48 protein-coding genes (1 of these 48 cut by a window edge) are annotated in these 57,671 nt (G+C 48.2%); 20 read left to right on the top strand and 28 right to left on the bottom strand.

Annotated features, from left to right (window positions below; genetic code table 11):
- From eno to AADH33_RS03140, 8 genes are all read right to left on the bottom strand, one after another.
- Nucleotides 1–804, bottom strand: the 5' portion of a protein-coding gene (gene eno, locus AADH33_RS03175) for a phosphopyruvate hydratase (protein ID WP_348549547.1). The gene continues 513 nt to the left of window position 1, outside the view; 804 of the gene's 1,317 nt are visible here — the first part of the coding sequence; it begins with the start codon at nucleotides 802–804; its stop codon lies off the left edge, out of view.
- A gap of 319 nt (nucleotides 805–1,123) precedes the next feature.
- The gene (locus AADH33_RS03170; protein ID WP_348549546.1) at nucleotides 1,124–3,472 is read right to left on the bottom strand and encodes a heavy metal translocating P-type ATPase; all 2,349 of its coding nucleotides are present in this window, start codon (nucleotides 3,470–3,472) and stop codon (nucleotides 1,124–1,126) included.
- Between the two features lie 601 nt (nucleotides 3,473–4,073).
- Entirely contained in the window at nucleotides 4,074–4,298 is a 225-nt protein-coding gene (locus tag AADH33_RS03165; RefSeq protein WP_100749802.1) for a heavy-metal-associated domain-containing protein, read from the bottom strand.
- Between the two features lie 269 nt (nucleotides 4,299–4,567).
- Nucleotides 4,568–4,822, bottom strand: coding sequence for a heavy-metal-associated domain-containing protein (locus AADH33_RS03160; protein ID WP_348549545.1), 255 nt, complete (start codon nucleotides 4,820–4,822; stop codon nucleotides 4,568–4,570).
- A gap of 36 nt (nucleotides 4,823–4,858) precedes the next feature.
- Nucleotides 4,859–5,734: a 3-deoxy-8-phosphooctulonate synthase gene (gene kdsA, locus AADH33_RS03155; RefSeq protein WP_100749804.1), complete on the bottom strand. Its 876-nt coding sequence runs from the start codon at nucleotides 5,732–5,734 to the stop codon at nucleotides 4,859–4,861.
- 331 nt (nucleotides 5,735–6,065) lie between these two features.
- Complete coding sequence (locus AADH33_RS03150; RefSeq protein WP_348549544.1) at nucleotides 6,066–7,700, bottom strand: CTP synthase; 1,635 nt, start codon at nucleotides 7,698–7,700, stop codon at nucleotides 6,066–6,068.
- 187 nt (nucleotides 7,701–7,887) lie between these two features.
- Nucleotides 7,888–8,949, bottom strand: a complete 1,062-nt coding sequence (locus AADH33_RS03145; protein ID WP_348549543.1) for a porin — start codon at nucleotides 8,947–8,949, stop codon at nucleotides 7,888–7,890.
- Nucleotides 8,950–9,558: 609 nt separating this feature from the next.
- Nucleotides 9,559–11,757, bottom strand: a complete 2,199-nt coding sequence (locus tag AADH33_RS03140) for a malate synthase G (RefSeq protein WP_348549542.1) — start codon at nucleotides 11,755–11,757, stop codon at nucleotides 9,559–9,561.
- Between the two features lie 526 nt (nucleotides 11,758–12,283).
- On the opposite strand from AADH33_RS03140, the gene AADH33_RS03135 reads away from it, so the two are divergent.
- Nucleotides 12,284–12,997, top strand: coding sequence for a tRNA-(ms[2]io[6]A)-hydroxylase (locus AADH33_RS03135; RefSeq protein ID WP_348549541.1), 714 nt, complete (start codon nucleotides 12,284–12,286; stop codon nucleotides 12,995–12,997).
- Here the strand turns inward: AADH33_RS03135 and AADH33_RS03130 are convergent, their stop codons facing one another.
- The 6 genes from AADH33_RS03130 to mtgA all read right to left on the bottom strand — a co-directional run bounded on the left by AADH33_RS03130 (nucleotide 12,998) and on the right by mtgA (nucleotide 17,560).
- A complete protein-coding gene (locus AADH33_RS03130; RefSeq protein WP_348549540.1) occupies nucleotides 12,998–13,228 on the bottom strand; it encodes a hypothetical protein in 231 nt (76 codons plus the stop codon).
- A 71-nt stretch (nucleotides 13,229–13,299) separates the two neighbouring features.
- A complete protein-coding gene (locus AADH33_RS03125) occupies nucleotides 13,300–13,692 on the bottom strand; it encodes a hypothetical protein (RefSeq protein ID WP_348549539.1) in 393 nt (130 codons plus the stop codon).
- A gap of 164 nt (nucleotides 13,693–13,856) precedes the next feature.
- Nucleotides 13,857–14,108 (bottom strand): hypothetical protein, encoded by a 252-nt coding sequence (locus tag AADH33_RS03120; RefSeq protein ID WP_348549538.1) that lies wholly within the window; start codon nucleotides 14,106–14,108, stop codon nucleotides 13,857–13,859.
- Between the two features lie 67 nt (nucleotides 14,109–14,175).
- Nucleotides 14,176–14,364 carry a hypothetical protein gene (locus tag AADH33_RS03115; protein WP_348549537.1) on the bottom strand — a complete coding sequence of 63 codons (189 nt, stop codon included), beginning with the start codon at nucleotides 14,362–14,364 and terminating at the stop codon, nucleotides 14,176–14,178.
- A 260-nt stretch (nucleotides 14,365–14,624) separates the two neighbouring features.
- A complete protein-coding gene (gene ppk1 / locus AADH33_RS03110) occupies nucleotides 14,625–16,784 on the bottom strand; it encodes a polyphosphate kinase 1 (protein WP_243456075.1) in 2,160 nt (719 codons plus the stop codon).
- Nucleotides 16,785–16,870: 86 nt separating this feature from the next.
- The gene (gene mtgA, locus AADH33_RS03105; protein ID WP_348549536.1) at nucleotides 16,871–17,560 is read right to left on the bottom strand and encodes a monofunctional biosynthetic peptidoglycan transglycosylase; all 690 of its coding nucleotides are present in this window, start codon (nucleotides 17,558–17,560) and stop codon (nucleotides 16,871–16,873) included.
- A 276-nt stretch (nucleotides 17,561–17,836) separates the two neighbouring features.
- Between mtgA and AADH33_RS03100 the strand changes: the two genes are divergently transcribed.
- From AADH33_RS03100 to AADH33_RS03085, 4 genes are all read left to right on the top strand, one after another.
- Nucleotides 17,837–18,175: a glutaredoxin family protein gene (locus tag AADH33_RS03100; protein WP_348549535.1), complete on the top strand. Its 339-nt coding sequence runs from the start codon at nucleotides 17,837–17,839 to the stop codon at nucleotides 18,173–18,175.
- Between the two features lie 73 nt (nucleotides 18,176–18,248).
- The gene (locus AADH33_RS03095) at nucleotides 18,249–19,439 is read left to right on the top strand and encodes an alpha-hydroxy acid oxidase (protein ID WP_348549534.1); all 1,191 of its coding nucleotides are present in this window, start codon (nucleotides 18,249–18,251) and stop codon (nucleotides 19,437–19,439) included.
- Between the two features lie 140 nt (nucleotides 19,440–19,579).
- Nucleotides 19,580–20,461: a rhomboid family intramembrane serine protease gene (locus AADH33_RS03090; RefSeq protein WP_348549533.1), complete on the top strand. Its 882-nt coding sequence runs from the start codon at nucleotides 19,580–19,582 to the stop codon at nucleotides 20,459–20,461.
- Nucleotides 20,462–20,646: 185 nt separating this feature from the next.
- Nucleotides 20,647–21,459, top strand: coding sequence for a MipA/OmpV family protein (locus AADH33_RS03085; protein ID WP_100749870.1), 813 nt, complete (start codon nucleotides 20,647–20,649; stop codon nucleotides 21,457–21,459).
- 83 nt (nucleotides 21,460–21,542) lie between these two features.
- Here AADH33_RS03085 and AADH33_RS03080 read toward each other — a convergent pair whose 3' ends face one another.
- Complete coding sequence (locus tag AADH33_RS03080) at nucleotides 21,543–21,974, bottom strand: ACP-like domain-containing protein (protein ID WP_207969176.1); 432 nt, start codon at nucleotides 21,972–21,974, stop codon at nucleotides 21,543–21,545.
- Nucleotides 21,975–22,375: 401 nt separating this feature from the next.
- Nucleotides 22,376–23,779, bottom strand: coding sequence for a class II fumarate hydratase (gene fumC, locus AADH33_RS03075; RefSeq protein WP_207969175.1), 1,404 nt, complete (start codon nucleotides 23,777–23,779; stop codon nucleotides 22,376–22,378).
- Between the two features lie 230 nt (nucleotides 23,780–24,009).
- Here fumC and AADH33_RS03070 point away from each other — a divergent pair, with 230 nt between their 5' ends.
- On the top strand, nucleotides 24,010–24,900 hold the full coding sequence (locus AADH33_RS03070; RefSeq protein WP_348549532.1) for a 5-formyltetrahydrofolate cyclo-ligase: 891 nt from the start codon (nucleotides 24,010–24,012) through the stop codon (nucleotides 24,898–24,900).
- Between the two features lie 181 nt (nucleotides 24,901–25,081).
- Here the strand turns inward: AADH33_RS03070 and AADH33_RS03065 are convergent, their stop codons facing one another.
- Nucleotides 25,082–26,443: a Na+/H+ antiporter family protein gene (locus AADH33_RS03065; RefSeq protein WP_075100560.1), complete on the bottom strand. Its 1,362-nt coding sequence runs from the start codon at nucleotides 26,441–26,443 to the stop codon at nucleotides 25,082–25,084.
- Nucleotides 26,444–26,739: 296 nt separating this feature from the next.
- On the opposite strand from AADH33_RS03065, the gene lon reads away from it, so the two are divergent.
- Together lon and AADH33_RS03055 are read left to right on the top strand one after the other, a co-directional pair.
- Nucleotides 26,740–29,301 (top strand): endopeptidase La, encoded by a 2,562-nt coding sequence (gene lon / locus AADH33_RS03060; RefSeq protein ID WP_348549531.1) that lies wholly within the window; start codon nucleotides 26,740–26,742, stop codon nucleotides 29,299–29,301.
- Nucleotides 29,302–29,590: 289 nt separating this feature from the next.
- Nucleotides 29,591–30,148 carry a superoxide dismutase family protein gene (locus AADH33_RS03055; RefSeq protein WP_075100559.1) on the top strand — a complete coding sequence of 186 codons (558 nt, stop codon included), beginning with the start codon at nucleotides 29,591–29,593 and terminating at the stop codon, nucleotides 30,146–30,148.
- Nucleotides 30,149–30,333: 185 nt separating this feature from the next.
- On the opposite strand, the gene topA is transcribed toward AADH33_RS03055, so the two are convergent.
- Both topA and AADH33_RS03045 read right to left on the bottom strand, forming a co-directional pair.
- The gene (gene topA, locus AADH33_RS03050) at nucleotides 30,334–33,003 is read right to left on the bottom strand and encodes a type I DNA topoisomerase (RefSeq protein WP_075100558.1); all 2,670 of its coding nucleotides are present in this window, start codon (nucleotides 33,001–33,003) and stop codon (nucleotides 30,334–30,336) included.
- 274 nt (nucleotides 33,004–33,277) lie between these two features.
- Nucleotides 33,278–33,868, bottom strand: a complete 591-nt coding sequence (locus tag AADH33_RS03045; protein ID WP_348549530.1) for a hypothetical protein — start codon at nucleotides 33,866–33,868, stop codon at nucleotides 33,278–33,280.
- A 297-nt stretch (nucleotides 33,869–34,165) separates the two neighbouring features.
- Between AADH33_RS03045 and AADH33_RS03040 the strand changes: the two genes are divergently transcribed.
- Nucleotides 34,166–34,738: a DUF2799 domain-containing protein gene (locus tag AADH33_RS03040; protein WP_348549529.1), complete on the top strand. Its 573-nt coding sequence runs from the start codon at nucleotides 34,166–34,168 to the stop codon at nucleotides 34,736–34,738.
- Nucleotides 34,739–34,946: 208 nt separating this feature from the next.
- On the opposite strand, the gene AADH33_RS03035 is transcribed toward AADH33_RS03040, so the two are convergent.
- The 3 genes from AADH33_RS03035 to AADH33_RS03025 all read right to left on the bottom strand — a co-directional run bounded on the left by AADH33_RS03035 (nucleotide 34,947) and on the right by AADH33_RS03025 (nucleotide 37,181).
- A complete protein-coding gene (locus AADH33_RS03035) occupies nucleotides 34,947–35,348 on the bottom strand; it encodes an ExbD/TolR family protein (RefSeq protein ID WP_075100555.1) in 402 nt (133 codons plus the stop codon).
- 82 nt (nucleotides 35,349–35,430) lie between these two features.
- Nucleotides 35,431–36,108 (bottom strand): MotA/TolQ/ExbB proton channel family protein, encoded by a 678-nt coding sequence (locus tag AADH33_RS03030; protein WP_348549528.1) that lies wholly within the window; start codon nucleotides 36,106–36,108, stop codon nucleotides 35,431–35,433.
- Nucleotides 36,109–36,236: 128 nt separating this feature from the next.
- Nucleotides 36,237–37,181 (bottom strand): energy transducer TonB, encoded by a 945-nt coding sequence (locus AADH33_RS03025; RefSeq protein ID WP_348549527.1) that lies wholly within the window; start codon nucleotides 37,179–37,181, stop codon nucleotides 36,237–36,239.
- A 479-nt stretch (nucleotides 37,182–37,660) separates the two neighbouring features.
- Between AADH33_RS03025 and AADH33_RS03020 the strand changes: the two genes are divergently transcribed.
- The 4 genes from AADH33_RS03020 to AADH33_RS03005 all read left to right on the top strand — a co-directional run bounded on the left by AADH33_RS03020 (nucleotide 37,661) and on the right by AADH33_RS03005 (nucleotide 41,990).
- Nucleotides 37,661–38,713 carry a siderophore ABC transporter substrate-binding protein gene (locus AADH33_RS03020; RefSeq protein ID WP_348549526.1) on the top strand — a complete coding sequence of 351 codons (1,053 nt, stop codon included), beginning with the start codon at nucleotides 37,661–37,663 and terminating at the stop codon, nucleotides 38,711–38,713.
- Between the two features lie 57 nt (nucleotides 38,714–38,770).
- Nucleotides 38,771–39,874: an ABC transporter permease gene (locus AADH33_RS03015; RefSeq protein ID WP_348549525.1), complete on the top strand. Its 1,104-nt coding sequence runs from the start codon at nucleotides 38,771–38,773 to the stop codon at nucleotides 39,872–39,874.
- Nucleotides 39,875–40,057: 183 nt separating this feature from the next.
- Nucleotides 40,058–41,152: an iron chelate uptake ABC transporter family permease subunit gene (locus tag AADH33_RS03010; RefSeq protein WP_348549524.1), complete on the top strand. Its 1,095-nt coding sequence runs from the start codon at nucleotides 40,058–40,060 to the stop codon at nucleotides 41,150–41,152.
- A 76-nt stretch (nucleotides 41,153–41,228) separates the two neighbouring features.
- Nucleotides 41,229–41,990, top strand: coding sequence for an iron ABC transporter ATP-binding protein (locus tag AADH33_RS03005; protein WP_348549523.1), 762 nt, complete (start codon nucleotides 41,229–41,231; stop codon nucleotides 41,988–41,990).
- A gap of 18 nt (nucleotides 41,991–42,008) precedes the next feature.
- On the opposite strand, the gene AADH33_RS03000 is transcribed toward AADH33_RS03005, so the two are convergent.
- Entirely contained in the window at nucleotides 42,009–42,452 is a 444-nt protein-coding gene (locus AADH33_RS03000; protein ID WP_348549522.1) for a siderophore-interacting protein, read from the bottom strand.
- 144 nt (nucleotides 42,453–42,596) lie between these two features.
- Complete coding sequence (locus AADH33_RS02995; protein WP_348549521.1) at nucleotides 42,597–44,687, bottom strand: TonB-dependent receptor domain-containing protein; 2,091 nt, start codon at nucleotides 44,685–44,687, stop codon at nucleotides 42,597–42,599.
- A gap of 429 nt (nucleotides 44,688–45,116) precedes the next feature.
- Between AADH33_RS02995 and AADH33_RS02990 the strand changes: the two genes are divergently transcribed.
- The 4 genes from AADH33_RS02990 to AADH33_RS02975 all read left to right on the top strand — a co-directional run bounded on the left by AADH33_RS02990 (nucleotide 45,117) and on the right by AADH33_RS02975 (nucleotide 48,769).
- Nucleotides 45,117–45,392: a Trp family transcriptional regulator gene (locus AADH33_RS02990; RefSeq protein ID WP_075100549.1), complete on the top strand. Its 276-nt coding sequence runs from the start codon at nucleotides 45,117–45,119 to the stop codon at nucleotides 45,390–45,392.
- A gap of 101 nt (nucleotides 45,393–45,493) precedes the next feature.
- On the top strand, nucleotides 45,494–46,909 hold the full coding sequence (locus tag AADH33_RS02985; protein ID WP_348549520.1) for an anthranilate synthase component I family protein: 1,416 nt from the start codon (nucleotides 45,494–45,496) through the stop codon (nucleotides 46,907–46,909).
- A 33-nt stretch (nucleotides 46,910–46,942) separates the two neighbouring features.
- Entirely contained in the window at nucleotides 46,943–47,602 is a 660-nt protein-coding gene (locus AADH33_RS02980) for an anthranilate synthase component II (RefSeq protein ID WP_348549519.1), read from the top strand.
- Between the two features lie 138 nt (nucleotides 47,603–47,740).
- The gene (locus tag AADH33_RS02975; protein ID WP_348549518.1) at nucleotides 47,741–48,769 is read left to right on the top strand and encodes a DMT family transporter; all 1,029 of its coding nucleotides are present in this window, start codon (nucleotides 47,741–47,743) and stop codon (nucleotides 48,767–48,769) included.
- 134 nt (nucleotides 48,770–48,903) lie between these two features.
- Here the strand turns inward: AADH33_RS02975 and AADH33_RS02970 are convergent, their stop codons facing one another.
- The 4 genes from AADH33_RS02970 to AADH33_RS02955 all read right to left on the bottom strand — a co-directional run bounded on the left by AADH33_RS02970 (nucleotide 48,904) and on the right by AADH33_RS02955 (nucleotide 52,470).
- Nucleotides 48,904–49,647, bottom strand: a complete 744-nt coding sequence (locus tag AADH33_RS02970) for an amino acid ABC transporter ATP-binding protein (protein WP_207969161.1) — start codon at nucleotides 49,645–49,647, stop codon at nucleotides 48,904–48,906.
- Nucleotides 49,648–49,761: 114 nt separating this feature from the next.
- Nucleotides 49,762–50,499, bottom strand: a complete 738-nt coding sequence (locus AADH33_RS02965) for an amino acid ABC transporter permease (protein ID WP_348549517.1) — start codon at nucleotides 50,497–50,499, stop codon at nucleotides 49,762–49,764.
- The gene (locus AADH33_RS02960) at nucleotides 50,499–51,335 is read right to left on the bottom strand and encodes an amino acid ABC transporter substrate-binding protein (RefSeq protein WP_348549516.1); all 837 of its coding nucleotides are present in this window, start codon (nucleotides 51,333–51,335) and stop codon (nucleotides 50,499–50,501) included. The genes AADH33_RS02965 and AADH33_RS02960 overlap by 1 nt, the downstream gene beginning before the upstream one ends.
- A gap of 385 nt (nucleotides 51,336–51,720) precedes the next feature.
- The gene (locus AADH33_RS02955; protein WP_348549515.1) at nucleotides 51,721–52,470 is read right to left on the bottom strand and encodes a UTRA domain-containing protein; all 750 of its coding nucleotides are present in this window, start codon (nucleotides 52,468–52,470) and stop codon (nucleotides 51,721–51,723) included.
- Nucleotides 52,471–52,787: 317 nt separating this feature from the next.
- Here AADH33_RS02955 and hutU point away from each other — a divergent pair, with 317 nt between their 5' ends.
- The 3 genes from hutU (at nucleotide 52,788) to hutH (ending at nucleotide 57,587) form a co-directional block, all read left to right on the top strand.
- Nucleotides 52,788–54,521: a urocanate hydratase gene (gene hutU / locus AADH33_RS02950; RefSeq protein ID WP_348549514.1), complete on the top strand. Its 1,734-nt coding sequence runs from the start codon at nucleotides 52,788–52,790 to the stop codon at nucleotides 54,519–54,521.
- Between the two features lie 32 nt (nucleotides 54,522–54,553).
- The gene (locus tag AADH33_RS02945) at nucleotides 54,554–55,924 is read left to right on the top strand and encodes a YjiH family protein (protein WP_348549513.1); all 1,371 of its coding nucleotides are present in this window, start codon (nucleotides 54,554–54,556) and stop codon (nucleotides 55,922–55,924) included.
- Between the two features lie 100 nt (nucleotides 55,925–56,024).
- The gene (gene hutH / locus AADH33_RS02940; RefSeq protein WP_348549512.1) at nucleotides 56,025–57,587 is read left to right on the top strand and encodes a histidine ammonia-lyase; all 1,563 of its coding nucleotides are present in this window, start codon (nucleotides 56,025–56,027) and stop codon (nucleotides 57,585–57,587) included.
- Nucleotides 57,588–57,671: the final 84 nt, after the last annotated feature.

Raw genomic sequence — 57,671 nt, 5'->3', positions numbered from 1 at the left:
TGCCAAGACATATTGTCCGTTTTTATAGAATTCACTAGCCGCACAATCTAACGCCAAATGAATCTCTTCACCAGCCTTATAGCCGACCTGCTCGATCGCTTGCATGATGACAGTGATGGCCTCTTCGTTGCTACGCAAGTTGGGCGCAAAGCCCCCTTCATCACCAACCGCAGTATTGAGGCCTTGTGATTTTAGGACAGACTTTAGGCTATGGAAAATCTCTGTACCCGCGCGCAGGGCTTCTGAGAAGCTGGTAAAACCAACTGGCTCAATCATAAACTCTTGGATATCAACGGTGTTGTCGGCATGCTCGCCGCCGTTTAGGATATTCATCATTGGTACCGGCATGGTCAATGATGTCTGATTGCGCAGGTTGGCAATGTATTGATGCAATGGCAAGCTTTGTGACTTAGCAGCGGCTTTTGCCGTGGCAAGAGAGACTGCTAGCATGGCATTTGCGCCAAGGTTGTCTTTGTTTTCTGTGCCATCTAATGCAATCATCGCATCATCAATGGCTTGCTGCTCGGTGACGTCTTTGTCCATAAGCGCACTACGGATCTGGCTATTGACGTTGGCCACGGCTTTTTTGACACCTTTGCCCATGTAGCGATTTTTGTCGCCATCACGTAGCTCGAGGGCTTCACGTGAGCCAGTAGACGCGCCACTTGGTGCAGCAGCACGGCCGATAGTACCATCAGCCAAAATGACGTCAGCTTCGATGGTTGGGTTACCGCGCGAGTCTAAAATCTCACGGGCACGAATGTCTTTAATTGCGGTGACGTTGGTGGTTTCTTCAGCGTACATAATGTCTGTTAATTCCTTTGGTCATGCCAAGTTTGTGGGATAAATAACGGCAACTAGAATACAAAAAAGATAAAATAAAATATCGTATAGCGCAGGCCCAAACCTGTCTTGCCTACTTAGTATAATCGGCTGGGTTTGGACAAAATCAAGCGTTTATTTACGGCTTTCATGAGTGGCTATCGTACGTGGCATCATAGCATAAATTTCGCCAAACTTCCCTTCTCTTACACCGACTGACGCTCATAAAGTCATACAAACGCTCGGTTATCCGCCTATCTGGCTCACGGCGATATCGGCTAAAGTGACTGCCCTAAAAGACTTATGCACTTGGCAAGCGTTTATCATTAGTGTGATGAGTAGAGACGGTATTATCTAGCTCAACCTCTGTGCGAAAACGGGTCAAACGCAGCGCGTTCATCAGGACAGAGATGGAACTCAGCGCCATTGCCGCCGCGGCAATCATCGGATTTAAAAACCCAAACGCTGCCAGCGGTATGCCCAGCGTATTATAAAGAAACGCAAAGAATAAGTTTTGCTTGATATTGCGCAGTGTGGCGTTGGCGATTTTTTGTGCCGCATCGATATGCATCAGCGACTCGCCCATCAAGCGAGCGGAGGCGCTATGCTGCGCGACATCAGTACCCTCAAACATGGCAAAGCTGGCATCGGCAGTGGCCATCGCTGGCGCATCATTGACGCCATCACCTGCCATAGCCACTTTATGGCCGGCAGTTTGCAACAGCGCGATTTGACTGGCTTTATCCCGCGGGCTCATTTGGCCATATGCTTTGTCGATGCCCAGCTGCCCTGCCACGTGATCAACCACAGACTGCTTATCACCACTCATCAAGATGACTTGGATGCCGCTTTCTTGTAACGCCGCTATCGCCTGCGGGGTGTCTGCCTTTAGATCATCTGCCAAAGCAAACGCCCCGAGCGGTTCATCATTGATACTAAGCGCCACGGTACTGGCAATTTGCCATACTTTTGGCATAAATTTTGGCAAAGTTAGATTGGCAAATTCTGCCGTGCCGACTTTTACCAGACCCAAGCCTTCGATATTGGCTTGGATACCCGCGCCTTTGATGACACTGATGTCAGTGACAGTCATCAGTGGCAAATGGCGCTCGGCCGCAGCATTGATCAAGGCGGTCGCTAAGGGGTGACTGGCATGCGCCTCAACGCTTGCCGCAATTTGTAGCACATCATCGACAGCGATAGAGTTGTCCACCATGACATGCTCGACGATAGATGGCTTACCGACAGTCAATGTGCCGGTTTTATCGAGCACTACCGTGTCGATATTGCCTGCCGCCTCGAGGCTTTGCGCGTCTTTAAACCAAACGCCATGGCGCGCGGCCACGCCCATGCCCGCCATGATAGCCGCAGGCGTGGCCAGACCGAGCGCACAAGGACACGCGATGACCAATACCGACACCGCATGCATCAAGGCGGTATCCACCATGCCGGTCAGCCACCACGTTAGCCCAAAAGTAACCAAAGCGATGGTCACCACCACTGGTACAAAAACAGCCGTCACTCTATCGGCAAGCCTTGCCAAGTCAGCCTTTGAGCCTTGGGCGTCGCTAAGGGCTTTGACCATATCGCCAAGCTTGGTATCGCTGCCTTTGGCACTGACGCGATACAGCAAACTGCCGTTTTCGACCAATGCCCCTGCCAGCAGCTCGTCGCCTATTTGTTTTTTGAGGGGCACAGACTCACCCGTCAGATGACTCTCCACGCACCAGCCGCCGCCATCTATGACCACCCCGTCGGTTGCCACACGGCTGCCTTGCTTGGCACGCAGGATGTCACCGACTTGCACCGCCTGCAATGCGACACTATGAAAGTCGCCGTTGGGCTGCTGCTGCTCTACTTCATCTGGCGTCAATGATAACAATAAATCGATACTGTTTAGGCTGTGCTTTTTGGTGCGCTCCTCCAAATACTTACCCGTTCGCACAAAGGCGATGACCATCACCCCGGCTTCAAAATACACAGCGGGGCCATGTCCGCCAGCATATCCACTTTGCAATAGGCTGCTTAACGTACCATCGCCATGAGTCAACCACAGATAAGTAGAATATGCCCAAATAGTCACCGTACCGATGACCACCAGCACGTCCATATTGGCAAGGCCGCCTTTGATAGACGCCCACGCACTTTTATAAAATGGCAATGCCAGTCCAAACTGGACAATGGTGGCTAGGACAAACTGAATCCAAACAGGCGGCATCCACGCCATACCAAACCCCGTTAGCATACCCGCCATACCAACCAAAAACGGCAACAGACAAATCCATAGCCCGATCAAGCGCCATGGATACTCGGTTGCCGTGTCTTTATCCGTCTGTGCAAACAAGCTGTCAGCGGCTTGCAGATTGGCGACAAAGCCGGTTTTGTTGACCCATTCTGTGACTTGCTCGGGGGTGGTCTGTGCCGGATCATAATCGATATTGGCAGTCTCACCAGCGAAGTTCACACTTGCCTCATATACCGCCGGCTTTTTACTAAGTACCTTCTCAATCCGCGAAGCACACGCCTGACACGTCATGCCATCGATCGCCAGCTGCAAGTGCGCACGCTCAGGCGCTATCGCAGTCTTGGACTCAATATCAGTCGCCACCTCATAAGACGGGTCAGTACTGGTGCGGGTAGAATCTTTCATAAATAAAACTCGTGGTTGCGTTATAGCGCATTACATAGTCGGTTTACTCTAAAAGCGGCCAAGGCATCTATAAAGGCAACTGCCATCTCTTAAATAACAAGCGCTTTGTTTTGGGTAGGCGGACTATAGCGTTTATAAATGTATAATAAAATCGGTGAAAAAATCTAAATATCAGACGTCAAAATCAGAAAAAAGCGTCTGCAGGCAAATAGACTATGCTGGGGCGTGTCCTCATTCTCAACATGAATGATAGGGTCAATCTTAAATAAAAGAAGTACATGGTTTTATCATGCGCGACTGGTATCAATTTTTCTTGCTTGCTGTGCCTGCGTAGACAGAGACTGCGCAAAATTACTCCCAGTCGCACTGTATTTATTTTATAGTGGCTCAACGATAAAAATAAGAACACGCCCTAATCTAATGAGAGATAAATCCTACTCAAGCGTGGCTATTGCCTCATACCTAGTAAATGGCTACGACTATTTTCTATTCAAGCCCTGCAGCCATGCTTTGCACAGTTGTCAAAGCAAGTAAACTGACAGCAAGGCTCTCATGAAAAAAACCAGCCATGACAGCTGGTTTTGCGTTAAAGCGGTAAGGCTTACGAGTTGGCGACGGTTGCATCAAAACCTGCCTCTTCGATCGCGGCGGCAATGGCTTCTGCGCTGGTTTTGCTATCATCAAATGTCACCGTTGCCAGCTTGTCAGCCAAATCGACAGTCATGGTATCTAAACCGTCGATATCACCTGTGGCTGTATGGACGCTTGCCACGCAGCCGCCACAAGTCATGCCATCGATATTGATAATACGAGTCTGGGTTGCCATGAGGGCCTCCTTATTGTTATATAATTAACCTAGTTTAAAGTAAATACAGTCATTTACTAAGGGCGTGTCCTAGCATAAGCCCTATCAGAGCCAACAACAAGGCGCTTTGGTATGACTTTATTATCCAAGGCCTTCATGCTTTATATAATCAAATCCAAATAAATCAGATCCACGGCTGTCACGTCGTTTTTATATCGAATTGACTTTATCCAGCAGGCGATGCTCGACGCTCACTTTGCGACGTCAGTATCTTTTAATTATGATAACTTTTAATCATGATAGCGTGGATTTTGCGGCGCATCGATAGGATATGGCTGCGTCACATAATCGACCATGCTAATCGCCGCCGTTAGGGCATGAATACTGGTATCGGTATCATCATAACGCACGGTTGCTATACTGCTTGCCGCATCAAGCTCTATCGCGGTCACCCCTGTGATGTTTTTCAGCGCGGTCATCACACTGTCCAAGCCTTTGGCATCATCGATGTTTTCGATGCTGACTTGTGCTGTCTGAATCGCCATTATCTTATCCTCCTATCATGGGTTCCATTGACGGTATTAGTGAGTATCTAACACCTCAAAACCTTTGACCAAGTCATCAATCTGTTTAAGCTGACGCAAAAACGGCTCCAACTGGCTGGTTCTAAGCGCACAGGGGCCATCGCATTTTGCCACCTCTGGGTTTGGATGCGCCTCCAAAAACAGCCCCGCCAGTCCCGTTGCCATTCCTGCACGGGCAAGGGTGGTGATTTGCTCACGGCGGCCGCCAGCACTGTCACTGCGCGCGCCTGGCTGCTGCAAACTGTGGGTCACATCAAAAAACACCGGTACGTTCATTTGTTTCATGGTATCAAACCCGAGCATATCCACGACCAAATTGTTATAACCAAAGGCACTGCCGCGCTCACAAAGTATGAGCTTATCATTGCCACCTTCCAAGCATTTATTGATGATATGACGCATCTCATGCGGCGCTAAAAACTGTGCTTTTTTGATATTGATGATGGCATCTGTCTTTGCCATCGCATGCACCAAGTCAGTCTGACGCGACAAGAACGCAGGCAGCTGAATGATATCAGCGACCTCTGCGACCGGTGCGGCTTGATACGGCTCGTGTACATCGGTGATAATCGGTACTTGAAACTTTTCTTTGATTTGCCCCAGCCAGTCGATACCTTTTTCTAAGCCTGGGCCTCGATAAGAATGCAAACTAGAGCGATTGGCTTTATCAAAGCTGGCTTTAAACACATAGCCGATGCCCAAACGCTGACATATCTCGACATACTGCTCTGCAATCTCAAACGCCATCTCTTTCGACTCTAAGACATTCATGCCGCCAAATAACACAAACGGCTGATCATTGCCAATCGTGATGGTGCTGTGACTGGGGGTGGTAAGTGTGATATGCGATTGCGCTGTGGTTAGATTGTCCATACCGCTGTTTTCCTCTTTATTATAGTGATGTCTCTGCCTGATATTGTAACCGATAACCCAATGAAAGAAAGTATCCTAGCGTAATTAGCCATGACCAAGCGTTGTTATTGTTATTGTTATTGTTATTGTTATTGCCCGACCAGCTAGGCATAACCCCTGCATGTATAAAAGCAAAAAAGACCAATCCGAAGATCAGTCTTTTTATAGTAATGCTGTTATCGCATAGCATTTATGATTGATGCGAGCACAATTCTTACCGGCTCACTCATAGCTTTTTTAATAGTAGCAACTCTCTCTGCTAAGCAGCGGTTACTTCCTACTAAGCTAACGACTACTTCGTTTCGCTATAGTTTTTTGCTGCTTTGACAAAGCTATTAAACAGCGGATGGCCACCACGAGGCGAGCTGGTAAACTCAGGATGGAACTGTACCGCGATAAACCATGGATGATCTGCAATCTCAACCGACTCAACCAAATGCTGTTTGGCAGAATAACCCGAGATACTCATACCCGCTTGCTCTAGTGGCTCGATATAACGATTGTTCATCTCATAACGATGGCGATGACGCTCAGTGATATTTTTGGTGCCATAAATCTGTGATAGCTTGCTACCAGCGACCAATTCTGCTTGCTGCGCGCCTAGACGCATCGTGCCGCCAAGGTCTGAGTCATCGCTACGAATCTGTAGCTCGCCGCGCTCATCTAGCCATTCAGTGATCAGCCCGATGATAGGCTCAGCGGCGGTACGATGAAACTCAGAAGAGTTGGCATCGATATGCAGCACATTACGGGCGTATTCAATCACCGCCAGCTGCATACCCAGACAGATACCCAGATACGGCACTTTGTTTTCGCGGGCATAAGTGATGGCTCTCATTTTACCAGTGGTACCGCGCTCACCAAAACCACCTGGGACCAAAATCGCATCGGCATCGTTTAGACGCGCATACAGCTCATCGTCTGTCTCTAGTAGCTCAGCATCGATATAGTCAATTTTGACATCTGACTGATGCACGATACCGGCATGTAGCAACGCTTCGTTGATCGACTTATAAGCGTCTGGTAACTCGACATATTTACCGACCATCGCCACCGTCACTACCGCTTCAGGGTTGAGCTGGGCTTCGACCACTTTGTCCCAATCGCTCAAATCCGCTTCTGGTACATCAAGACCAAAACGCTCACAGATTAGATCGTCAAGATCTTGCTCATGTAGGGTGCGCGGGATTTGATAGATGCTTTGGGCATCTTCACACATAATGACTGCGCGCTCTTCGACATTGGTAAACAGCGCAATCTTGCGGCGGTTGTCTTGCGAGATATGGTGCTCAGAGCGGCAGATGAGAATATCTGGCTGCAGACCGATAGAGCGTAGCTCTTTGACTGAATGCTGGGTCGGCTTGGTTTTGGTTTCGCCGGCACTAGCAATATAAGGCACCAGCGTTAAATGCATGAGCATAGCGCGATTGCGACCAAGCTCTACTTGCATCTGACGTACCGCTTCCATAAATGGCAGCGACTCGATGTCACCGACTGTACCGCCAATCTCGATAATGGCGATATCGTAGCCTTCGCCACTGGCAAGAATCTTACTTTTGATTTCATCAGTGATGTGCGGGATGACCTGTACGGTACCGCCCAGATACTCACCGCGGCGCTCTTTGTTTAGTACGTTTTGATAGATACGACCACTGGTAAAGTTGTTGCTCTTACTCATCTTAGAGTGGCGTAAGAAGCGCTCATAATAGCCCAAATCCAAATCCGTCTCTGCGCCATCTTCGGTGACAAACACTTCACCATGCTGAAATGGGCTCATCGTACCTGGATCGACGTTGATATACGGATCCATCTTGGTCATCGTGACAGTCACGCCACGCGCTTCTAAGACCGCAGCAAGAGAAGCGGCGGTGATACCTTTTCCTAGTGAGGACACTACCCCACCGGTCACAAATATAAACTTGGTCATAGTACTCTTTCGGTAATTGGTAAAGAAGGATTTTACTAAAAATACGCCATAAAATATAGGGCAAAAATGCAAACTGTCTGAAACTCTTATTTTCTACCTTAGCGGTAGACTTTTGTCACAAATAATACATACAACAAAAAAACCCACCCCGAAGGATGAGTTTTTTATTTAGATTCTAATGGTTAGATTAGAATTTGTATTCGATACCACCACCGATACCAAAACCATCAAACTCGCTCTCAACTTTTACAAGAGGTGCAGTTACTGTAGCCTCTGAGCTTAAATAAGCACCATATAGGTGACCAGTTGTTGCCGCGTTAAACGCATATTTGCCGCCTACTACCGCACGGAATTTTTCAGCATCGTCAGCACCACCAACGTTGTTTACGAAATCACCTTGTGCATAGGCAGTCCAAGGAGTCGCTGTCGCCATCTCACCACTGATAGTGAATGCATTTTCGTTGTCATCACTGTCAAAATCAGTGTTTTGATATAGAGCGCCTAGCGTCACTACTGGGCTGATAGCATAGTTACCACTGACACGAGCAACTTTAAAGTCGCCTGCTTGGATGTACGTAGCACCAACGTTCATTGGACCTGCTTCGTATTTACCACCAACACCAAACGCATCACGGCCTAGTGTATCAGTATCGTTGTTTTCATCCATGGCGTACATCGCCATGAACTGCATGCCATTGATGTTAGGCGAGAAGTAGTTGAAAGTGTTGTTAGTACGCGGTGCATCAAAGCTTGCAAGTACGACATCACCACCTAGTACGCCACCTTGAGTCACGTTAGCAAAGTTTACGTAATCATCGATAGCTGATAGACGACCACCAAGCAATGTACCGTACTGCGCGTTTTTCAAACCAAGATAAGTGTCACGTGAGTAAAACTGATCAGACTTCTCCATACGGCCACCGTCTGCATCTACAAAAGCATCACCAGCGTCAATATCGATACCGTACTCTAGTTGATAAACTAAGTCAGTGTTTGCAGTTAGTGCTTCAGAACCTTTTAAACCAATACGTGAAGCATTTGAGTTTAATTGGCTACGACCATCAGCGTCTACTGAAGTTTTAACAACACTATCAACGCTTCCATCAGTGTTATAAGTCGTTGTAGTTGTGTCATTGTCACCAGTGTTTACATCTAAAGTTAAGAAGCCTTTACCGTAGACAGTTGGAGCGGCATTGGCTGCAGAAACAGATAGAGCAGCAACGGCTGTAGCTAAAAGTAGTTTTTTCATGGGGTATCTCCACTTTACAATTGTAGTAATGAGCGAGCTATTATTAGCTGGTGCCCAATTGGTATCGTCACAAATCCTCAAAGATATAATGTGTAACTGGCTACCGAGATTAGTCAGAAACAAGTGTGGCGAAGTTTTATTACAGTAAGATGAAAAAACCATGACTTACATAACCAGCATCAAAAAAAGTAACTGCCATGTAAACGTTGGTCTTTATCCTTCTGCTGCGTAACATCCGTTACCAAACTCATACTTCGAGTACAAGCATAACAACTTTGACATAATTTGCAACATATTTTTTTGTACTTTTAACGCGATATCTGGCGCACTCCATATCTTTTATAGTGCTCAGGCGTTGAAAAAAATAGCTATACAATGCCCTTAAATACCAATGGTTTATCGTAAGTTTTATGACAAACCATTCGATTATGCCCACTGTATTGCGTACAAAAATAAAGCGCTACTTATTCACTAATAAGTAGCGCTTATAAGCGAAACAGCATTATCACTATCTACTATCGACGCTGGGCCAATATAGCCATGTAGCAATATATACATGCATCGACACAGCTTTTATGCCGATGCAATAGGATAGCGACGCACACTGGCTTAGACGTTGGCTTTTAGATCCAAGCGTGCTTGGTGCAATAATGGCTCAGTGTAGCCGCTTGGCTGCTCGCGTCCTTTAAAGACGAGGTCACAGGCGGCTTTAAAGGCATAAGACTGCTCAAAGTTGTTTGCCATAGGCTGATAGCTACTGTCGCCGGCATTTTGCTCATCGACGATCTTCGCCATACGCTGCATGGTATCCATGACTTGCTGCTCGCTGACCACACCGTGATGCAACCAGTTGGCGATATGCTGGCTTGAGATACGCAAAGTCGCACGGTCTTCCATCAGGCCCACATCGTTGATGTCAGGCACTTTTGAGCAACCGACGCCTTGGTTTACCCAGCGTACCACGTACCCTAAGATACCCTGCGCGTTGTTGTCCAGCTCTTGCTGCTTCTCTTCCTCTGTCCAGTTGGTGTCTTTGGCCAATGGAATGGTCAAGATATCGTCGAGGCTAGCACGCTCGCGCGATTTGAGGCTGTCTTGTACCTCGGCGACATTGACTTGATGATAATGCATGCTATGCAAGGTGGCGCCTGTCGGTGATGGTACCCAAGCGGTACTAGCACCAGATTTTGGATGCGCCGCCTTGGTCTCTAGCATCTCTTTCATCTCGTCAGGCTTGGCCCACATCCCTTTACCAATCTGCGCCACGCCCTGCAGGCCAGTTTCTAGACCGATATCGACGTTCCACTGCTCATAGGCGGGCTGCCATGCTTGCGACTTCATCTCGCCTTTTGGTACAAAGGCACCTGCGTTCATACTGGTATGCATCTCGTCGCCTGTACGATCCAAAAAGCCGGTATTAATAAAGATAACGCGCTCTTTGGCTTGGCGAATGGCTTCTTTTAGGTTTACCGTCATGCGGCGCTCTTCATCCATGATACCTATCTTGAGCGTATGGCGCTCTAGGCCAAGCAAGTCCTCTACCGCATTAAACAAATCATTGGCCACTTTGACTTCATCAGGGCCATGCATTTTTGGCTTGACGATATACATCGAGCCTTTGCGTGAGTTTGATAGCGCGTTTTTGCCTTTTAGATCGTTTAGCGTCAATAGCGGCGTGATCAATCCATCCATCAGGCCTTCAAAGATTTGCTCTTGACCATTGCCCAAATCGACCAAAATCGCTGGGTTTTGCATCAAGTGACCGACGTTACGAATCAAGAGCAATGAGCGACCTGGTAAGATCAGTGTGCCGCCCTCTGGTGTGGTGTACTCACGATCTGGGTTTTGCTTACGGGTGCGGGTTTTACCACCTTTTTCAAACGTCTCTTGCAAATCGCCATTCATCAAACCTAGCCAGTTGCGATACACTTCAACTTTTTCTTCGGCATCGACCGCAGCGATTGAGTCTTCGCAGTCTTGAATCGCGGTAATGGCGGACTCTAATAGTACGTCTTTGATGTTTGCTGGGTCATCTTTACCTACTGGATGGCTGGCATCGATTTGAATCTCTGCGTGTAAGCCATTGTTTTTGAGCAAAATACCAGAGGGGCTATCTGCCTCGCCGACATAACCGACGAATTTTTCGGCGTCTTTTAGCTCAGTGCTGCTATCGCCCAGCTTGACTTCCAGCTTTCCATCGACGATTTTAAAGCCTGTGACATCGGTATAAGAGCCTGAGGCTAGCGCAAAATGCTCGTCCAAAAAGGCTTTGGCATAAGCGACAACAGCCGCGCCGCGCGTGGGATTATAGCTGCTGCCCGCTTCTTGACCATTTTCATCGCTGATGACATCGGTGCCATACAAGGCATCGTACAAGCTGCCCCAACGGGCGTTGGTGGCATTTAGCGCATAGCGCGCGTTGCGTACGGGGACGACTAGCTGTGGACCTGCAATATGAGCAATCTCGTCATCGACGTTTTGGGTGCTGACCGTAAAGTCATCACCTTCTGGTAACAAATAGCCGATTTCTTGCAAAAAAGCCTTGTACGCTGGGAAATCAATCTCACCTTCTTTGGCAGGATTGTCTAGATGCCATTGATCGATTTGCGCTTGAATGCTGTCACGAGTCGCAAGCAGCGCTTTGTTGCGCGGCGTAAACGCTTTGATGACTTTTTCAAAACCTGACCAATAACTGTCTGAGTCCACACCGACTTTTGGCAGCACTTCGTTTTCGATAAAGTCATACAACTGCTGGTCGATGGCAAGAATACCTTTTTGAATCCGATTGGCGTTAGAAGATTGGCTCATGCTGTTATCCTTATCTATCTGTGATGGGTGTACCTACGAAGTTGCTACCACTATAGCGGTAGTAGATGACGTGCATTTCTCTAAAATGGCGCGTCCTTGATATGAGCGGGTGATCTGCGTGATGGCTGTGCCTTTTTGTCGATAGTGATATCCGCTTTATATCGCGCTGGCAGTTGTTATAATGTTTGCCATCTCGAGCGGGCGCTCATCGCTCCTTGATCGCTCCTTTATTGAGTCATCAAATAAAATGCCGCCTAAACAAAATATCATCCTACTATCAAATAAAGAAATAAACAAGAAAACCCCATTCACCAAGTAAATACTGGGGTTGTATAATAATGATACCCTACAGCCTATCAGCGCTAAGGCTCTTTATCCTCAAATCGTGGTGATCGTTTTTTCGGGCTTTTATATAGTCAGCTCAGTATAAAAATGATACTTAATACTTAATAAGCTCAGGCGGCAAACCCAAACCTTTAAAACAACCTTTTATCTTATCCAATACTTTTTGACCATGACACAGACTATGAGTAAACCGACCATGCCAACCAACTCCCATGCTATAAACGACGACACTACAGTAGAAAACAGTACAGAAGACAGTGTAGATATCTCGCAGCTGCGCACACCGAACAAAGTAGACTTATCTGCGGTTTATGGTTTTTTGGGTGCACGTACCACGCCAGACTGGGTAGCCGCCGCTATCGCTGACCTACCTTTGATCATTCAAGATCATGCCAACTGCGAAAAAAAAGCCGCTGGCACCGCGATGAACCTACTGTTTCGCTATGAGTTTTCTTATGATTTGCAGCGTAAATTGGCGCAGCTGATACGTGAGGAGATGCTACACTATGAGCAAGTGCTGGGTATCATGAATAAGCGCGGTCAAGAATGGCGATACTTAAGTGCGGGGCGCTATGCCAAAGGCATGCTCAAGCATAAGCGCACTTATGAGCCTGCGGCAATGATTGACGTGCTGATCATCGGCGCGTTTATCGAAGCGCGCTCTTGTGAGCGCTTTGCGGCATTGGCTGAGGTGATTGATGATGAGCGATTGGCAAAATACTATCGCTATTTGCTCAAGTCAGAGAGTCGTCATTTTGAGGATTATTTGGCATTGGCACAGTCACTATCGACAGAGGCTATCGATGAGCGAGTGGCATTTTTTAGAGAAGTAGAAGCAGCGCTTATCACCAGTCCTGATACCGAGCTACGGTTTCATAGTGGCTCGCCCGCTTAGCTATTTATCGTCTTCCATCAGCGGGCTATCATACTGTTTATGGTCTTTGGCGACATTGTGCGGGTCGTGATCATCTGTGACACGCTCTGCAGCCGCAGGATTGGCTTTTTGCAGCGCATCATCGGGCACGATACCGTCATTGTCGTCAGCATCTTTTAGCTCATGTTGCTGGTGTTTTGACGATTGTGCTGTCTCTGCTGATTCTAATGAGTAATCATTGGGGTTATTCATAGCATCTCCTTATGATGGAAAGATGAAAGTAAATCAATTGAATGAAGGACGTGTCCTAGCTCATAAAAAAACTATCTGTCTTTTTTATGATCTTTCTCATCAGGGTTTAACACCCGTGTCTGGGCATTATCGACAGTGGCATAGCGATTTTTATTGTCAATCTTATGGCTATCAGGGGCTTCGCTACTGACGGTCCTTTCATTGACGTTATCATCAAACGCAGTGCCTTCTTGATCGCGTCGATCTGGCTGGCGCGCAGGGTTATCATCGTCATTGACATGCTCTGTCTCTACGATGCCCTCTTCAAAAGTATCTGTGCCTTTATTCTCTGTCGTGTTTTCTTTAATTTCATGATCTTCGATATCATGTTTTTTGCCATTATTGCTCATATCGTGGCGACCAAGCGTATCTTTATGATTATCTATGGGCGTTTTGGTTAATGCTGGATCTTTGGTTTGCATCATCTCATCCTTGTCTTTTTTATCGTTATTGTTTTTTCATGAATACTTTTTCATTAATACTTGATGGTCGTAGCTACTTCTTTAGCATGGCCACGAAATGGTATGCTCAATACTCGACCTTATGTTTTATAATAGCTTATATGAGTCTAACCTATATTGATAACGAACTATCCATTGCCTTTTTGGCTCAAATCATGAGCACTGAGATCAGCCACGTTTTTGCCGCCATCAGGTAGGTTTTCTTCTTTGCGCGGGTCGACATAGACCTCGTCTGTCTCCTGTGAGGCTTGTTCTGGCCCATCTATATTTGGCTGGTACTTTCGGCCTTCATAGCTGCCTTTTGGGTTGTCTGGCTGCTTGATGGCAGGGTCGTGGATCGGTACTGCTTCTTCATTATTTGGGCGTGTATTGTCTGACATGCTATATCCCTCACGTATGTATTGGCTATTAAGTGGAGTAATATTTATCCTGTTATTTGTTATCCTCTTATTTATCGGTACGCAAATCCTCTTCGATGAAGGCGGTTTGCTCTTCTTCGCTTAGCTGTTCAGGCGCATCGACTCTCTTGTCTTCCTTGAGGTTTTGCTGAATTTTTTGACTGTCTGCCTGTTCGGCTGCTTTTTTGACGTCTGATTTTGTATCAGAGGTATCAGGCGTCGTATCGTGATTATTCATAGAGGCTTCCTTTTTTTCCTATGCTTTTATCATTGGCTTTTACGTTCTATGCTTTATGATGGAGTGTATTTTTATTATAGAAACAAGGCTCGACCAGACACCAGTGTGCTGCGGTATCAATGTGTGAATAAATGTGAGGTTACAAGACAGTTTGTAACTTCCTACCAGCAGCATGCAAATAACGGTACCTACTGACATCCATAAAAAAACCAAACGCCAGTCATCGCCAGCGTTTGGTTTGAGTCAGTATTAGAGGGCTGTTAAGACGACGCCTCTACCCCATTGATGAGCGTTAATAAATGCTCTTGGGCGGCATGTGGCGGTGTGCCAGCAGCGGGCTGTAATTGCTGCCAGACGCCGTCGCCATTGAGTGTCCACGCTTGGGTATTGTCTTGTAAGTAGTTGATCAAGCCATCTTGATATATCTGCTGAAACAGTTTTTTATCTTCAATCGGAAACGCCACTTCGACACGGTGAAACAAGTTACGGTCCATCCAGTCGGCACTACCACAATACAGACGCTCGTCACCGTTATTATAAAAATAGTAAATGCGTGTGTGCTCTAAAAACCGGCCAATCACCGAGCGTACTGTGATGTTTTCCGACAAACCTTTGACCTGCGGACGCAGACAGCACATTGAGCGCAAAATCAGCTCGATTTTTACCCCTGCTTGAGAGGCGTCATAGAGCTTGCCGATCAGGCGACGCTCCGTCAAAGCATTGACCTTGACCATGATATGAGCGCGTTTGCCTGCCTTTGCGTGAGCGATCTCATCATCGATAAAACTCATCAACTTATCATGCAAGGTAAAGGGCGCATGCAATAACTTTTTGAGATTGGCAGGCTTGCCCATACCCGTTAGCTCCTGAAATATCTTGTGCACGTCTTCTGAGATATCAGGGTCGGCGGTAAACAGGCCGTAGTCGGTATAGACCTTAGCATTGGCGGCATGGTAGTTGCCTGTCCCTAAGTGTACATAGCGGCGAATGCGATCATCCTCGCGGCGTATGATTAGCATCAGTTTGGCATGGGTTTTGTAGCCGACAATGCCATACACCACTACCGCCCCTGCTTCTTGCAGATAATTGGCGACTGCGATGTTTGAGGCTTCATCAAAACGGGCGCGCAGCTCGATGACGGCAGTGACTTCTTTGCCATTTCGAGCAGCAGCGGCCAGTGCTTTGACGATTTCTGAATTGGTGCCTGAGCGGTACAGCGTTTGCTTGATTGCCAAAACTTTTGGGTCGTTGGCGGCTTGCCATAATAAGTTGACGACAGGCGAGAAGGCATGAAAAGGGTGATGCACCAGTACATCGCTTTTGCGCATGGCAGCAAACATGCTACTGGTTTTGTCCAGCTTTTTTTCTTCGCGGCGAAACGCTTTGGGTATCGCTTGCGTAAAGGGCTGATAGCGCAGCGCTGGTATATTAAAGTCGAACAATAAACGCGTGAGGTTGACCGGCCCGTTGACACGGTACAGCTGATTGTCGTGCAGCTCAAACTCATTGAGCAGATAGTCGCTGATGGGCGTCGGGCAGTCGGTGGTGACCTCTAGGCGCACCTTATCACCGAAGCGGCGGTTTTCAAGCTCACCCTCTAACGCTTTGGCGATATCCTCGACATCGTCCGCTAGGTCTAAGTCCGCATTACGCGTCAGTCGAAACTGATGACAGCCGGTGACATTCATTCCCGGAAACAGCTCGCCAATATGCTCATGAATAATGGCCGATAGCATGACGTGATGCTCTTTGCCGCCAGTCAGCTCATCAGGTAAGCGTATAACGCGTGGGAGACTGCGCGGCGCGGGGACAATAGCGAGATTGATATCACGACCAAAGGCATCTTTGCCCTCTAAGGTGGCGATAAAGTTGAGGCTTTTATTGACCAAACGCGGAAACGGATGGGCAGGATCAATACTAATCGGCGTCAGTACAGGCGAGACTTGTTCGGTAAAATAGCGCTTCATCCATGCCGACTGCTCGCTATTTAGCTCATCGCGTTTGAGATAACGGATGTCTTCTTTGGCCAGCGCAGGCAAGATGTCTTCATTGAGAATGCGATACTGCTCAGCGATGGCTTCATGTGCTACAGCAGAGATATCATTGAGCACTTCACTGGGCCGCATACCGTGCGCGCTGGTCGACACATCACCGATATTGAGCTTTTGCATGATACCGGCCACGCGAATCTCAAAAAACTCATCGATATTTGATGAAAAAATAATCAAAAAAAACAAACGCTCAAGCAGCGGATGGCGCGGACTGGCAGCCTGCGCCAGTACCCGTAGATGAAACTGCAACAAAGACAGGTCGCGATTGATATAACTGCTGGGCGAATAACTGCCATCCTCAAATCGCTGCCATGCGATGTGGGCGAGATCATCCTCTTTTTTCCCATGCGCCCCATCGTTTATGCTCATCACGGCGGCGCTATTGTCAGTCTGATGCTGCTTATCATTGCTCTTGGTATCTGCCACGTCCCTACTCCTTTTGCCTTCTCGATACGTCATGATGCTGATTGTGGTAAGACTGCATTTTTCATGCGTTTTTTGATGATACGCTGTTTGTTACGTAGCCGTCTATCGCCTTGGTTGTTTTCATAGTATTTTGGATTGGTCAGCATACTGATGAGCAGCGCGGACTCGTCACGGTTGAGATTGGCCGCAGTTTTATTAAAATAGTGGTGCGCAGCCGCCTCGATACCGTAGATACCATCGCCAAACTCAGCCACGTTAAGATAAGCGGTCAAGATACGCTGTTTGTCCCACAACGCCTCTATCATCACGGTGATAATCGCCTCTTCGCCTTTACGAATATAGGAGCGATGCGCGGTCAAAAACAGGTTTTTGGCCAACTGCTGCGTGATGGTCGAGCCGCCAGCCGACATCTTGCCTGTTTCTTCGTTTTTTTTGCGTGCAGCCTCGATACCCTTTAAGTCAAAGCCATTATGCTGGCTAAAGGTTGCGTCTTCACTGACGATCGCTGCTTGCTTGGCAGATTTGGCAATGGCGTCGTACTCTGCCCAGTTTTGCGTCACGGTGCCGCCTGTCAGGCGATGCGTGAGCATAAACATGCTGTTGTTAATGGGCTGGGTTTTCCAAATCAATAATAGCCCTGCGACCAAAATATGAAAAACCACGACCAACAACATGAACGCCAAAAATACTCGTTTGATAAATGTGCCAAAACTTGCCATGCGCGATATCCAAGTGATTGAAAAGATAAAAGGTAGCCGCTTATCCAAAAACAGCCCAAGCAGTTAACTCAAATAGCAGGTCATCTTACCTAATCTCATAATCGCTGTCATTATTTACCCCACTTCTTTATCATGTCAGTAGCGCAATGCAATATAAGCTTTTTACAATAAGCTTTTTTACAACCCATCCAAGTAAACGAAGCGGTTGTCACTCACATAAAAAACAAGCGCCAGACATAGAACGCTAGACATAGACAATAGAGCACGAGTATAAACATGGATTATGATAACAATATAGCAGAGCAGGATATAGCAGAGCTGCGGGCACGCATAGTAGCCGCCAACCCTAGTCTTGGCACTAGTGAAAATATCGATAATTGGTGGCTGCTTGGCACCACAGGCTGCCATCTGTGTGATGTCGCTGAACAAGTCATCGCGCAGTTTCAAACCGTACAGCGGCTGACTTATCAGTATGTCGATATTGCCGACTTCGATGAGCCGCTGATGATGACATTTGCCACTACCATTCCTGTGATAATCACACCGACAGCACGCTTAAATTATCCGTTTTCGGTGCTGGATTTGCAGCAGTTATTTATGTCTGCGCCATCTTAAGACAGCTTGCCATAATAACAAGACATCTATGAGCGCCTCATACCCAACATTAAGAATTGCCTGAGTTAAAAAAATGACTGAATTAAAAAAAGTGACTGAGATTGAAGATTTGCGCCGCGTCGCTGAGCGCAAAGTGCCGCGCATGTTTTATGACTATGTCGACTCAGGCTCATGGACCCAGACCACCTATCGCCAGAATGAAACCGACTTTGACCGCATCAAGCTGCGTCAGCGTGTCTTGGTTGATATGGACAATCGCAGTCTGGCGACACAGATGATCGGCGAGCCGGTCAAAATGCCAGTCGCCATCGCGCCGACAGGCTTTACTGGCATGATGTGGGCCGATGGTGAGATTCATGCGGCGCGTGCCGCGGAAAAGTTTGGCGTGCCGTTTTCGCTGTCGACCATGAGTATTTGCTCTATCGAGGATGTAGCGACAAACACCGCCGCGCCGTTTTGGTTTCAGCTATACGTCATGCGCGATCAGGACTTTATGGCCAATCTGATTCGCCGTGCCAAAGCCGCCAACTGCTCTGCGCTTATCTTAACCGCCGACTTACAAGTGCTCGGTCAGCGCCACAAAGACATCAAAAACGGACTTTCTGCCCCGCCCAAACCGACACTGACTAATATCCTAAACCTGATGACCAAGCCGCAGTGGTGCATGAACATGCTCGGCACTCGCCGCCGGACATTTGGCAACATCGTCGGCCACGCCAAAAACGTCGAGGACATCTCCTCGCTCTCAGCGTGGACGGCAGAGCAGTTTGATCCAAGCCTGAGCTGGGATGATGTCGCGCGTATCAAAGACATGTGGGGTGGCAAGTTGATTATAAAGGGCATTATGGAACCTGAAGATGCGATACTCGCCGCCCGTAGCGGTGCCGATGCGCTGGTCGTCTCCAACCATGGCGGTCGTCAGTTGGACGGGGCGCTGTCCTCTATCTCTGCCCTCTCTGACATCGTACAGGCAGTCCATGCCGAAAACAGCGACATCGAAGTGTGGCTCGATAGCGGAATTCGCTCAGGTCAAGACGTCCTAAAAGCCATCGCCTTGGGCGCAAAAGGTACGATGATTGGCCGCGCTTTCCTGTATGGGCTAGGCGCTTATGGCGAAGATGGTGTGCGCCGCACGCTTGAGCTTATCTATAATGAGTGCGATATTAGTATGGCATTTTGTGGGCATACCGATATCAACGCAGTCACAAAAGACATCTTGGTAAAAGGCACGTACGAAAACCTCAAAGTGAGCCATAATGGCTGATTGGCTTTTGATACAAGCCCCGTTTGACACACGGGCACTCTGGCAAACGACTTGCTCTGCGCATCGTCTTTGTGCTTTATTTATCATTATCTCTACTGCTTATTTATTCTATTTATAACTTATCAATAAGACTGGCGCTTATGACCATACAACAACTGCTAAAGACAGCACCTGTGACCACCTTACTGTTAATCAGCTTTATTGGGCTGTTTCTCCTGCAGGTGCTGACAGGCGTCGATGCCAATAACCCCTCAACTGAGGATTTGCTCAAATGGGGCGCCAATGCGCTGCCCTTTACCATGACTGACGACCCATGGCGGCTGCTCAGTAGTGCGTTTTTGCATATTGGTTTGATGCATCTATTGTTTAATGGGTTTGCCATGTATTTTTTCGGTCAAGTGGCCGAACCGATGTTTGGCTCCGCGAAGTTTTTGGCGTTGTTTTTATTGGCGGCCATCGGTGGCAACTTACTCAATAACCATGTCACTTGGCAAGGAATTTTAGATGGTACGGGACAGCCTGGCATATCAGCAGGTGCCTCAGGTGGCATCATGGGTATCGGGGCTGCGCTACTCATCGCCGCATTGTTCAAAATCTCAGTCAACGGCCTTGTGCTTAATCTTAAAAGCTTGATATTTATTATGGGTATCAATTTGGTCTATGGTTTTGCTGTCCCCGGTATCGACAATGCTGGTCATATCGGCGGCGCGGCGACAGGTTTGGTGATTGCGCTGGCCTTTGCCATTGCCTATCGTCAGCGTGCCAAGGCGACACAAGTAAGCCCGCCTTTTGATGCAAGCTTGCATATCCATCCCACTTATCAGCAGTATAAAGGGTATAATAACTATCATAATAATAGTCATAATAGTCATCACTATGCTGACTCAAATAAGGCAAAAAACCCTGCGATACTATGGCAGCTGCTCCCTTGGCTTGTGATGCTCGTCATGAGTGTTGGCTTTGCCTACTGGTGGCAAGACTTGCATCAGCAGCTACTACAAGTGCTCGCCGCCATTGAATAGCGCTCATTGAGTAGCACGCTGTGGCTATTCGTCACTATGAATAGTATTGATAACAGCCTACGTGCCAACAGCTTATGCAATTTATTCACCAGCACTTTTTTACTTATCTTACTTATCTTTATTTGCTCAAATTTTGACGATATCGTTTCACCATTTACTAGTCCAACCACTGATGAGAAAAACCCATGTCTAATGTATCTGCGCTACCCCATGTCGCTACACGTACAACCTTTAACGCCTTGGCAGCTACTGCCTTACTGGGTGTCGCCAGCATGTCTCATGCCGCGATTTTTAAAAACAACTTACCGACCGATCCAGACGCGGTACTTAGCGTCGGCGTCAACGTCATGGCCGTCAATCCAGCCTATGATATGGAAGACAGCACTGATATACGCGTGCTGCCGGGCGTGTTTTATGACAACAACAGAGTCTATGCGCGCGGCGCTCAAGCTGGTGCTTATCTCATCAATGATGGTACCAATCAGCTCTCGGCATACGCGCAGCTGTCTGGTAGCGAGTTTGACCCTGATGATGCCCGCGGCGCGCTACAAGGACTAGATGAGCGTAAGGCCTCGGCGGCGGCAGGTTTAACGTATTTACGTCGTACGCCAGTTGGGGGTTTTCGTGCGCAGATCGCAACAGACGTATTGGATCGTAGCGGCGGCAACACAGCGCGGCTGACTTATCTGGCGCGTATCACTCAAGGTAAGCTCACCGTCTATCCGAGTGCAGGGTTTGAGTATCATGATGCAGATTATAACGAGTATTATTATGGCGTTAGTGAAGAAGAATCTGCCAAGACCGGCATTGCTGCTTATAAATCCAATTCAAGCTTAAACCCTTATATCAATATCAGTGCCAACTATGACTTCAATGAGCGCTGGGCAGGCTTTGCCAACCAAAGCTTAAGCTATCTGCCAAATGAGCAAAAAGACAGCCCAATGGTCAACTCGCGTACCGAGTCCACCACGACACTAGGCTTGCTGTATAAATTTTAATTGAGCTTAGATTTTGAATAAAAAGACCTTGCCACATAACGTGACAAGGTCTTTTTTATCTAAGTCTATCAGCCTGCTGAAAACTAGCCTTTAATCTTTCTGATAGAGTCGACGTTACAGCCTTTATAAAGGATTTCGCTCTTAGCGTTTTGGATATTGGCCGAAGAGTTATGATAGTTGTTTAAACGCAGAGGCCCAGTCATGATACTAAAGTTATCCTCATCGCCAAACACAGTACCGACATTGTCAGAGCGTCCTAAGTTGATTGGTAAAAATCTTGTTTTGCCATTCAAAGTAGCTTCTGCAAAGGTCGGTAGATACTCTTTATTAAAACCATAAGTCACACTGACTTTTTTGTTGTTTTGGCAGCTATAGTTGACTTGTCTGTGTTTGATGGCCGTATCATAGCTCTCACTTGGCTCCATCACATTGTCTGAATAGGCCATTGCTGAGCCAGAGCCCAACATCGCCATCATAATACCAGCAGATGACAAAGCGGCTGTTAATTTTTTCATAATAGTACCTCAATTGAGTGATTAAAATAGTTATAGATAGGGAGACGTTAGCGGCGAACTATTTTTGGTTAGTCTAATCGTTCGCTCTTATTGGCTTTATCGTGATTTAGAAAATGTTTTTAGAAGCTATTATTTACGAATTCACGAGCCCATACCTATGTACTCATTATAATAAAAATTTTTGTTTGGGTTGTTATAACTGTGAGTGCGCTTGTTGACTACGGGTAAGGCTTTGTTGCGCGCGATGTAGATACTGTCACTCATAGACGAAAAAAAAGACCTTACGCATCCGTTTATAGAGGATGGTAAGGTCTTTTGTTACTTAGACTATCAAATTTAAAAATCTGAATAGCGAAAAAGACAAACTACTCAGGTTTTTGGATTGATACTTTGGATTGATACTAAGAAGGATGTACCATATCCGCAGGGGTTACCCACTCATCGAACTGCGCTTCAGTGAGTAGCTCTAACTCAACCGCCACTTGCTTCAAGGTTTTGTTTTCTTTATAAGCTGTCTTGGCGATTTTTGCCGCGTTTTCATAGCCGACATGACGGTTTAGTGCCGTCACCAGCATCAATGAGTTGTGCAAGAAGTCATCGATTTTTTCTTTGACAGGCTCAATACCAACGGCGCAGTTATCGTTAAAGCTGTTGCACGCATCGCCCAGTAGCTTGATAGATTGCAATAGGTTAAAGGCAATCACAGGCTTATACACATTTAGCTCAAAGTTACCTGACGCGCCCGCCATGCTGATAGTCGTGTCGTTACCCATCACTTGCGCCACAACCATGGTCATCGCTTCTGACTGCGTTGGGTTTACTTTACCTGGCATGATAGATGAGCCTGGCTCGTTTTCTGGAATGGTCAGCTCGCCAAGACCACAACGAGGACCTGAGGCAAGCCAGCGTACGTCGTTAGCGATTTTATTGAGGCTACCTGCTAGGGTCTTTAATGCGCCAGAAGCAAAGACTTCGGCATCACGCGCCGCTAGTGCTTCAAATTTATTTGGTGAAGTGACAAAGGGTAAGCCTGTCAATGTCGCCAATTGCTCAGCTGCTTTTACTGCATAATCAGGGTGGGCGTTTAGACCCGTACCTACTGCAGTGCCGCCTAGTGGCAACTCATATAGACCTTGTAGCGCATTGTCGATGCGAGTCAATGCATGGTCAAGCTGGCTGACATAACCGCTGAACTCTTGGCCTAGGGTCAAAGGCGTGGCGTCTTGTAAGTGCGTACGGCCGATTTTGACGATGCTATCGAACTCGCGGGCTTTGGCATCTAGCGTATCGCGTAGTGCTTTTACCGCTGGGATAAGCAAGCTGTTGATCTGACGAGCAGCGGCCACACGAATCGCGGTTGGGAAGCTGTCGTTGGTAGACTGGGCGTGGTTGACATGATCATTTGGGTGAATCGGCGTGTAGCTGCCGCGCGCGTTCCCTGCGATTTCGTTGGCACGGTTGGCCAGCACTTCGTTCATGTTCATGTTTGACTGCGTACCAGAACCGGTCTGCCATACAACTAATGGAAACTGATCGGTAAGGCCACCATTGATGATTTCATCTGCCGCTTGTACGATAAGGTCGCGCTTATCGCCTTCGATACGCTCTAGGCTGGCGTTGGTGATAGCAGCGGCTTTTTTTACCAGTGCCATCGCTTCAATCATCGGACGCGGCAAGGTCTCGCCACCAATTTTGAAGTTTTCACGGCTACGCTGGGTTTGCGCGCCCCAATAAGCGTCGGCTGGGACTTCCACGTTGCCCATTGTGTCTTTCTCAAGTCGTGTTGCCTGATTCTGTGTCGACATAACTACCCTCTTTGGTTTTATTGAGCCATAAAAAGTGCAACGCACGCTGCACATAAAGGAAAATACGATGTAAAGTGGCGTTATGATAGCATGACTTATCACAAATTTCTCCACGTCCGTGAGGCTAACTGATGTCCAAAAGCACCAGCCAACACCCTTCTGCCACGACAGCGCCTAAAGCATCGCCTAAGTCATCATCTAAGGGCGCTGACGTAAAAATAAAGGATAAAATGACAGCTACTATTGTCAATCCATCCAGACGACAATTTACCCGCCAGCGTCACCAGTTAAGTGCAGGCGAGCGCAGACAATACGCGCGCATGGCGAGCTTACATTTACCCAAACTCCAGCAGCGCCTACCACCGCGTGCACGTGTTGGCTTGTATTACGATGGCTTTGGTGAGCTGCCCACTCAGCCACTGCTTAACTGGTGTAAGCGCCTAGGTTATTTGCCGTATTTGCCAGTGGTCGGCTCGCTCGGTCGTGATGCTACGGGTAATATTGATAAACACCTGCGTTTTGTGCCGATTTATCATTCTAAATGGGTAAACGTACCGACACGGATTCATAGTCTGGGTATGAAGCAAAATCATCATCGCAGGTTACGCTGGGCACGAGAGTTAGACGTCATTATCTGTCCACTGGTGGCAGTGGATAAACGTGGCAATCGTATGGGTATGGGCGGCGGCTTTTATGATACGACGCTTGGCAAAAGCCATCAGGCAGGATTAAAAAAGCCGTTAAAAGTTGGCTGGTGTTACGATTTTCAAGTGGTCGAGCAGCTAGCGCGTCAGCCTTGGGATGTGCCACTAGATGGCCTGCTAACGCCAAGTGGCTTAAGGTGGTTTCAACCAAATAATAGCGCAAAAACTAACCATAGTGCTGAGCAAGAAACCTCTAGCGCTGATACCGTTGAAACGTATTTAAAAGCGTTAGGAAGTGATGACAAAAGAGAAATGCTTTACTACAGTCAAGAACAATCCTTTGGCTCTGATGAATTGGCTAGTGTCATTAATGAGGCGCGTTTGAATGAGCTGCTGGCACAAAGTGATGCGTTTTTGGCTAGTTTAACTGGTGAGATTGAGGATTTTGATGAGGGTGGTAATACCAGTGAAAAATGATTTATATCGAACAACAAACTACAGGGTATGCTTAGCACATCGCTGATAATTACAGCGCTATTCTTAGTGCGCTAAGCAACTGAGAAAAATGTGAACCAAACCCTTATAAAAAGCCAAAAAGGCGGATGATTATCAAATCACTCGCCTTTTTTGATTTGGTAATAGCCGTTTAGAGTATTGTCTAAAGCACCATCGCTGCAATCCAACCAAAGGCCAATAATGGGATATTGTAATGCAAAAAGGTCGGCACCACGCTGTCTTTGATATGGTCGTGTTGGCCATCAATATTCAGGCCAGAGGTCGGCCCGAGTGTCGAATCTGAGGCAGGCGAGCCTGCATCACCAAGCGCGCCAGCCGTACCGATAATCGCCACGGTGGCGAGCGGTGAAAACCCTAAAGAGATACAGAGCGGCACATAGATCGCAGCCAAAATAGGGATGGTCGAAAACGATGAGCCAATCCCCATCGTCACCACTAGCCCAATGAGCAGCATAATAAAGGCGGCAATGGCCTTGTTACCCGCAAACAACGACGCGGCGCCATCGACCAACGGCTGAATCTGCTCCGTCGCTTTCATGACTTCAGCAAAGCCTTGCGCGGTAATCATGATAAAGCCAATCATCGCCATCAGTTTGATACCATCATTAAACACCGTATCGGCATCACGCCATTTGACCACGCCGGTCGCCATAAAGACCCCAAAGCCAAACATCGAGCCGAGCAGCAGCGAGTCGGTATAAAGCTGCACCACAAAGGCGGTGACGATAGCCGCTAGCGCCACTAGGGTTTTGAGCTTGCTTTGTGCCTTAGCACCAGCAGCGGTTTTGCTCAAGGCATCATTGGCCACCACGGCGTCATGCGCTTCTTTATCCACTGCCACTTGCTGATAATCACGCGGCTTACGATAGCTGATAAATATCGCTGTTAATAAGCCGACCAGCATCCCTGTTGCCGGAATCGCCATCGCTTGTACAACTGAAATATCGGCGACATCGATGCCCGCTTCTCCAACGTTTTTTAGCATGATTTGATTTAGATAAATATCACCAAAACCATAAGGAATAAACATATAAGTGGTGACCAGACCAAAGGTCAACAGGCACGCGATCAGACGGCGATCTATCTGCATACGGTTGAACGCCAGCAGCAATGGCGGCACCAGCAGCGGGATAAAAGCGATATGAATGGGGATTAGGTTTTGGCTAAAGCAGCTCATCATCACCAAGCCGGCAAACAGCAGATACTTAATCATCGCGCTGGTGCCACCAGCATCGATACGCTTAATGACCGCACCTGCAAGTGACTGCGGCAATCCAGAGTGAGCAATCGCCACGGCAAAAGCCCCAAGCAGTGCATAGGACAGCGCGATTTGCGCGCCATTGCGGATACCTTCTTGAAAGGCATTGAGGGTATCGGTCATACCCAGACCTGCGATGAGCCCACCTGCCAGCGCGCCGATTAACAAACTCAGTACCACGTGTACCCGCGCCAAAGATAGCCCTAGCATGATGACTACCGCCAACAGCACTGCATTGATGGTCATATTTTCGCCCCTTACCCTATGTTTTTAGCCCCGTGATGGCGCTTTTGCGTATTACCCGCTCTGCCCTATCAATAGCTTTGACTATCGATTGCGGATAAGACGCGCGTCATTTTACCTGATTTTGTCCACAAAACCCACGCGCAGAACCCCGCAGACAAATAAAACCCAGCAAATAAAGAGACAATATCCTCGTTTCTGTTGGCAATAGAGCCTTGCAATTTTGTATAGCAGCACCATTTATCTAAACATGAACCACGAACTTGACTTTACAAGTCTGGTGAACGAGGAAGGAATATATGAGCGAACACAATATTGATCAAGACAATATCGACATCGATGTCGACGTTTCGACCGCAGCCACTGACGGCGATACGCCAAACGATACCCAAGAGAGTATCGCGGCGACCGCAGATCCAGCAAAAGAGCATAACGATAAATCGGCGGAAGAATATTTGCCGCTATTAGCACTGCGCGATGTGGTGGTCTATCCGCACATGCAAATCGCCCTATTTGTCGGCCGCGCACCCTCCGTTAAAGCCGTCGAATTGGCGCAGGCGGAGTATGGCAACAAAGTACTGGTCGTGGCACAAAAAGACTCACTCACCGAAGACATTGATCAAGACAACTTGTATCAATACGGTACCGTGTGCCGCATCGTCAGCACCATGCCGCATGACAGCGACGAGAGCTGCATTAAAGTGCTGATCGAAGGTCAGTACCGTGCGCGTGTCGATACGATCGAAAACCATGATGCGCTAATGATGGCACGGTTTGAACGTGCTGACCTTGATGTAGCGATGGATGAGAGCCAGCAAAAAAACACCATTCAAGCGCTGACTACCCTGTTTGAGAGCTATGCGGATGCGCGCTTACGTAATGCGCGTGAGCTGACGCGCGTGGCGGGGCGTATCGACGACCTATTGGAGTTGGTCTATTTTATCTCGACCCGCGTATCGATGGATTTAGAGGTCAAGCAATCGTTTTTAGAAAAAGACGATATCAAAACCCATATCAATACCTTGACCGAATATCTCGTCAAGCAAAGCGCGGAACAAAACATCGAGCAAGATATCCAAGAAGCCGTGCGTCAGCAGATGGAAGACAACCAGCGCGAGTACTTCTTAAACGAGAAGATGAAAGCGATCAAAAACGAGCTATCAGATCTCAATGATGGCGCGTTCGATGGCGAAGATGATGTCGCTGAGCTAGAGCAGCGTCTAGAAGATGCTGACTTGCCAGAAGATGTGCGCAAAAAAGCCGAGCAAGAGCTGAAAAAACTCAAAATGATGCCGCCTGCATCGAGTGAATCATCAGTGGTGCGCAACTATATTGAGTGGATTTTGGACACGCCGTGGAACGCCACGACCAAGGTTTCGATCAATCTTGATAAAGCCAAAACGGTGCTGGACGAAGATCATTACGGCTTGCAAGATGTCAAAGACCGCATCTTAGAGTACCTCGCTGTCCAATCACGGGTGAAAAAACTTCGCGGCCCGATTCTGTGCTTAGTCGGCCCTCCCGGTGTTGGTAAAACGTCACTAGGTGAATCGATTGCCCGTGCTACTGGCCGTAAGTTCGTGCGTATGGCGCTTGGCGGTGTGCGTGATGAAGCAGAAATCCGTGGTCATCGCCGTACTTATATCGGTGCGATGCCGGGTAAAATCGTCCAGTCATTGGCCAAAGTCGAAGTCAAAAACCCGCTATTTTTACTCGATGAAATCGATAAAATGGCGCAAGACTTCCGCGGCGATCCAGCGTCAGCCTTGCTTGAAGTGCTAGATCCATCACAGAACGATACCTTTAACGACCATTATCTCGATATGGACTTAGATTTATCGCAAGTGATGTTTATCTGTACTGCCAACAGCATGGATATCCCGCCTGCCCTGCTGGACCGTATGGAAGTCATTCGCCTGCCGGGCTATACCGAAGAAGAAAAGGTCAACATCGCGCAGAAATACCTTGTACCAAAAGCCATTAAGCAAAATGGCCTCAAAGAAGGCGAGATTGAGATTGTCGAAGCGGCATTGCATAGCATCGTGCGTAGCTATACGCGTGAAGCCGGTGTGCGTAACCTTGAGCGTGAAGTCAATAAAATCTGCCGCAAAGTGGTACGCGGCTCGGTCGAAACCCATGGCGCCCGCGCTCCGAAAAAAGCAGAGCGTCAGCTAGTCACAGTCGACGACAAAAACATCGATGATTATCTAGGCGTCCATCAGTACGACTACGGTCTGGCAGAAGAAGAGCCTGAAATCGGCCGCGTGACGGGACTTGCTTGGACACAAGTTGGCGGTGAGCTACTGACCATCGAAGCGGTGGCCATGAAAGGCAAAGGTGAGCTGAGCTTTACCGGATCGCTTGGTGACGTGATGAAAGAATCGATCCGTGCGGCCATGAGTGTGGTACGGGCGCGTGGCGACAGCCTAGGTATCGACTACGACACCGTCAAAACCACTGATATCCACGTGCATATGCCAGAAGGTGCAACGCCAAAAGACGGGCCATCGGCTGGTGGTGCGCTAACCACAGCGCTGGTCTCTGCCTTAACTGGCATTGCCATTCGCCCGGATATTGCCATGACAGGCGAGATTACCTTGCGCGGTAAAATCTTACGCATCGGCGGTCTAAAAGAAAAGCTACTGGCTGCGCATCGCGGTGGCATCAAGCATGTGCTGATTCCAGAGAGTAACGAGCGCGACCTAGCTGATATCCCCGATAACGTTAAAGAAGGCTTGACCATTCAGCCAGTGGCGACAATTGACGAGATATTAAAAGTAGCGCTGGTCAGTATGCCAGTGCCACTTAAGCCTGCCAAAGTAACGGTCGATAAAACCTCTGGCAAAGCGCTACATAACTGATTTGATTGGCTACAAGTCCACTCTGATAAAAAAAGCCGCTCATCATCATGATGGGCGGTTTTTTTTGCCTCATGCTTTTTAAACCCATACGATACTTACATTTATTAACCGATTGTTGCGCATTTGATGAATAACTATATCTAATGCTTGGCTATACTGATTGCGACATTAAGCAATGCTTGAGTAATTAAGCAGTGTTTGAGTACAGTGTTTGAATACTCAGAAAACATGAATACTTTTAGAAAAAACAGACATTCATCACAATGAATAAATATAAATGGAGAGAACAATGAATAAGACAATGCTTGCAAGTGCGCTACTATGTGGTTCGGCTCTTGCCATGACTGGCTGTCAAACGGTCGAAGGTCAAATGCAAACAGGCAATCCTGTCAATCAGCCAGCACTAAAATCTACCATCAAAGCCGTCGCTGGTAACCAAAATGAAGTCGGACAAGTATTCTTACGTCCAGTAGATGGCGGCGTACAGGTGTATGGTAAGCTGATGAACTTGCAGCCTGGTAAGACCGTATCGCTTCATATTCACGAGACAGGCAGCTGTGCCAATATGGGTAAAGCAGCAGGCGGCCACTTCAATCCAGACAACAAACCGCACTCAAACCCTGATGACATGAATGGCCATGCAGGCGACCTGCCTAACTTGACAGCAAACGAAGATGGCGTTGCTACCATCAACTACGTCAACAAAAAAATCTCTGCGGCAGAAGCTGGCAAATACAGTGTCAACCGCTTAGCCTTTATCGTGCATAGTGGGGTTGATGATTATACCAGTCAGCCTGCGGGTAATGCAGGTGACCGTGTGGCATGTGGTATCATCGAAAAGACCTAATCGCAGTAGTTCGGTCGTAAAACATAGCCGTTCGCTAATAAAAAACCTCTTAGATCATCTAAGAGGTTTTTTTATGGACATTAACATCGCAAGGTATGATCGAATCCAAATAAATCAGATACGCGGCTATCAGGTCGCTCACTGTATCGGTATCGAAGATTGGCTATCGTTTGGACTGATATTGATTACTCCTCAACCCACTCGCCATTACGCCAGTACACACCCCAACGCGTGGCTTTGCCGTTTTTTTCAGAGCCGATGTATTGCTCTTTTTTCTTACGTGACCAGCGCAGTATCGTTGGATTGCCATCTGGATCTTCATCTGGCCCGTCAAACAGATACTGGAATTTATCTTCCATCTTATCCTTGATAGGTCGCAGTTCAGCCAGCTTGGGCGCACGGGTTTCGCGCACTTTTGGGAACTTTGAGGCGGCGAGGAACATGCCTGCAGCGCCTTCACGCAAGATAAAATAGTCATCATGCTTGGTTGATTTGAGCTCTGGCAGATGTATCGGATCCATACGCGGCGGTGCAGCTTCACCGGTTTTTAGCACTTTACGGGTGTTGTCGCACTGCTGACAGGCAAAATAAGGGCCAAAGCGTCCGGTCTTTAGCTCCATTTGTCCATCGCACTTATCACAATCAATGGTTGGCGCATCTGAGCCTGGGACCTCAAACTTACCTTCTTCTAAGATATAACCGTCGCAGTCAGGATTGTTACCGCAGATATGCAGTTTCAGGCCGCCATCGACGATATAGCCGTTCATCGCTGTACCACATTTGGGACAGCGTTTTTTCTCCATCAGGTCTTTGACTTCCGCCACTTCATCGGCCGCGTCGCTTTCATCAAGATTGGCAAAGGCTTCGACTGGCATCAAGTTTTTGGTGCCTTTGCAGCGCTCTTTTGGCGGTAAGTTATAACCTGTACAACCTAAAAACACCCCCGTCGAGCCGGTACGCAGCTGCATCGGACGCGAGCATATATCGCAGTGCACGTCTGGCACATCGGTCGGGTCATTGGGGCGCATGCCGTCTTTTTCTTTGGCGCGCTCGAGCGTCTTTTTAAAGTCGCCATAAAAGTTATCTAGCACATCTTTCCAGTCTTGATCGCCTTCTGCGACGTGATCTAGCTTGTCCTCTAACGCGGCAGTAAAGGTATAGTCCATTAAGTCTGGGAAGCTTGCGGTCAATCTATCGGTGACGATATCACCCATTTTTTCGGCAAACAAGCGCTTGTTTTCGAGCTTGACATAGCCGCGGTCTTGAATGGTGGAGATGATAGAGGCATATGTCGATGGACGGCCGATGCCTTTTTTCTCCAGCTCTTTGACAAGGCTGGCCTCAGTATAGCGCGGTGGTGGCTTGGTAAAGTGCTGGCTTGGGTCGAGCTTATCTAGGGTCAACTGATCGCCTTTTTTGACATCAGGCAGTAGCGTATCGTCCGTCTTGGCAGGCGGCATGACTTTGGTATAGCCATCAAACACCATGGTACGGCCGCGGGCTTTTAGCTCGACATCGCTTGCCGCCACAAACAAATTCACCGATAGATACTTTGCTGGCAGCATCTGACAGGCGACGAACTGACGCCAAATCAGCTCGTACAGACGTATGGCATCACGCTCAACGCCTTTGAGCTGGGTGGATTTCATATGGACATTAGATGGGCGAATCGCCTCATGCGCCTCTTGTGCGCCTTGTTTGTTGCCATAAAAATTTGGTTTTTCTGGCACATATTTATCGCCATAGCTGTCTTCGATATAGCCACGCACAGCCGCCAAGGCATCACCAGACAAAAAAGTCGAGTCGGTACGCATATAGGTAATGTGCCCCGCCTCATACAGGCGCTGCGCTAAAATCATGGTCTTCTTCACTGAAAACCCTAAGCGTGTGCTGGCCGCTTGTTGCAAGGTCGAGGTGATAAACGGCGCACTCGGACGCGACTGCGTGGGTTTTTCCTCACGCTCTTTGACGATAAAATCGCTGGTTTTGAGTACTGCTAAGACTTTATCGGTCTGCTCTTTATTGACCAGCTTAAGCGTTTTGCCGCCTTGTTTGGTCGCCTCTAGGCGAATCGAGCTTTGCTCAGCATCTGTCGGTTTTTTGACATTACTAGCAGTAACGTGGGTATCGGCATGGATCTGCCAGTATTCCTCTGGAATAAAAGCGCGAATCTCATGCTCACGCTCGACCACCAAGCGCATCGCAACCGACTGCACACGGCCCGCCGACAGACCACGTGCGATTTTTTGCCATAGCAGCGGCGATACCATAAAGCCGACGACACGGTCTAAAAAGCGCCGCGCTTGCTGGGCGTTGACACGGTCGATATCGAGCTTTGATGGCTCTTTAAACGCATTTTGAATGGCGGATTTGGTAATCTCATTAAAAACCACACGCTGGTATTTGCTATCAGGGCCGCCGATGACTTCTTTTAGATGCCAAGCGATGGCTTCCCCTTCTCTATCCATATCCGTGGCCAGATAAATTTTGTCAGCGTCTTTGGCCAGTGCCTTTAGCTCTTTGATGACTTTGGTTTTGTTCGGCAGCACTTCATAGACGGCCGCCCAGTCATGCTCTGGATCGACACCCATACGGCGCACCAGTGCTTGCTGCGCTTTTTCTTCTTTGCTCAGCGTCTCATCTTTTTTAGCAGCGGTTGTCTTTTTTGCACTTTTACTGGCACTAACGGGCAAATCACGAACATGACCGATACTTGAGCGTACGATAAAGTCATCACCAAGGTATTTATTAATGGTTTTTGCTTTGGCGGGTGATTCGACAATCACCAACGACTTGCCTTTTTTTGGGCTATCGGTCGCGGATGCTGGAGTTTTTTTGGTTGTGGTTTTTGCCATATGTGACGACACCATAATATAAGTAGATGAAAAGTAGGTTTAAATTCAGCAGCATGGCAATTTATGGTAGCTAAGCATATTCACTCAGCGATTTATTGTAGTAATGGCTGCCAATAAAAACGGTTATGAAACAAACACTAACCATAATACAAAGCGCACGTTATAAAGACGTTACACTGCTAAGTATTAAGCTGTCAACTGCAAATGACTGAGAGTTTGCCAAAAGTGCTTGCATATTGCTATTAAATGGAGACGAAAAATTGCTTTACCAGCTTTAGGGATTTTTTTGCATTTGTCGCGCCCATTTTTCTAGGTTTGCCTTTAGGGCCAATAGATCAGTCTCAATCATTTTTTGTTGATAGGCGGGGTTGGTTGCTGGACGCACATAGGCGATATCTTCCCAGTAAATCACGATGCTATTGGCTTTGGTCAACAGCCCTTTGACAAAAGGCTCGATACTCGCAGGCAAGTCCAGCGGCGCTTTATCCAAAGCAAAGTTGGCCGGTTTGATGACAGGCTTGCTATGAGTCGCGCGAATCGCACTTGGCACCACAAGCTTGCTGTCATCTGCACTCGTATCGACAAAGCTACTATCTGGTCGCCACTGTCCATCAATCACCTGATAGCGCGCATGGGGCAGCTGGATATCGTCCAGTATGAGGCAGTACTGCCCAAGCATGCCGCGGCCATACTCGTTGTCACGGCCTTTGATCCAGTCAGGGCAACTGACCAGCTTTGGGTTGAGCTGCAAGCGGCGCGCTGTCATGCGCAGCTTATCCAAGCGCTGATCAATACCGTTCGGTTTGAGCGCCATCATACTCCCTAACACAAATAGTACAATGATAACGCCGATCAATATTCCCATGGTGGTGTGGCCTTTTGACTAAAAACAATGATATGAAAAATATAACGCTCACCGCTGGCGGCTAAAAAGCGAGCAGATAGACACTTATAATGCGTATCAACACCTAAAAACCAAGCAAGCCCTACACAGTAGCCGCAAACGCTTGTAGCGCGCCTGCGTGCTATCGCTCTTATAGATACACTGGTATATCAATTACTTATCGATATATAAAAACACCAATACTCACAAGATACAAAAAGCTGGTAGCGCTAAAAGGTGCTATGATAAACCATAATTTTAAACGCGCGCAGGTTTATTATGAATTATCTTCTTCAGCAAAACTCATCGAGCACCGCGTCACGCCGCAAAGTCGCCACGCTAGCAAGCGATATACAAACCAGTCGATGCGGTATACAAAAAAGCCGAGCAAGCCTGAGCTTGGCGATGATAGGTACGGCCGTGCTACTACTATCAGGCTGCGCCACGACTCAGAGTCTAACGCCGCAGCAGTGTCAAGCCAGCAATTGGCAGGAGGTCGGCTACGCAGATGGTATCCGTGGTCGCTCTGGCGCGTACTTTGGACACTATACCAATCAATGCGCAAGCGTCGGCGGTGCGATGCCCAATCGCATCCAATGGGAGCAAGGACGCCAGCAAGGCCTAAAAACCTACTGCACCGAGCTCAACGCCTATAAGCTGGGCCGCGAAGGCTACGACTGGCAGCCTGTTTGTCCGCTGGAGGGCATTGAAAAGCTAGAAGAAGCCTACTCGCAAGGGCGCTACTATTATATTCGTCAGCGCGACCTCGACTATCTGCGCACGCCTTATCCATTCGGCTATGGGTCTGGACGCCTGGGCTATGGTTATCGTCCTTTTGGTTACGCTTGGTAATAGGGTCTACCAAACCCAAAATAAAGGAAACCTCGCAAGGTTACCCGAGCGAGGCTGGAGAAAGCATTTATTATTTTGATTTTTCTTATTGTTGTTTTGGTGGTTTTTCTGTTGATCGGCGCGCTGCTACTTTTTGCCACTCTGCTGCTATAACTACCCGTTTACTCGCACTTTATACCGCCTACTTTATATGACCTACTTTATTAGGCTACTCATTGACAAAGGCTATCTTGGTCAGTCCTGCTTGGCTAGCGGCGGCCAGTACTTGTGCCACGGTATCGTACTTGCTGTCTTTGTCAGCGCGTAGCTGCACCGAAGGATCCTCGCCTGTTGCACTTTGCTCTTGTAGCTTTGCCTCTAGCGTGTCCATACTAATTGGATCGCTGTCCCAAAATATGCCCGCGTCTTTATCAATACTGATTTGAATGGCTTTTGGTGGCGGCTCAGTGACTGCTGCGCTGGTTTTTGGCAAGTCCAATGGCACCGCTGGATTGAGCACCGTCGCCGTCAATAAAAATATAATCATCAAGACCAGCATGATATCAATCAGCGGAATGAGGTTCATCTCATTCATACTCTGACTATCATCATCACCCAGTTGAAATGCCATAACTATCCTCAATACGTTTGGTTATTGATGCACCGTTTGTACTCGTTTGGCGCCCTGCTGCCCCTTTATGCCCCAGCAGCGACTAGCCTTGCGATGGCGCTGAGCTACGATAGTGCGTGGCGTGTGGCGCGTCTCTTTGGGCGATCTGCTGATCTTTTGTGACCTGAGTCGCAGTGACAGTACTAGGACGGCTATTGGTCGCTACCTGCTTAGCAGATGTCGCCAACAAATCATGGGCTCGGTCATTGGCATGGTACATCACTCGGCGATTGATACGCACCGAGAGGTTATAAAACACCACCGCTGGGATGGCAACCGCGATGCCAAGGCCTGTCATAATCAGCGCCTCACCGACAGGCCCTGCCACTTGTCCGAGTCCTGCTTGTCCGGTCATGCCGATATTGTGCAGCGCATGAAAGATGCCCCATACCGTCCCAAATAGCCCGATAAAGGGCGCAATCGCAGCGGTCGTGCCAAGGATAGGCAAGCCGCGCTCACTGGCAAAGCGGTAGCGGCCGATATGCTTGAGCAATGTCTGCTCGGTGACTAGGCGACGCTGCGCGGCATCACAGCCGGCCAGCTCAGGCTGCTTAGCGGTAATCTGCTGACTCAAATCGTCTGCGACAGTAGCGGCCAGTTTGCGGCTTTGTAGTACGCGAATAATCCCCGTCACCCAAGAGACGACAGACAAGATAAGTAGCAAAAAAAACAAGGTTTTGGTCACCATGTCGCTGATTTGCCAGTAGTGCATAAAGTCCATGCCAGACTCCTTAATGTTTAATATCATCCTATGATAGCGCAGCGTATATCCCAGCTAGCCTTATCATAAAGAAATATAAAATTATAAATATCTTTTAAATTAATGAGGTAAATTCAATAAAATACGCGCTAAGGTACAGCGTAGCTAACTGTTAGTGTTACATTGCCCACCACGGGCACGCCGTTTTGTGTAAAGGGTGTAAACTTGCCAGAGCGAACTTGACGCTGCGCTGCATTATCCACACTTGGATTGCCTGACGGCTGCGACACTCGCACACTATCAATGCCGCCTTGCTTGTTGACCCTCAACACCAACACCACATTAAACGTATCGCCTGATTGAGCATTTCGAGCAGCACGCCTAGGAAAACTCCATCTCGGCGGCGATGCCCAATCAGCATTACTGGCAGTAAAGTTCACTGGCGTATTGCTTGCTGCAGCTTTTGCTTGAGCGGCTCTTTGCGCGGCTTGCTGGGCAGCCAGTGCTTCTGCTCTTTCTCTAGCCGCTTTCTCTGCCGCCAACCTCTCAGCCTCTTGCGCTGCTGCTCTATCACGGGCTTCTTGCTCAGCCTTCTGCTGTTCTTGCTCCTTTATACGACGTTCCTCGGCTCTGCGACGCTCCTCAGTTCTGCGTTGTTCATCAGCCGCGTGGGTATCGACTTTAGGCTCAGCTGCCGGTGTTTTTGGCGCTTCTGTCTTGATGATGTCAGGCTGCTTTTCTATTACTTCTTTAGGCGGCGTTGCCTTTTTTGGTGGCGTTGCTTTAGGCGGTTTTTCTTTGATAACCGGCTCTTTGATCGGTTTTGGTTGAGCCTTGACGGTAGGCGCGGCTTTAGGTTTTGGCGGCGCTGGCTGCACTTTTGGCGACTCTTGCTCTACCACGGCGACAGGCTCTTTTTGCAAAGTCACCATTTCTATCTCAATGGGCGGCGTTTGAATTTTTGCTTCTACTGGTTTTTCAGGCGCTTTCATCGCTACGAGCGCGGCGACAGTCAAGGCATGAAGGCCGACGACGACCACGGCAGCGGCGAGCGTCAGTTTGGGAGATGGCGCGTCTAAAATCGTTGAACTCATAACACTCTAATATTCAGTGACCGAGGTAGAATGGTGTAGATGATAGTGCAAACGATAATTATTATCAATAATAAATTGTGTTAATTTTATTAGCCAAAGCCTAAATCAGTCGTACCCGATAAAACAACGTGCTTGTTTTATTTGTAATTGGCAATACGTTAATAAAAACCATTATCATTTATATTGATAATGAGTCTCAATTAATTTATCATGACCGATTATCTATCCGATAAGACCGCTTGAGTACACTTAACTTACAATATCAACATCAACGAGCGCTTGGATAGTGAATGTACGAACGATAATAATACCGCTGAGCATCGTCTTGCCTATCATCCCATGTGATACATCTGCAAGACCAGCTCTTTTTTTATATGAGCCGTGTGGTGACTGTGATGGTTTTCAGACCGTCATTGATGTTTTATAAGCTGACTACGTTGTCTCTACACCCCTCACCCAGCTGATTTACCGAGTTATTTATGTCTACTACTGTATTATCCAACCGCCTCTCTAGCACTTTTTTTAAACGTCCCTTATGGACGGCGATGGCCACCGCCCTTGCCGCGACGATCAGCGTGGCAGGCTGCAGCTCTCCTGAGTCCAACGACTCAGAGCCTGCGGACGCTCAGACCGAAAACCCAACCGCTGACCATGCCGAAAACGTCGCCAATAACGATGCTGTCTCGACACATACCATTACTGTCGATACCGCCAGAGGGGATATCGATCTGGCAATGAATCCATCGCCATTGGTCGTCTATGACATGACCTTGCTACAGGATTTGGCGGCGCTGGACGTGGCTGTCGATGGAGCGCCAAGTGGCCTACATTTGGACAACTTGCATTCAGAGACGCAACCTGAGCCAAAAGAAGTGGGCACGGTATTTGAGCCAGACCTTGAGGCTCTAAACGCCATGCAGCCCCAAGCTATCTTGGTCGGCTCGCGGATGGCCGAAAAATACGATGCGCTCTCAAGCATCGCGCCAACCCTAGATATGACCATCGATACGGCCAACATCTATGAGTCCAGTAAACAGCGTTTGCATGATCTTGGCGCGCTGTTTGGTAAAAGCGCCCAAGCAGCTAAATTACAAAACAATATCGACAGCCTAATCACAGAGACCAAAGCCGTCACCAAAGACAGTGGCACCGGTCTGGTGGTGATGGTCAATGGCAATAAAATGTCTGTCTATGGCGCTGACTCACGCTATGGCTTTATTCATAATGTCGTCAATGTGCCGATCGCTGACGATCACATCAAAGACGGTCGTCATGGTCAGCCGATCTCTTTTGAATATCTACAAAAGACCAACCCTGATTGGCTATTCGTCGTCGATCGTAGCGCCGCTATCGGTGAAGACAGCGTGGGTGCCAAAGCAGTCTTAGACAATCCGCTGGTCGCCCAAACCACCGCGTGGCAAAAAGACCAAGTGGTTTATCTAAGTCCAGATTCTTATCTCGCCTTTGGTGGTTATTATCAGTGGATACAAGATCTGACCACTATTAAAAATGCGTTTGCAAGCGCACAATAAACGCGGCAACCATACCAGCTATTTTTTGACCTATTATTTAATGAGCCAGTAGCCGTTATGTCGTTATTTTCATCGCGTGCCCAGACCCACGCCAATAGTCTTGAGACCAGTCCCGCTTTGCCCACATCATCACCTTGGCAAAGCGGCAGCAAGGCTCTGAGCCACACGCGTCAGCATGCGGCCATACCGCCATGGCTTATCAACACAGCCAGCCTCATCATGATGGGGCTTTTGGTGTTATTAAGTTTGTCCATTGGGGTAGCGGATTTTTCGTGGTCTGGTATTTTTCATAGCCTCATCAACCATAGCGCCAACTCAGACAGCTCGCTACTACTGGTGAGCCGCATACCGCGTACCATTGCCATTATTTTGACTGGTGTCGCCATGGCGGTGGCAGGGATGATCATGCAAGTGGTGCTAAAAAACCGCTTTGTTGAGCCATCGATGGTTGGGGCGACCCAAAGCGCAGCACTGGGTTTATTGGTCGTCAGCCTGCTGTTCCCTGCCAGTGCGCTACTGGTCAAAATGGGTGTCGCCACCATTGCGGCAGTCGGTGGCATGATGCTGTTTATGCTACTCATTCACCGCATTCCGCCGACGGATTTTTTGATGATTCCGCTCATCGGTATCGTCTTTGGCGGTATCATCGAGGCGGTGACGACCTTTATCGCCTATCAGACCGAGACGCTACAGATGCTTAGCGTTTGGCAATTTGGCGACTTCTCTGGCGTTTTGGCAGGGCGTTATGAGCTGCTATGGCTAACGGGCGCGCTGTGCGTGCTGGCTTATATCATCGCTGATAAGCTAACCATCGTTGGGCTAGGCGATAATATCGCGCTGAACTTAGGCATTAGTAAGCGGCAGGTCACTTGGCTTGGCGTCGGTATGGTGGCGATGATGAGCGCGGTCGTCGTCGTGACGGTAGGCATGATTCCTTTTATTGGCTTGGTGGTGCCCAATATCGTCAGTCGGCTGATGGGTGATAAGCTGCGCCGTAGCTTGCCAGCTGTCGCGCTACTGGGCGCATCGGCAGTATTGCTCTGCGATATCATCGGGCGCTCTATCCGCTACCCGTTTGAAGTGCCGGTCGCCACGGTGTTTGGTGTGGTCGGCACGGTGCTGTTTTTATGGTTGTTATTGCGCGCGCCTGCTGAGCGATAAGGCGTCTTGTAATAAAGCGTTTTGTAATAAGGCACCTCATAACAATGTAGCGCATAATAACGCATCTGGCCATCAAGCATCTGACCCACCGCCATCGACCCTTTTCTTTATTTATTCGTCCTGTTGTCTGCTTAGATAAGCGTGGCGTTGTTACTATTACAGGTAGCATAGTAGGATTTACGTATGTTTTCACCCTCTAAGCATGGCTCTATAACTGGCCGCTCTACAAAGACTGACTCAGCGAAACATCGTTTAAAAAATAATAATTTAGATAACGAGAGCCACGCAGCCCCCTCTACCCAGAGTCGCTTGGAGCAGCTTTGGGCATGGATCAGCAACCATCCAAAATCGATTGCCGCTGTTATTTTACTGGTCTCGATGACGCTGTTTTTGACGCTCAATGTCAATGGTCATTGGGATTTTGCCCTACCACTACGAGGTAAAAAACTGCTGGCACTCATGGTGGTCGGCTATGCGATTGGCGTATCGACTCTGCTTTTTCAAACCTTAACACACAATCCTATTTTAACCCCTTCTCTACTGGGCTTTGACTCGCTGTATGTGCTGCTCCAAAGCTTATTGGTGTTCTTTTTGGGGGCGATGAGCTTTACCAGCATCAATCCTATTGCCAAATTCACTCTTGAGATTGTCCTGATGTTTGGCGCGTCATTATTATTGTTTCGAGTGCTGTTTTCAAAAAGCAGTCAGGATTTGACGCGGCTGATACTGGTGGGCGTTATCTTTGGGGTGTTGTTTCGCAGCTTATCGGCATTGATTGCACGCCTGATTAATCCTGATGATTTTGTCGTGGTACAGTCAGCCAGTTACGCGCAGTTTAATACCGTCAACCCGCAGCTATTGGGGATTAGCTTCATTATTTGCACCATTAGCGCGCTATGTATTTGGCGCTGGCGCTATCAATGCGATGTCTTGATGCTCGGTAAGGCGCAAGCGATTAATTTGGGCATTAATTATCAACGCCTCGCATTTGGGCTATTGACGGTCATTGCGGTATTGGTCGCCACCGCCACGGCACTGGTCGGGCCGGTGACTTTTTTTGGCTTGCTGGTCTGCGCCTTGACCAATCGCATCGCACGGCATATGTATCATAGCGAGCGCCTGATATTGGTCAGTTTGGTGGCGATGATTTGTTTGGTCCTCGGTCAGACGCTGTTTGAGCAAGTACTGGGTATGGCGGGAGTGTTATCCGTGGTGATTGAGCTGGCGGGCGGCTTGGTGTTTTTGCTACTGATATTTATGACCCAGCGGCGTGGATGACATGTCATATTGACCTATATAAAAATCATAAACTATTTAGAACTGATTAAAATTTATCTAAAAAATAAGAATCATTATGATTAAACTCGATAATATCTCCCACCATATCGGCAAACAACAAATCCTGCATGACATCAGCTTATCCTTACCAAGCGCCCAAGTGATTGCCCTAATCGGCCCCAATGGCGCGGGCAAATCCACCTTATTTTCAGTCATGGCAAGGCTACAACCGCTACAGTCTGGGAAGGTGATGTTTGGTGAGCATGATATTGTCAGCTGTCCTACGCGCACTTTGGCTAAGACGGTGGCGATGCTCGGGCAAGACAATCAAGTGCAAGGTCGCCTACGCGTGCATGAGCTGCTGATGTTTGGCCGCTATCCGTATCATCAAGGACAGCCAAGCGCACAGGACGAGCAAAAAGTGCAGGAAGTGATCGCGCGTTTTGAGCTTGAGCCATTAGCCGAGCGTTTTTTATCGACGCTATCTGGTGGTCAGCGGCAACGCGTGCTGATTGCGATGATTGTCTGCCAAGACACGCCGTATCTACTGCTCGATGAGCCGCTAAACAATCTGGATATGTACCATGCAGGGCGTCTGATGCGTGAGCTGCGCGAGCTTAGCTGCAGTCAGCAAAAAACCGTGGTCATCGTCCTACATGATATCAACCAAGCCGCGCAGTTTGCCGATACTGTGGTCATGATGAAAACGGGCCAAGTGATGGCGGTTGGGCAGCCTGTCGATGTCATCACTAAAGATACCATGAAAGACTTATATAACGTCGATGTGACGGTACTTAACCATCAAGGTCGGCCAGTGATTGTCGATACATTGTTATAGTTAAGCAGGACTGTATCGTCAGTTTGAAATGAAATTGATAGGTTGGTAGCTACGTGCTAAGTTTACCGTGATGGCGGGCAGCGCGGTCATATCACCCGCCAATAAAAACCAATCCGCCTCGTGATTGATAAGCTTTTTGGCACCAGGCCCACCGATCAAAATAGTATCACCGATTTGTACAGTTTTGGCCCAATGTGAGGCAGGACCGTCAGCGCCTTTGTGGTTGAGACCATGCAAGACAAAATCGACATCGATTTCATCGTCACGTTGCTGGATAATGGTATAAGTGCGCATGATGGGCTTTTTTCCTGTCTCCTCTGCAAACACCAATTTGATATAGCCGCTTTCTTGCTCGATTGGGAAGCCTTGTATGCCTGCACCGCCAAGCGTCATGCGGCGCATGTTTGGCGTGATATCGGCGATGCCTTTTACTTCTAATACTCTTGGATTAGGTTTGGTCATTTTTTATCCTTTTATTTTTCTGTTATCTTTTAAATATTGATATGACTCTTTTTTGGCGTGTCTTCATCTCAGAAGCAGCCATAAAAAAGCCAGCTCTCTTAGACAGAGAGCTGGCTTATTTGCATTTAGAAAATCAAGATAAGTTTAGAATTGATACGTGAGCGAGGCTTTGACGTTGCGACCTGGCTCAAAGTCTGTGTTTTGATCTTTAGTAGCATTAAATCTTGAACCGTGGCTAGCATAGGTTTCATCAAAGATATTATATACGCCAACTGTGGCTTTTAAGCCATCTACTTGAGCTGGAGAGTAGCTCATAAAGATATCATGGACATCATAGCTTGGTTTCTTAAGCTCCGTAACTTCACCTCGACTTATAAAGGTTTGCGTAACAGGGGCTACATAGGTACTGCGCCAGCCAAGCTCAGTGGTATCAGTTGGCTGATAGGCCAGATTGACCATGTATTTATCACCAGCATCTGATCCTGACCCTGTCTGTGAATAAAAACTATAACCCGTATCTTCACCTTTACTACGAGCATGCGCGTAGCTTAAGCCCATACTAAAGTTATTCATTTTATAATCAGCGGCAAGCTCAACACCCTTGATTTTATAATCTTCATCTTTATTGACGGCACCTTGGCAATCATTGCCAAGATTTGGTCCACAACTTAGACCTGAGCGTACAAACTCGATATAGTTTTCGATATTGGTTTCGAAGTATTTACCGCTTAACTGTAATGCATCATTAGGCGTTGTTAGATCGCGCAAAGTGGTCACAATACCAACTTCAGCGTTATCACCCTCTTCAGCTTTTAAGTCGTTATTAACAACAGTGCCAGTACCATCTCGATTAAAAATCGCTTGGCTCAAGTCTGGACCATTGAACAACTGAGTATAGCTGGCAAACACTTGCGTATGCGGCGCGACTTCATAACTGGCTGCTAGCGCACCAACGACATTGTCATAAGTTTTACCACCAGCAATAAATTCTGGTGCCTCATAACGGTCATAACGCACGCCTGGCGTCAGCGTCAGTTTGCCCATTTGCCATTGGTCTTCTAGATACACTGAGGTGTTTTTGGCGCTGTCTTTTCCTGATACCGGCAGTTTGGTTGTTCGGTCTGCAGCGCTATAAAAGTCTGACTGCTTTTTATAATGTTCTACCCCTGCGATCAGTTTATGGCGTCCTGAGGCTGCATCAATCACACTGGTGTTTTCAATCTTACCACCTGTGGTTTTTACTTTTGCATCCCAATCATACCCTGACACAGCCTCAATACCATTATCACGTGAAATTTGCGTTTCGGTCTGATAAACCGTGGTATCAACGTCGATGAGTGAGTTTGCTGGATTAAAGTTATGATCGAGTGTATAAGTATCGCGCTTTACTTTTTGTGGGATGACATCAGAACCACCACTGTTAGGAAGACTGGGGAAGTCTGGACGGAAGGGGAAAATGCCTTCTTTTTCGGTACGACTAAAGCTGGCACCCACACGGTGATCGTCAAGGATAGAAGCGCCTGCTTTTAACAAAATATTTTCGCTTTCGCTGTCCTCAAAAAGCTCGCGGCCGCTACCATCTTCGCCAGAATCCGTATCGCGCTTGCCATAATAGGCCAACAAGTCGATGTTGTCAGTTGGCGCACCATAGACAGTGGCTGATGTCAGTAAATCGTCATTGTTACTGGCATAACTTGTCTTTAGTTTTGCCCCAATCTTTTGACCTGGTTTGAGTAAATCTGCTGCATCGACGGTTTTGAACGCCACTGCGCCGCCGATGGCATCGTTACCTAGCGTGACAGAGTTGTTACCCACCGATACGTCTGCTTGTTTTAATAGGTCTGGATCGATGGTGATGTCGCCCATATGATAGAACAGCTTACCTTCTTGGCGCGCGCCATCGATCGTCACTTTTAGGTTGCTATCTTCAAGACCACGGATACGAATGCGCTGGTTGACTGATGACGTACCACCGATGGTCACGCCTGGCACTACCTCTAAAAAATCACTCAAATGACTTGCTTGCTGCGCTGGCGTATAGTCTTCGACATACACGCCATCTTCTTGGACTTTATCTCGTACCGAGCTGTTGGCCGTGACGGTAATGGTCTGTAGTGTGGTACTTGGCATGTCGTCTGCTGCCGCACTAGCCGCCTGCGTCCACAATATGGCGGCTACGCCCATAGATAACACGGTCAATTGATTGGATGAGATTGGTAACTTTACTTCACGCATAACACACTCACTTTGATGACGATCAACATTAGATTTTAGCTGTGACTGTAGCCTGTCCGGCATTTATCAATGCATTGCTACATCGCTACATTGGTAAACACCAAGACGCTACAGCACGGCTTATATACGAATAACATTACGAATATTAATGATAATTATTAGCATTTAAATAATGACAGGCATCATAACCAAGTATTAACAATTTGGCAATAATGAATGTGAGAAATTCAGCGTTTTAATGATAATTTGTAAAGGCCGTCGAAAAACCTAAGGGAGGAGGATGTCGGTTGACGTATCAACATCATAAACCAATATCATAAAAAGATAGGCGGATACCTTGTTTTTCTTGTACTACTGTACTAGAATACTGAAACAAGAGAATTTGTTCTGTTATTTATTATCTGACTGATTATTATAAGACGACATACTATGAGTACCAACCCTTATCACAGTTTATTACAGCATTTGGCGAACTGTCCTGATAGTGCGGATATCGAGGCGTTGTTTCGCGCGCTGCTGACAGAAAAAGAGCAGCAAGAGATTGCCAATCGTATACGCATCTTTGATTTGTTGGCGCGCGGCGTGACCCAGCGTGAGATATCTGAGCAATTAGGGGTTGGTATTGCCACTGTCTCGCGCGGCGCCAAGGCGATGCAGGCGCATGACGTCAGCGCTTTATTGGCGACGCATAGAGAAAGTGCGTAAGCGATTAGCCATTATATCAATTTTGCTTAGTATCAACTTTGCTTAGTATCAATTCTGCCTATCTCTATCTGACACCTATCTAACTCACTTTGGACATCACTATGGCACCTACTCTACAGCACAATCCGCCTGCGGCGATTGAGATTCCTAGCAAACCAAAACGCATCAAACTCACCCAAGATATCGATTTTTTTGCGTTATTTAAACGTATTGAGCGTGCGTTTGAGACCTGCTATCTGCTTGAGTCACTAGGCGAAGATGGGCATATGGCGCGCCACCATGCCATTGGTTTTGACCCTGTGATGACCATTGCCGCTATTGACCGCACGACTTTGGCAATTACTGATAATAAAACAGCGAATACCAATCATTATCAAACGGACAACCCTTATGAGCTACTACGCAGCATCACCCCGCAGCACGTCATCGCTCGTGATCAAACAGGCGGACTGGTCGGCTACTTAGGTTATGACAGTGTCAATTTTTTTGAGCCAAGTCTCAATGCAAAGGCAAGCGACGATTTTGAACCCTTTAAATTTGGCGTCTATCTCGATGGCCTAACGCTTGATAAGATGACCGGTGAGATTTTTTATTTTTATTACCCGACTGCTCAGCAAGACAATCGTATCGAACACATCAAAGCCTTACTTGATGCGCCAACGCCTAGCTATGAGCCACCCTCGGTTGAGTTTTTGGCTGATGGCATGAGTCAAGATGAGCATGCGCGCGCCGTCATGCAAGTCAAAGAAGACATCATCTCTGGGCGTATCTTTCAGTGCGAGGTGGGTTTTAAATCCAAATATCGTATCGCCGGTGATAAAATGCCGATTTATGAAAAGCTGCGCGCGGTCAACCCGTCACCGCACATGTACTTTATGAAATTTTCTGAGCAGTGCATCATTGGTGCCTCCCCCGAGCTGCTGTTTCGCCTGCGACAAGGTGAGATGGAAACCTATCCACTGGCTGGCACCGCCAAACGCGGCGTCGATGTCGCAGAAGACCGTCAGCTTGCCCGCGCGTTGCTCAACGATGCCAAAGAGATCGCCGAGCACAATATGCTGGTCGACTTGCACCGTAATGATATCGGCCGTGTCGCGCGCTTTGGTACGGTAAAGGTGCGCAGCCTGATGGACATCAAACGCTTCTCACATGTGCAGCACATTTCCTCTGAAATCGTTGGGATTTTGCACCCTGATGAAGATATGTTTAGCGCGCTTGCCAGCAACTTTCCTGCCGGTACTTTATCAGGTGCGCCAAAAGTCGAGGCAATCAAAGTCATCAACGAGCTAGAGCCTGATGGCCGCGGTGCGTATGGCGGCGCGCTTGGCTCGTTTAATTTTAATGGCGATTGTATTTTTGCCATTCCTATTCGTAGTCTATTTATCAATGGTGAGTCCGCCTACGCGCAAACCTGCGGCGGCAATGTCTACGACTCCAACCCTGCTGATGAATACTTAGAAATCCAGCGTAAGCTCTCTGCCATGAAAGTGGTGTTAGACAGCTTTATGACCGCCTAAACCCCTCTCTATTTCAGCAAAGAGTGATGACTTATGAATGTTTTGATTATCGACAACTACGACTCGTTTACCTTTAACTTATATCAATATATCGGCGAGATTTTGCAAACCATGGGGGACGATAAAGACGGCGCTAGCGCTGCAAACGTCATCGTCAAACGCAACAACGAGATCACCTTGGCTGACGTACAAGCGATGAATCTTGACCGCATTATCATCTCACCTGGCCCAGGCGCACCTGATGATCCTGCTTACTTTGGTATTTGTGCAGAAGTCATCAGAATCATGGGAAAAACCACGCCGATATTGGGTGTCTGCCTAGGTATGCAAGGTATCGCCCACGTATTCGGCGGCGATGTGATACGAGCTCACGTACCGATGCATGGCAAAGTTTCCGCCATTCGCCATGACGATGCAGGTGTTTATCAAGGCTTGCCGCAAGAGGTAGAAATCATGCGCTATCACTCGCTTATGGTAAAGGCAGATACGCTACCTGACTGCTTAACCGTCACTGCTGTCGTTGCCAATGACGCCCATCATCACTTGAGCCTGACAGAGGCGGCGCTCGCAGGCGATGAGATAATGGGACTTGCCCACACCGACTATCCGATTCAGGGCGTGCAATTTCATCCAGAGTCATTTGCCACAGAAGGTGCCAAACGCTTGCTAAGCAATTTTTTACTGCAAGTTTAAATCATGCAGCCCAAGTAAATCGACTTTTAAGTTTAATGGACTTGTGTTAGTCCTTCATTAACGCTTTAATGTTAGACTGAAAATAACAAACAAAAGGCAGCCTTTTATCAGGTTGTCTTTTGTTATTTTAGGCGCGTAGTGAGCAAACAGCACCTACTAGGCTGCCAGCTGCTCGCTTATTGTTTGAATTTTCTAGAAAATAAAATAGAGAGCGATATGGCACACACGGAGAGCACGATGACAGCGCGGCAGTCATGGATAGGCACCATTCAAATCATTAGCGCTGCGGTCTGTTGGGGCACGCTTGGGATATTTTCCACCTATCTAAACCAGAGCGGCTTTAGTGGCTGGCAGATTACTATTTTGCGCATCGTGAGCGCCGCTTTTTTGGTGCTGGTCATGCTACCAACGCTCTGGCTCCATCTGTCTGCTCTAAGACCAAAGCAGTGGCTGGGGCTGGCGCTGCAGTCCTTGATAGGCGTGCTTGGTATGTCGCTCTGTTATTTTTTTGCCGTCATCTATGTCGGCGCGGGCCCTGCGGTTGCTTTGCTATATACCGCACCAGTGTTTAGCCTGCTGTTTTCTGCGGTGTTATTGCAGGAGCCTATCACTCGCCAGTCAGCGCTACTGGCACTCATGGCGGTGTTTGGTGTGGGTTTGACGATGCTGGGTGATGCGGCAAAAGTCAACTGGGGTATCGCGCTTGGGCTGCTATCTGGCGTGTGTTATTCGCTCTATGGTGTCCTTGGCAAACGCGCGATGCACTATGCCCACCCTGCCCCGTTGGTGTTTTTTACCTCAATTATCATCAGTGCTGGCGTACTGCTGTTGTTGCCTGAGACGTATCGTACTTACGGGCAGCTATTTGCCTTACCGCTGGCCACCTGGGGCTACGCACTGGGGCTTTCCTTGATTGGTACGGTGGTGCCGTTTGCGCTGTATATGAAAGCATTAGAGAAACTGCCTGCCACGCGCGCATCGGTGTTTACTATCTTTGAGCCATTGACCGCCATTGCTTTGGCGCTACTGCTCCTGCATCAGGCGCTTTCATGGATACAATATGTAGGCGTGGTACTGATTTTGCTGGCGGCTTTATTGAATGCCATGCTAAATGGCACGACTACGCGCGTACCAAGGTGGCTCAGACGGCGACCAAAACCTTTTTAACAAAACAAAAGCCTCAGTGAAAAAATAGATTAAAAACAAATAAAGCCCCAACCATGACATCATGGCTGGGGCTGTTTTTTGCATAAAGGCTTTATATAAGAGTCACAAGGTTGCGCCAGACAATATCTACCCAATTACTGCTCGATACGCTGTAAAAACGCTTGCGTGCGAGGATGGGTAGAGTCTTCAAACAGCTGCTTGGCGCTGCCCTCTTCGACCACATGGCCGCCCTCAATCAAGACCACATGATCGGCCACATCACGAGCAAAGTTTATCTCATGGGTCACCACCACCATCGTCCAGCCCTCTGAGGCCAACTGCTTCATGGTGCCAAGTACGTCTTGTACCAGCTCTGGATCAAGCGCTGAGGTTGGCTCATCAAACAATAACAGCGACGGTTCAATGGCCAGCGCACGTGCGATGCCGATGCGCTGCTGCTGCCCGCCCGAGAGCTGAAACGGATACAGATCTGCTTTGTCTGCCAAGCCCACCTTATCAAGCAAGGCCAGCGCCTGCGTACGCGCTTGGGCTTTGCTTTGCCCTTGTACCACCGTTGGCCCAAGCATTAGGTTCTCTATCGCTGTTTTATGCGGAAACAAATTATAAGACTGAAACACCATGCCAGACTTACGCTGCAGTGCTAGCAGGGCTTTTTTCTTAGGCTTGGAGGCAAAGTCTACCGTCAAGCTACCATCTTCAAAAGCAATAACGCCCTGATCGGGTATCTCCAGCGCATTTAGGCAACGCAAAAACGTGGTTTTGCCCGACCCTGACGGCCCAAGTATCACCACCACCTTGCCTTTTTCGATGGTCAAGTCGATGCCCTTTAGCACTTGATTGTCACCAAAGGCTTTGTGAATATTACTGACTTGAATCATAGAGGTTTCCGCTGACAAATAAAGAATAATAACAAAACACGAGTAAGCAAATAGCTACTACCATACTTGGCTCGTCGCTTGAGTGAAATGGCGGCAGTGGCCGATACTTGTCGGTTATTTGGCCACATAACGATCGAGTCTGGTCTCAAGCTTGCCTTGGATAAAGGTCAAAAACAAACAAATGGCCCAATAAATAAAAGCCGCTTCGGTATAGACCAGCATAAACTCATAGTTGCGGGCGGTAATGATCTGCGCTTGCTTAAATAGCTCTGTGACCAATACCAGCGACGCCAATGACGTGTCCTTGACCAGACTGATAAAGGTATTGGACAACGGCGGTACCGATACCCGTAACGCTTGCGGCAAAATCACGTGGCGAAAGGTCTGCAGATACGTCAAACCGACCGTCGAGCCTGCTTCCCACTGGCCTTTTGGAATCGACAAAATCGAGGCACGTACCGTCTCTGAGGCATAAGCACCGATATTGAGCGAAAAGGCAATAATCGCTGAAGGAAACGGGTCGAGCTTGACGCCGACGCTTGGCAGACCATAAAAGATAATAAACAACTGCACTAGCATCGGTGTCCCGCGAATCGCCGAGACATAGATACGGGCCAGACGGTAGACAATCTCATGCAGCCAGCCTGTACGTGGCACGATACGAATCAGCGCCACGACCAGTGCAATCATCATACCGATGGCAAACGAAATCAAAGCCAGCGGTATCGAATAGTAGATACCGCCCTTGAGCATCGGCCAAAACGAGTCAATGACGATTTGGGCTCGATCAGGGCTCATAAATGGCAACAGTGCCAGCAGTTCCGCCAGCACTGCGGTTATAGACGCCAGCATTATTGTTGTTGACTTATATCAGCACCAAAGAACTCTTCGCTAAGCTTGGTCAGCGTGCCGTCGGCATGCAGCTCGCTCATGGCTTCGTTTAACTTCGTCACGACAGCGTCATTGCCTTTTAATAGTACCAAACCTGAACCGCGCTGCTCGTCGGCCGGGGCAACCAGTTTGATCTCAAGGCCACTATCTGGGAATTTTTTTAGATAATCGAGTACGGCTAGATTATCATTCATGGTGAAGTCAGCGCGGTCTTGCTTGACCAACTGAATCGCTTGCGCCATACCATCGACAGGGACGATTTCGGCTTGATAGCGTTCGGCCAGCTCACCATAGTTACTGCTTAACGACTGGGCGCTACGTAGACCTTTTAGGTTTTCCCACGAGCCATAACGATTGTCGTCGGTAGGCGCTAGTACCACGGCACCAGACCAGCTATAAGGCTGCGCGAGATCGTACTTTGCTTGGCGCTCAGGCGTCGTTAGGCTGACTTGGTTGGCCACCATATCAAAACGCTTCGAGTCTAAGCCTGCGAGCATCGCATCCCACTGGGTTTCTTTAAACTCGACTTCAACACCTAACTTATCCGCCACCGCACGGGTAACTTCGACATCGTAGCCGGTCAGCTTGCCGCTTTCATCGTGATAGGTAAACGGCGGATAGGTACCCTCAGTACCCACATTGATCGTGCCGCCATCGTTGATGCGTTGCAGCATATCAGAGCCACCGCTCGCGGCGTTATCAGTCGCATTGCTATCGGCGTCATTGGTAGTAGACTGACCACAAGCAGCGAGCAGGACTGTGCTGGCGGCGAGGGCTAAAAGAGTACGACGTTTCATAAGGCGTCCTTATAAGATGAATGAATAAGTCTAAAAGTGTCTAGCAGAAGTATAATGTGCCCATGCTGTAGGCAAAAGCTGTATAAGAAAACAGTATGATAAAACCATGCAGGCAAACACCTTTACAAACAAATCGTACTTGGACAGTGTCCGCACAGCGCGCATCGGCTTTAGCTGCCCGATTTGAGGACTGCAGATAATTTTTTCAATACTGTGTTGGCTACTTTCTGCATTTTCTTATCACAGCCTGTCCCTATCTTTCAAACAAAGGGTTTAAAACAAAAGGTTTTCAAACAAAAAAACTCAATTGTTTCTATACTAACGCACTTAGGTAAGAATAAACGTACAAAAACAGTGAGCAACAGCCAATTTTGCTCGTTTGTGGTTACAGCTCGCCTGAGAACTGATAGCGCTCCCCTGCGTGCCACATTTTGACAAAGGTCAACACCTTCCCTGCTGAATAGGTCTGACGGCGCAGCACTAATGTGGGAGACTGCGGGGCAATCTGTAGCAGCGCGGCAATCTCATCTGGTGCTGCTAGCGCCCGAATGGTATAGCTACCGCGCTCCAGTGGACTTTTGGCAATCAAGTACTCACTGGTGTTGATAATACTAAAATCTTGCTCGATAAACTCAGGTAGCTTTTGTGCATCGACCCAGCGCTCTTCAAACTGTATGGGCTGAGCATCCGCAAAATGAATAATTTTCACTTCGTATAAGACCGCCGCACTACTATCCGCCGCGCTCCTCGCGCCTGAGATTGCCGCACTGTCGATAGCAAACTTACGGCGCAGCTCATCATCTAGCATACTTGCGGTGATCACACGTTTGCTCACCACCTGCGCTTGATAATCGCGGTTGGCCGAGCGCAAGTCCTGCGCGATATTGCGCACCTCTACAAAGGTATGATTAAACTGCTGCTGGGCGACAAAGGTCCCTGAGCCTTGCCGGCGCTCTAATACTCGCTCCTCGCTCAGCTCTTTTAGCGCACGGTTGACCGTCATGCGCGATACGCCAAACTCCTCAGCCAGCGCCATCTCTGTAGAGATGGCCTCACCTGCTTGCCACTTCCCTGAGTGAATATTGTCCAAGATTGCGTTTTTGATCCGCTGATAAGCGGGAACTTGTTTTGTCATGTCCGTGTTTTACCATCAGTTTTAGCAAAATAATAGCCTCATAATACCATGACCATCCGTCGCCGCGGCAGCCCTCATCCATTCATCACTACCTGCGTTGGCTCACCGACCACAGAAGACAAAGAAAAGCCGGCACTAAGACAGACTTACGTCAAAGATCTTACCCCATACAAAAAATGCTTGCATGAAAAATAAATCTTTGATAATTTGTATATACAACTTATTAAGCAATTCCAATATTATCGCTAAATGCCTCGCAAATAGACCACGTAAACACGCGGCGTAAATAAGCGACGCACACTCAAAAGGATCTGTTCATGACTACTGCCAAGGAAACCACCACAGACAACACCCTTAAGGCAAACACCTTTACCCGCCGTGATGACAGCCGTGAAATCGCTGCGCCTACTGGTAGCGAGCTACATTGTAAAAGCTGGCTGACCGAAGCGCCCTATCGCATGATTCAAAATAATCTACATCCTGATGTGGCCGAAAACCCAAAAAGCCTAGTCGTCTATGGCGGGATTGGCCGCGCTGCCCGTAATTGGGAAAGCTATGATCAACTCCTCGCCTCTCTTAAAGAGCTAGAAGACGATGAGACCTTACTCGTGCAATCAGGCAAACCAGTGGGCGTGTTTCAAACCCATGAAGATGCGCCGCGCGTACTCATTGCCAACTCGAACTTAGTGCCGCGCTGGGCAACGTGGGAGCATTTTAACGAGCTCGATCGTAAAGACTTATTTATGTATGGGCAGATGACTGCCGGTAGCTGGATATACATTGGGACTCAAGGCATCGTGCAGGGCACTTATGAGACTTTTGTGGAAGCAGGTCGTCAGCATTATGATGGCGACTGGAGCGGACGCTGGATATTGACTGCCGGACTTGGCGGCATGGGCGGCGCGCAACCACTAGCGGCGACTTTTGCTGGCGCATGCTCACTAAACATCGAGTGCCAACAGTCAAGCATTGATTTTCGTTTGCGTACCGGTTACGTCGACAAGCAAGCTGACGATCTCGACCATGCCTATGAGCTGATTAAAGAGCATACCGCCGCTGGTGAAGCCGTCTCTATCGCCCTACTTGGTAACGCCGCCGATATCCTGCCTGAAATGGTCAAGCGTGCGAACGCAGGCGAAATCAAACCTGACTTAGTCACTGACCAAACCTCCGCTCATGATTTAATCAATGGCTACTTGCCAAGTGGCTGGAGCGTTGATGAGTGGAGGGCGGCGCAAGAAAACCCAGAGCAACACGCCGCACTGAGCAAAGCTGCCGCCGCCTCTTGTGCCGTACACGTACAAGCCATGCTGGATCTACAAGACATGGGTATCCCTGCCACAGATTATGGCAATAACATCCGCCAAGTGGCCTTTGATGAAGGGGTAACAGACGCCTTTAATTTCCCAGGTTTTGTCCCCGCTTATGTGCGTCCGCTGTTTTGCCAAGGTAAAGGGCCGTTTCGCTGGGTGGCGCTATCAGGCGATCCAGAAGATATCTACAAAACTGATCAAAAAATCAAAGAGCTGTTCCCTGAAAACACCCATGTGCATCGCTGGCTGGATATGGCAAAAGAGCGTATTCAATTTCAAGGCCTGCCAGCCCGCATTTGCTGGTTAGGTCTGGGCGAACGTGATAAAGCAGGACTTGCCTTTAACGAGATGGTCAAAAACGGTGAGCTCAAAGGCCCCATCGTCATCGGCCGTGACCATTTGGACACCGGCTCTGTTGCCAGCCCAAACAGGGAGACCGAAAGCATGAAAGATGGTTCGGACGCTGTATCTGACTGGGCATTATTAAATGGCATGCTTAATGTCGCAGGCGGCGCCACTTGGGTGTCACTGCATCATGGCGGCGGCGTGGGCATGGGCTACTCGCAGCACTCAGGTATGGTGATTGTCGCTGATGGTACAGGCGCTGCTGCCAAGCGCTTATCAAGAGTACTTGTCAATGATTGCGGCTCAGGGGTGATGCGTCATGCCGATGCCGGCTACGAGCTGGCGATCAAAACCGCCAAGGACTATGGCTTACATCTGCCGATGATTAAATAGCTTACCCAATACATTTTATCAAGGAGGATAATATGATTGAGCAAAACACCATAAATCACGCCGATACTGATGCTATGACGACGCCGCCATCGTCTAACAAACTGCTGTCGAAACCCATCGCACTATTACAACTTATCGTCTTTAGTGCTATTGGCTTAGTGATGTTTTTTGTGCCCTTTACCATCGGTGACAAAAGCACGATTTTGTTTGATCATGGGGCCACTTATCTGGTCACTCAGCAACACACCTTGTCTGTGACCTTGTTATTTTTGCTGATGATATTTGGTGTTAGCAAGCCATTCATAGACGGTTCATGGCGCAAAAACCTCACCCACAAAATCCTGACCGTGTTTAAGATAATCGGTTTGGTTTTGGCGGTAATGTATATGACTGGCACCGCCCCTGCCTATATGATGGAAGCTGACATGCTGCCATTTTTGTTTGAAAAGCTGGCATTACCTGTGGGTATGATTGTCCCTATTGGGGCATTAATCTTGGCATTTTTGGTGGGTTTTGGTTTGCTTGAGATGGTCGGCGTGCTAATGCAGCCGATTATGAAACCTATTTGGAAAACGCCTGGCTCATCGGCAATTGATGCCGTTGCGTCTTTTGTGGGTAGTTACTCTATTGGTTTATTGATTACCAATCGTGTGTACCTACAAAAACAATACTCAGCGCGTGAAGCCGTCATTATTGCTACTGGGTTTTCTACGGTATCGGCAGCGTTTATGGTGATTGTTGCCAAGACCTTAAACCTAATGGAGTTTTGGAACGTATTTTTTTGGTCAACACTGGTGATTACCTTTATCGTCACCGCTATTACCGCTCGTATTCCGCCCATCAGCCTTTTTGACAATGACGTTGAACGCCCGCCACTCGATCATACCCGTGGCAAACGGCTGGCCGCCGCGTTTGATTTAGGCTTAGCGACGTCGCGTCAGGCAACTGATCTAAAACAGATTTTATGGTCCAATTTTCGCGATGGTCTAATGATGGCGGCTGCCATTGTGCCCTCTATTATTGCTGTCGGGCTGACCGGTCTTTTGTTAGCCAAATACACCCCAGTGTTTGATGTATTGGGTCTGCTCTTGTATCCATTTACATGGCTCGGCGGCTTGCCAGAGCCTTTAGTGGCTGCTAAAGGGATGTCTGCTGGGCTCGCTGAAATGTTTTTACCAGCACTACTACTCAGTGAGGCAGATATCCTAACACGCTACGTCGCTGGAGTGATATCGATTAGCAGCGTGCTGTTTTTTTCTGCCATGATTCCGTGTGTACTCGCAACAGAAATTCCAGTATCGGTTGGCAAAATGATCGTCATATGGTTTGAGCGTGTGGCCCTTAGCGTCCTACTCGCAGCCGCGTTCGGACATTTTGCTATGTATGTAGGCTGGATGGCTTAAATCGCGTCATCTGCCAGCACCAGCGCCGAGCCGATACCATTAAGTAAATCAGAACACTAAAGCATATTATTCATATTGTTTTTAACCTTGGGACTCTCCTATGACCGCTATCAAAACCCTGACTCTTCACCCTCGCCAGCTAAGCTTTGAGATGCTACGTGATATCTATAATCACCCTGTCCACCTCACCTTACCCGCCAGCGCTTATCAGGCAATCGATGCCTCACACGACGATGTATGTACCATCATCGCTCGTGATAAGAGCGCTTATGGTATCAATACTGGTTTTGGCCTATTAGCCAAGACTCGTATCAGCGATGACCAGCTCGAATTGCTTCAACGCAACCTGATCATCTCGCACTCAGTCGGTACGGGCGAGGCACTGCCAGACAACGTAGTCAGGCTGATTATGGTGATGAAAGTTGCCAGCCTCGCTCAAGGCGTCTCTGGCGTCCGCCGCGAGGTAGTCGATAGTTTACTTGGCTTAATTAATAATCAAATTACGCCAAACATTCCGGCCAAAGGCTCCGTTGGTGCTTCTGGCGACCTTGCGCCTTTATCGCATATGACGCTGGCGATGATGGGCGAAGGCGACGTTTATGTCGCTGGCAAGAAAGTCCCTGCCGCTGAGGCATTAGCGCAGCATGGTCTTGAGCCTATCACCCTAGCAGCCAAGGAAGGCCTTGCCCTTATCAATGGTACACAGGTCTCAACGGCACTGGCATTACGCGGTTATTTCTTAGCAAGAGATTTATTAGAGACCGCCACCATCGTCGGCTCCATGTCTATTGATGCCGCCAAAGGCTCGGATGCGCCATTTGATGCCCGTATTCATGAAGTACGTGGTCATCACGGTCAGATACAAATTGCACAAGCCCATCGTCAGCTGATTAAAGGCAGTGCTATTCGTGCTTCGCACAATGATGAGCAAGATGATCGAGTGCAGGATCCGTATTGCTTACGCTGCCAGCCGCAAGTCATGGGCGCTTGCCTTGATATCATCAACCAAGCAGGCAAAACGTTATTAATTGAATCTAACGCGGTGACGGATAATCCGCTTATTTTTAATAATGAAGATGGCCCAGTTGCTATCTCGGGTGGTAACTTCCATGCCGAGCCAGTGGCCTTTGCCGCAGATATGCTCGCCTTAGCAATCGCTGAGATTGGCTCTATGTCTGAGCGACGTGTGGCACTATTGATTGATGCAACCTTGTCAGGTGGCCTACCGCCATTTTTGGTAGAAAATGCAGGGGTAAACTCAGGCTTTATGATCGCTCACGTGACGGCCGCAGCGCTGGCTTCAGAAAACAAGTCTATGGCTCACCCAGGCAGTGTCGATAGCATCCCAACCTCTGCCAACCAAGAAGACCATGTGTCGATGGCCACCTATAGCGCCCGCCGCCTATATGAGATGGCGCAAAATACCGCTACCATCGTTGGCATTGAGCTATTGGCTGCTGGTCAAGGGATTGATTTTCATCGTAACCTTGCTACTTCCGAAGCATTACAGGCCGCCCATCAAAAGTTGCGTGAGCAAGTGACTTTTTATGACAAAGATCGCTACCTAGCCCCTGATATCGAAGCGGCAAAACAGCTGGTATTAGATGGCGCACTGACAAACCATTGGCAGGCACTGCGTAGTGACTGGTACGAGTCTAAATAAATAGCATCCTTCTATAGTAAGTGCTAAATAAAAAGAGTACAGCTTTTATGGCGTGCTACTGGGATGAATTTTGCGCAGCCTCTA

The sequence above is a fragment of the Psychrobacter sp. KFRI-CH2-11 genome (assembly GCF_038239325.1).
Taxonomy (GTDB): Bacteria; Pseudomonadota; Gammaproteobacteria; order Pseudomonadales; family Moraxellaceae; genus Psychrobacter; species Psychrobacter celer.
The sequence above is the reverse complement of the archived record's forward strand: the minus strand, read 5'-3'. Positions and strand labels throughout refer to the sequence as shown.

Bases quoted from the DNA above. Each gene is read 5' to 3' on its own strand.
- AADH33_RS03170 (WP_348549546.1), bottom strand. From the start codon at position 3,472: ATGAAAGATTCTACCCGCACCAGTACTGACCCGTCTTATGAGGTGGCG.
- AADH33_RS03165 (WP_100749802.1), bottom strand. From the start codon at position 4,298: ATGGCAACCCAGACTCGTATTATCAATATCGATGGCATGACTTGTGGC.
- AADH33_RS03160 (WP_348549545.1), bottom strand. From the start codon at position 4,822: ATGGCGATTCAGACAGCACAAGTCAGCATCGAAAACATCGATGATGCC.
- kdsA (WP_100749804.1), bottom strand. From the start codon at position 5,734: ATGGACAATCTAACCACAGCGCAATCGCATATCACACTTACCACCCCC.
- AADH33_RS03150 (WP_348549544.1), bottom strand. From the start codon at position 7,700: ATGACCAAGTTTATATTTGTGACCGGTGGGGTAGTGTCCTCACTAGGA.
- AADH33_RS03145 (WP_348549543.1), bottom strand. From the start codon at position 8,949: ATGAAAAAACTACTTTTAGCTACAGCCGTTGCTGCTCTATCTGTTTCT.
- AADH33_RS03140 (WP_348549542.1), bottom strand. From the start codon at position 11,757: ATGAGCCAATCTTCTAACGCCAATCGGATTCAAAAAGGTATTCTTGCC.
- AADH33_RS03135 (WP_348549541.1), top strand. From the start codon at position 12,284: ATGAGTAAACCGACCATGCCAACCAACTCCCATGCTATAAACGACGAC.
- AADH33_RS03130 (WP_348549540.1), bottom strand. From the start codon at position 13,228: ATGAATAACCCCAATGATTACTCATTAGAATCAGCAGAGACAGCACAA.
- AADH33_RS03125 (WP_348549539.1), bottom strand. From the start codon at position 13,692: ATGATGCAAACCAAAGATCCAGCATTAACCAAAACGCCCATAGATAAT.
- AADH33_RS03120 (WP_348549538.1), bottom strand. From the start codon at position 14,108: ATGTCAGACAATACACGCCCAAATAATGAAGAAGCAGTACCGATCCAC.
- AADH33_RS03115 (WP_348549537.1), bottom strand. From the start codon at position 14,364: ATGAATAATCACGATACGACGCCTGATACCTCTGATACAAAATCAGAC.
- ppk1 (WP_243456075.1), bottom strand. From the start codon at position 16,784: ATGAGCATAAACGATGGGGCGCATGGGAAAAAAGAGGATGATCTCGCC.
- mtgA (WP_348549536.1), bottom strand. From the start codon at position 17,560: ATGGCAAGTTTTGGCACATTTATCAAACGAGTATTTTTGGCGTTCATG.
- AADH33_RS03100 (WP_348549535.1), top strand. From the start codon at position 17,837: ATGGATTATGATAACAATATAGCAGAGCAGGATATAGCAGAGCTGCGG.
- AADH33_RS03095 (WP_348549534.1), top strand. From the start codon at position 18,249: ATGACTGAATTAAAAAAAGTGACTGAGATTGAAGATTTGCGCCGCGTC.
- AADH33_RS03090 (WP_348549533.1), top strand. From the start codon at position 19,580: ATGACCATACAACAACTGCTAAAGACAGCACCTGTGACCACCTTACTG.
- AADH33_RS03085 (WP_100749870.1), top strand. From the start codon at position 20,647: ATGTCTAATGTATCTGCGCTACCCCATGTCGCTACACGTACAACCTTT.
- AADH33_RS03080 (WP_207969176.1), bottom strand. From the start codon at position 21,974: ATGAAAAAATTAACAGCCGCTTTGTCATCTGCTGGTATTATGATGGCG.
- fumC (WP_207969175.1), bottom strand. From the start codon at position 23,779: ATGTCGACACAGAATCAGGCAACACGACTTGAGAAAGACACAATGGGC.
- AADH33_RS03070 (WP_348549532.1), top strand. From the start codon at position 24,010: ATGACAGCTACTATTGTCAATCCATCCAGACGACAATTTACCCGCCAG.
- AADH33_RS03065 (WP_075100560.1), bottom strand. From the start codon at position 26,443: ATGACCATCAATGCAGTGCTGTTGGCGGTAGTCATCATGCTAGGGCTA.
- lon (WP_348549531.1), top strand. From the start codon at position 26,740: ATGAGCGAACACAATATTGATCAAGACAATATCGACATCGATGTCGAC.
- AADH33_RS03055 (WP_075100559.1), top strand. From the start codon at position 29,591: ATGAATAAGACAATGCTTGCAAGTGCGCTACTATGTGGTTCGGCTCTT.
- topA (WP_075100558.1), bottom strand. From the start codon at position 33,003: ATGGCAAAAACCACAACCAAAAAAACTCCAGCATCCGCGACCGATAGC.
- AADH33_RS03045 (WP_348549530.1), bottom strand. From the start codon at position 33,868: ATGGGAATATTGATCGGCGTTATCATTGTACTATTTGTGTTAGGGAGT.
- AADH33_RS03040 (WP_348549529.1), top strand. From the start codon at position 34,166: ATGAATTATCTTCTTCAGCAAAACTCATCGAGCACCGCGTCACGCCGC.
- AADH33_RS03035 (WP_075100555.1), bottom strand. From the start codon at position 35,348: ATGGCATTTCAACTGGGTGATGATGATAGTCAGAGTATGAATGAGATG.
- AADH33_RS03030 (WP_348549528.1), bottom strand. From the start codon at position 36,108: ATGGACTTTATGCACTACTGGCAAATCAGCGACATGGTGACCAAAACC.
- AADH33_RS03025 (WP_348549527.1), bottom strand. From the start codon at position 37,181: ATGAGTTCAACGATTTTAGACGCGCCATCTCCCAAACTGACGCTCGCC.
- AADH33_RS03020 (WP_348549526.1), top strand. From the start codon at position 37,661: ATGTCTACTACTGTATTATCCAACCGCCTCTCTAGCACTTTTTTTAAA.
- AADH33_RS03015 (WP_348549525.1), top strand. From the start codon at position 38,771: ATGTCGTTATTTTCATCGCGTGCCCAGACCCACGCCAATAGTCTTGAG.
- AADH33_RS03010 (WP_348549524.1), top strand. From the start codon at position 40,058: ATGTTTTCACCCTCTAAGCATGGCTCTATAACTGGCCGCTCTACAAAG.
- AADH33_RS03005 (WP_348549523.1), top strand. From the start codon at position 41,229: ATGATTAAACTCGATAATATCTCCCACCATATCGGCAAACAACAAATC.
- AADH33_RS03000 (WP_348549522.1), bottom strand. From the start codon at position 42,452: ATGACCAAACCTAATCCAAGAGTATTAGAAGTAAAAGGCATCGCCGAT.
- AADH33_RS02995 (WP_348549521.1), bottom strand. From the start codon at position 44,687: ATGCGTGAAGTAAAGTTACCAATCTCATCCAATCAATTGACCGTGTTA.
- AADH33_RS02990 (WP_075100549.1), top strand. From the start codon at position 45,117: ATGAGTACCAACCCTTATCACAGTTTATTACAGCATTTGGCGAACTGT.
- AADH33_RS02985 (WP_348549520.1), top strand. From the start codon at position 45,494: ATGGCACCTACTCTACAGCACAATCCGCCTGCGGCGATTGAGATTCCT.
- AADH33_RS02980 (WP_348549519.1), top strand. From the start codon at position 46,943: ATGAATGTTTTGATTATCGACAACTACGACTCGTTTACCTTTAACTTA.
- AADH33_RS02970 (WP_207969161.1), bottom strand. From the start codon at position 49,647: ATGATTCAAGTCAGTAATATTCACAAAGCCTTTGGTGACAATCAAGTG.
- AADH33_RS02965 (WP_348549517.1), bottom strand. From the start codon at position 50,499: ATGCTGGCGTCTATAACCGCAGTGCTGGCGGAACTGCTGGCACTGTTG.
- AADH33_RS02960 (WP_348549516.1), bottom strand. From the start codon at position 51,335: ATGAAACGTCGTACTCTTTTAGCCCTCGCCGCCAGCACAGTCCTGCTC.
- AADH33_RS02955 (WP_348549515.1), bottom strand. From the start codon at position 52,470: ATGACAAAACAAGTTCCCGCTTATCAGCGGATCAAAAACGCAATCTTG.
- hutU (WP_348549514.1), top strand. From the start codon at position 52,788: ATGACTACTGCCAAGGAAACCACCACAGACAACACCCTTAAGGCAAAC.
- AADH33_RS02945 (WP_348549513.1), top strand. From the start codon at position 54,554: ATGATTGAGCAAAACACCATAAATCACGCCGATACTGATGCTATGACG.
- hutH (WP_348549512.1), top strand. From the start codon at position 56,025: ATGACCGCTATCAAAACCCTGACTCTTCACCCTCGCCAGCTAAGCTTT.